This window comes from Cellvibrio sp. ATLC23 (assembly GCF_057196725.1).
The window spans coordinates 57672-115342 of record NZ_JBXUOS010000006.1; the positions used below are offsets into that span (position 1 = coordinate 57672).

Below are 57671 nucleotides of genomic sequence, written 5' to 3' on the forward strand. Positions count from 1 at the left end.
CTCGGCATTTTTATTCCACTGATTGTGACTAACTGCGCGGTACTTGGCCGCGCCGATGCCTTTGCCAGCAAAAACAAATTACTGCCCTCATTAGTTGACGGTTTTATGATGGGCATGGGTTTTATGCTGGTGCTAATTGCGGTGGGCGCGGTGCGCGAACTGCTGGGCACCGGGCATTTATTTGCCGATATGCAGCTGATTTTTGGCGAGTCTGCACGCAGCTGGCAATTGAATATTTTTGGTGCTAGCTACCCCAATGTGATTTTTGCCTTGTTACCACCCGGCGCATTTATTGTGGTAGGGTTTTTAATTGCGGGCAAAAATGCAATCGATGGCCAACTGAAAAAACGTGCCGATGCACGCAAAATTCAAACGGCCAAAGGCAGCAAACGTGTGCGCACCACCGGCTCGGTAGCCTAACCCAACGAGGAAAATAGAATGTTTGAACAAGACAATCTGATTCAACTTTTTAATCAGTACGTGGTGCCGTGGAGCATCAAAATTTTGCTCGCCTTCCTGATCTTTTTTGTCGGCCAGTTGATTGTAAAACTGGTGAGCAGTGCATTGGGTAAAGTGCTATCACACACCAAACTCGACGCCATTCTGATCGACTTTATTAAGTCTCTTGCACGTGCGCTATTAATGGTGATTGTTATCATCGCCGCACTCGATCAATTAGGCGTGAATACCAATTCCGTAATCGCTATTTTGGGTGCCGCCGGTTTGGCCGTTGGTTTGGCATTGCAGGGTTCACTGCAAAATTTTGCCGCTGGTTTTATGCTGCTGATTTTCCGCCCTTTTAAAGCAGGTGATTTTGTTGAAGTCGCAGGCACCTCCGGTATTGTCGATAAAATAGGGATTTTCTCCACCATTCTGCACACCGGCGACAACAAACAAGTCATCATTCCCAACGGTACTATCTACAGCAGTAACATCATCAATTATTCGGCGCGCAGCACCCGTCGTATCGATATGATTTTTGGTATTGGCTACGGCGATGATATGCGCAAAGCGCGCGATGTGATCAATTCTATCCTCGCACAAGACGAGCGTATCCTCAAAGAACCAGAGCCGGTTATTGCAGTCGGTGAACTAGGCGCTAGCAGCGTGAATTTTTACGTGCGCCCCTGGGTGTTAACTGAAAATTATTGGGCAGTGAAGTTCGATGTGACCGAAAAAATCAAACAAGCATTTGATGACAACGGCATTAGTATTCCCTTTCCACAAATGGATATTCATTGGAATAAACCAGCTGAGTGATAGCGACTATTCGGCGAGGGCACTTGTCCTCGCTCTCTCCACAAAACTGTTTCACTTTGAGCGTTAAAGCCATCCTGCCTGGGTGCTAATTAGAACTCTTTGTTTAATGCGCCAAATTAGCCTTGACGCATCCCCCCCCTGCTCTTAACCTAAGCGCCCTTTTTTTCCTGAGTTCTGGTTGCTGTTATGACCTATTGCGTTGCGATCAAAGTCGATGCCGGCCTGATTTTTTGCTCAGACTCGCGCACCAATGCGGGTGTTGATCAGGTCAGCACCTACAGCAAGATGTACCAGTTCGGCATTGAGGGCGACCGTCAAATCGTCATTAACTCTGCCGGTAACCTTGCCACTACCCAATCTGTGATCGCCAAAATCCGCAAAGACATCAAAGATGGTGCCGATGTCAGCCTCGCCACGGTTGAGAGCATTCACGATGCCGCCGATTACGTCGGCGAGATCAATATCGCTATTCAAGAGAAACATGCTCAACACAACAACAATGTGAGCTTTGAAGCCAGCTTTCTGCTCGGCGGGCAAATTGGCTTGGAATCACCAGCAGTTATGTTGATTTATCCTCAGGGCAATCACATCACCACTTCGGATCAAACCCCCTACCTGCAGATTGGCGAGAGCAAGTACGGTAAGCCGATCCTCGACCGTGTGCTCAAACCGGAAACCGGATTGGACACTGCCGCACTCTGCGCGCTGGTCTCCATGGATTCGACTATGAAGTCCAACCTTACCGTTGGCCCACCGATCGAACTCATGAGCTACGCCACCAATAGCGGTTTTATGCAACACACAGTGTTTGCTGCCGATAACCAATATCTGCACGAACTCACCAAATCCTGGGATCAGCTGATTGTGGCGGCATTCCTACAATTGCCACCACCGCCACCGCAGGTCTGAGTTGTCAGCACCGAAGAATGTAAAAGCGCCAGCATCCACTCGATACTGGCGCTTTTTTGTTTCAAGCCAACGCATTTGCTTGGCCCCTGCGCTTATGGTGCAGTTATTGCCTTAGTAATAACAACAGCCCCTCAACCAATAAAACAGGTAAGCTAGGTCACACTCAGCGCGATCCACAGAGCGTAACAACCATTGAGGATGATAAGAACTTGCCCTTTTCCCAGTCTGGTACACACTTGAGTGCACCAGCATGATCCATAAACCGCACGATGCAGGAAGGAATTAACTTATGGCTATTCGCGTTGCCATTCACCACAAGACTCAATATGCATTTGATCGTCTGACTTCACTCTTCCCCCATGTGCTGCGTTTACGCCCAGCGCCCCATAGCCGTACCAAAATTCATAGCTATTCGTTAAAAATTGAGCCCGCCGATCATTTCATCAATTGGCAACAAGATCCGTTTGGCAACTTTCAAGCACGCTTGGTATTTCCCGAACAGACCAAAATACTCTCGTTCGAGGTCGAACTGGTCGCCGATATGACCTCGATCAATCCCTTCGATTTTTTTGTGGAAGAGTATGCAGAGAACATCCCCTTTGAGTACGACGAGCAATTAAAGCGCGAGTTGGTTCCCTATCTGGAAATCAGCGAAAGCGGCCCGCAATTGATGGAGATAGTCAACAAAATCAAGGCCGATATTCAGCATCGCCAAGTCAGTGAAAAACCTTGGGCGGTGAACGATTTTATGGTGAGCATCAACCAGCTGGTACAGCAGGCGATTGGTTATGGTGTGCGCCTTGAGCCCGGTATTCAAACTTGCGAAGAAACCCTCACGCTAGCCAAGGGTTCCTGCCGTGACAGCGCTTGGTTATTGGTACAGATTTTCCGTCATCTCGGTTATGCCGCGCGTTTTGCCTCTGGTTATTTGGTGCAACTCACCTCCGACGTAAAAGCGCTCGATGGCCCAAGCGGCCCGGAAAAAGACTTTACCGATCTCCACGCTTGGACCGAAATTTATATTCCCGGTGCCGGTTGGATCGGCCTTGACCCCACCTCCGGCTTGCTCGCTACTGAAGGTCACATCCCACTCGCCTGCACACCCGACCCAATTTCTGCCGCGCCGATTACCGGCGCCACCAGCAAGTGCGAAGTGGAATTTTCTTACAGCAACGAAGTGTTCCGCATCCTCGAAGATCCGCGCGTCACCAAACCCTATACCGAAGAGCAGTGGCAAACCATTAACGCGCTCGGCGCCGCGGTGGATAAAGAATTAATTGAACAAGATGTACGTTTAACGACGGGCGGTGAACCGACGTTTGTGTCCATTGACGATATGGAATCCGAACAGTGGAATACCGGTGCACTCGGTGCCGACAAATTGCGTCTCGCTAAAGATTTATTGCTGCGCATGCGCAAAACTTTTGCGCCCAATGGTTTATTGCATTACGGACAAGGCAAGTGGTACCCAGGTGAAGAAGTGCCGCGCTGGGCGCTGGGCTGTTTCTGGCGCACCGATGGCCAAGCGCTGTGGAACAATCCGGATTTATTAGCGCGCGCTGATAAAAATTACGGCCTCACCCACGTAGATGCAAAAAAATTCGCGCAACGATTGTGTGAAAAAATTCGCGTCAACGGCGAACATTTAATTCCCGCTTACGAAGATGTGCTCTATTACCTCTGGGCAGAGCAAACCTTACCGCACGATGTAGATCCATTAAAAGCCGATTTAAAAGATGATCTAGAACGGCGCCGGATCGCAAAATTATTAACGCGCGGATTAAATACCGAAAGCGGTTACGTTTTACCGATTGAATGGAATTACCCCAATCAAAGTTGGTTAACTGGCCGCTGGAAGTTGCGTAACGACCAATTATTTTTAGTGCCCGGCGATTCACCTTTAGGCCTGCGTTTACCGCTCAACTCACTCGAATTCCCCAAACACGATTACGAGCGCTATCAGCCGGAAAACGATCCGCTCACTACGCGCGAGCCACTGGCACCAAGCGGTCAACAAGCCACGGCACTTGCGGCAGAAAAAAACGGCACACGCAAAATGACTATTGCGCAAAAAGTTGCCGAGCAAAAAGCTGCATTGGCAAATGCCACTAGCCCTGAAGCACACAAACCCAATTATCTCGAAGCGGGTTATGTGATCCGCACGGCGATGTGTTTTGAAGCGCGCGATGGCCGTTTGCATTTATTTTTACCGCCCCTCACTTATCTCGAACACTACGTTGCATTGATCGAAGCGATTGAAGCAACCGCGGCCGAATTAAATATGCCGGTGGTGCTGGAAGGTTATGAACCGCCAAAAGATTATCGCTTAAAGAAATTTTTAATTACCCCAGACCCGGGTGTGATTGAAGTGAATATTCATCCGGTAGAAACCTGGGCCGATTTGGTTAATAACACCGAAGCACTTTATGAAGATGCCCGCCAGTGCCGCTTGGGCACCGAGAAATTTATGCTCGACGGCCGCCACTCAGGCACCGGCGGCGGCAACCATGTCACCTTCGGCGGCTCAACACCGGCGAACAGTCCGTTTTTGCGCCGCCCGGATTTATTGCGCAGCCTCGTGACTTATTGGCAGCATCACCCAGGCCTGTCCTATTTATTTTCCGGTTTATTTATTGGACCGACCAGCCAATCGCCGCGCGCCGATGAAGGCCGTGCAGAAATGCTGTACGAATTGGAAATCGCTTTCAAAGAAATGCCGGAAGGTATTGTCGATCAGCCTTGGTTGGTCGATCGCTTGATGCGCAATTTATTAATCGACATCACCGGCAATACCCATCGCGCTGAATTTTGTATCGATAAACTCTACGCCCCCGGCACCGCCAGTGGCCGCCAAGGTATTTTGGAATTCCGCGGCTTTGAAATGCCACCCCATGCACGTATGTCACTAGTGCAAATTTTATTGTTGCGCTGTTTGATTAGCCGCTTCTGGAAAGAGCCCTACAAAAAACCGCTGGTACGCTGGGGCACTTTACTGCACGACAAATTTATGTTGCCTCACTATGTGTGGGAAGATTTGCGCGATGTGGTTAACGATTTAAATGAACAAGGTTATCCATTCCAACTCGAATGGTTGGCTGCATTTGAAGAATTTCGTTTCCCGCATTATGGCCGTGTGCAGTTGGATGATATTGAAATCGAATTGCGCTGGGCGATTGAACCTTGGCATGTGCTGGGTGAAGAAGTCAGCAGCTTCGGCACGTCACGCTATGTGGATTCGTCCCTCGAACGCTTGCAAGTTAAAGTCAGCGGCTTAACACCGGGCCGTTATGTGCTCGCCTGTAATGGCCGCCGCGTGTGTTTGAATGCAACCGGAAAACACGGCGAATATGTCGGCGGTGTGCGCTACCGCGCATGGCAACCGCCCTCAGCATTACACCCGACCATCGGCATTCACTCACCGTTAGTGTTTGACTTGATTGATACCTGGAACGGCAAAAGCATCGGTGGTTGCACCTATCACGTCAGCCATCCCGGTGGCCGCAGCTATGATCGCTTCCCGGTTAACGCCAATGAAGCCGAATCGCGCCGTGGTAATCGTTTCTTTGATATCAACCACACACCGGGAGCCTTACCGATCACCCCGGCCGGGGAAATTCTGCGTGAATTTTTTGAAAACAAACATCCCCCCAGACCTATGGCACCGCCGCCAGAAGAACCGGCAGATGAATATCCGCACACATTGGATTTGCGCAAATAGCATTAAATGCTCATCGCACTTGTTGAATTTCAACGTCATCAAGCGCGATGAGCAAACAGGCAAGCCATTCTTAAACCGCCAAGCACACAAAATCGGGTTACAATGAAATTCATACCCATAAAAACAACTCAATATCATGAAACCTTATTCCACGCTTATGGAAAATCCGGTCACTACCAGCGATATTAAGGCGTTTATGTATCCCTCACCGCTCGCAGGGATGGATGAAGCCTATGATAGTGAAGGCGGTATTCGCCCCCACTGGCGCTACCTACTGCACAGCTTGCAAACGCTGGGGCAAGACGCGATTGAAGAGCGGCAGCGCAAAACTCGCCGCATTCTGCGCGATGATGGTGCAACCTATAAAATTTACGATGAGCCAGATGCAAATCAAAGCTGGCAACTCAACCCCATCCCACTGCTCATTGACAGCGAAGAGTGGAACCAAATCGAAACCTCGCTGGTTGAACGCGCGGAATTATTTAATTTATTGCTGCAAGATATTTACGGTGAGCGCACACTGGTTCGCCAAGGTGTGATTCCGCCGGAATTATTATTTTCCCATCACGGATTTTTGCGCCCCTGTCATCAAATTAAATTGCCCGGCGATCACCAACTGATTTTGCACGCTGCCGATTTGGCGCGCGCACCCGATGGCACTATGCGCGTGATGGCCGACCGCACCCAAGCGCCCTCCGGTGCGGGTTACGCCTTAGAAAATCGCACGGTGATGAACCGTGTTTTTCCCAGTTTGTTTCGCGATAGCCATGTGCATCGTCTGTCATTATTTTTCTCGCGCTTGCGGCAGCGTTTACACGAATTAAATCCTAACGGCGGCATTGCGCGCATTGTGGTGCTCACACCGGGTATTTATAACGAAGCGTATTTTGAACACGCCTATCTCGCCAATTATTTGGGTTTCCAATTAGTACAAGGCAGCGATTTGAGTGTGCGCAATGGTTATGTATGGATGAAAGCACTCGACGGTTTAAAACGTGTCGATGTGATTTTGCGCCGCGTCGATGATGTCTATTGTGATCCAGTAGAGTTGCGTGGCGACTCGCGCTTGGGTGTACCCGGTTTATTAGATGTTGCACGTATGGGTCACGTAGCAATCGCCAATCCACTCGGCTCCAGTGTGTTGGAAAATCCGGCGCTGCTGCGCTATTTACCTGTTATTTCACAGGCGCTATTAGGGCGCGACCTGCAAATGCCATCAGTCAAAACCTGGTGGTGTGGCAATAGCGATGATTTGGAATATGTGTGCGCCAATTTAAAAGATCTGTTGATCAAACCCACCTATCGTCGCCCCGGTTTGTATGAAGTCTATGGCGCGGATTTGGACGATAAAAAATTACAGGCCTGGCAAAATCGTATTCGCAAAAATCCGCTGCAATTTGTTGCGCAGGAATATGTTGCCGGTGCGCAAACGCCCACCTGGCATCAAGGGCAAATTCAAGCGCGCGCATCGGTTTTGCGCACCTTTGCCGTCGCCAGTGAAAGTTCTTATTCGGTGATGCCCGGCGGTTTGACGCGAGTTAATCTCGATGCCGATAAAAAAATTATTTCCAACCAACGCGGCTCCGTTTCTAAAGATACCTGGGTGTTGGCATCGGAACCTGAAAAACAAATCAGCCTACTCAATATAGATGCCCAATCCTCCAACGAAAGTACCAATGCGCTCCCTAGCCGTGTGGTAGAAAATTTATTTTGGATGGGGCGCTATGCCGAGCGCGCGGAATCCGCACTGCGTTTACTGCGCACCGTCTTCATTCAGCTCAATAAAACCGAAAAATTGCCCGATCCGGTCTGTCGCACTTTATTGAGTGCCATCACCCATGTCACCGCAACCTATCCAGGTTTTACCAGTCTGCAAAATACGCTGTTTAAAAATCCCGAACCGGAAATGATTTCGATTATTTTGGACCACCAAAGACTCGGCAGTGTGGCCAACAATTTAGTCGCTATGATTAATGCCGCTGAGCAAGTGAAAGAGCAATTTTCCAACGATACACAGCGGGTGATTAACGACATAGGCGATCAGCTTGAGCAACTAAAACAAACGCTGGAACCCAACACGCTTTCCGCGCCGGAAGAAGCCTTGGCGCCGCTGATTACAACACTACTCGCATTTGCCGGTTTAATTCACGAAAGTATGACGCGCGGCAATGGCTGGCACTTTATGGAAATGGGGCGCCGTCTTGAGCGTGCGCTGCAAATTGTGAATACCTTGCGCTCACTATTGGTGACCGGTTTTGAAGAAATTGAACAAGAGACATTGATTGAATCCAATTTGCTTTGCGGCGAAGCTTTGATTACTTATCGCCGCCGTTACCAAAATGGCATGCGTATCGAGCAAGGTTTGGAAATGATTATGCTCAACGCAAAAAATCCACGCTCGCTGATTTATCAGTTAACCCAATTAGAAGAACACTTTAGCAACCTGACTGACAATCAGGATGAATTCAGCACCGAGCAAAAATTATTATTGGAAGCCACCACCGCGCTAAGGCTCAGCGACATAAAACTGCTTGCCAAAACCACCAACGGTATTCGCTCGGATTTGGATCAACTCTTATCGCGCTTGCAATATTTAATTGTCACCGCAACCAAAGCCATTGGCCAACGTTATTTTGATCATACTGACGGGCCGCAGCTGTTAGTGAAAAATACCGAATGGCAGGACCAATTATGAAATGGGAACGCGTATGAAATATCGCATCCTCCACAGCACGCGCTACCAATACGCATTGTCAGTGAGCAACTGCTACAACCTCGCCTATGTATTGCCGCGCGCAACCGAGCGGCAGCGCATCGACAAACTGGATATTAAAGTATCGCCGATGGCGACAACGCGCACCATACGCACCGACTATTTTGGCAATCAGTTTTTACAATTTTCGATTGAAAAAGATCACACCGTATTAGATGTGAGTATCACCAGCGATATTTATATTAAAGATGCAATCACAGACCCCAATCTCGATTTCGGCAACCCCTGCACTTACGTGAGGTATTTATTGCAACACAGTAAAGATTGGGAAACGCTGTGCGCCCGTGAATTTATCCTCGACTCGCCCATGGTGCAAGCGCATAGCGATTTGGCCGAATACGCCGCGCCATCGTTTAGTGACGACCGCCCTTTTTTATCGGCGGTAATGGAATTAACCCAGCGAATTTTTGCCGACTTCACCTACGACCCAACATTTTCAGATGTCGCCACACCACTTGCAGAAGTGTTAAAGCACAAACGTGGTGTATGTCAGGACTTCGCGCATTTTGCGATTGGCTGTTTGCGCTCACTGGGTTTTCCCGCGCGTTATGTCAGCGGTTATTTAGAAACATTGCCGCCACCCGGGCAAAAAAAATTAGTCGGCGCCGATGCTACTCACGCATGGTTTGCAGTGTATTCCCCCGGCGAAGGCTGGTACGAATTTGACCCCACCAACAATAAAATCACCGGTGAACAACACATCACCACCGCCTGGGGCCGTGACTACTCCGATGTAACTCCACTTAAAGGCGTAATTTTTGGCGGCGGTCACTCACCACAATTATTTGTATCGGTCGATGTGCGCCGTATCGAAGAAGATTTTGTTCAAAATCAGACTCAGACCCAAGGTCAGAGCCAAAGCCAAACTCAACGCTAAATCTGCTTTTAGTTTTTGCTACGCAAAATCATTCTACAAAAATACTTTTTAAAATCCGCCGTTTACTGCGGCATTGAACATTACTATAGAGGCACATATGGAAAACAACCCTTATAAAACACCAAACTCGGATGTCGCAATTGAGGGAATTTTTAAGCGATCCATCTGGTGGAAAATATATTTCTTTTTTATAACAATAATCTCAACCTTTGGAATCATCTCTTTTCTTTTTCATCCTCAAGCAGGATTTGTTGAAGTTGCTAGTTTAGTTATTTGGTTGGTGGCTACTGTTGGTCTTTTTGGCTTCACTTTTCTTAAACCTATTTATAAACCCAATTTTTGGCTGCAAGTATTCATTACCTACCTTATTTTCAGTATCGCCTATTATTTTATTACTAATATTGATTTGAGAATGGGCATGAGCGATGCCGAGTTTTATATTAGTACAGCAGTTAGCTGGATAATATCAATTCCGGCATTTTTCGCTCTCTACGCTTTGAGTAAGCCAACTGATCCGGCCTGGAAAAAAGCTTAACCACTCTTCACATACATGTTAGGCATGGCTACCCATTAACCTACAGCAAGCACCAACGCTAATTTTTCCCAAGTCGAAAAACTCGGCGGCTTGCTTCGCTAAGCCGCCCTACAACTAATTCAAAGTACGCATTAAAATATTACAACCAAGCAACCGCGTTTTATTTTCAAGGGAACACGTCATGAAACGTTTTCTGTTTATTTTACTGCTGGGAATCGCAGCAACCACTGCACATGCGCAAGTGGATTGGCCTATAGTGCTGCAACTGAAATACTCCCCAATAGGCATTATTGATGCTGATGAAGACGAATTTGATTACGGCGAAAGAACCTACGAAAAATATGAAATGGCTTTTGAACGCAGTTTAGGGGCCAGATTATTTTTCGGCCCCTTTTATGTGGCAGGCAATCGCAGCGTGACCGACATCAACAACCCTACTCCCGATTCAATTGTTGAAACTGTTTCAGTCGGTATGGGCGGCATTGGTTATGATCAGTTTGCCAGCGACTCAGGAATGTATCTGCTGGGCGGTTTGGGTGTAGGCGTCGGAAAATTTAAATTCAAACAACCGGATCTGAATGACTGGGAGGCACTCGTTGAAGGTAATGCAGAAATCGGCCTGCGTATTCAAGAGCACTTGCTGTTGGGTGTCGGCGTGGATTATCAACACTTTGGCGAACCTGGCGAAAGCAAAGCACATTTGTGGAACTTATATATAGGCACAGGGTTAACGTTTTAACATGAGCAGACACATCGCAATTCAATTGAAAGACAGTTACAAATTGTTTAACCACGGCCCAGTCAGCATTGTCACCAGCGCTTATGGAAACCGGCGCAATATTATGGCTGCCTCTTGGACAATGCCGGTGGATTTTTCACCGGCTAAAGTCGCTGTAGTAATCGACAAAAATACTTTTACGCGTGAACTGGTTGATGCCAGTGGTGAATTTGCTTTGCAATTCCCTATGCGAAAAATTGCCAAGCTGACATTGGATGTTGGCGATTCCTCTGGCCGCGATGAGGATAAATTTTCTCGCTATGCGATAAAAACCTTTCCATCTTCCATCATCGGCGCACCATTAATCGAAGATTGTATTGGCTGGTTGGAATGCAAGGTGATAAAACAAGGTGCAGAGTCGATGGATGTCATCATCGGTGAAGTTGTTGCAGCCTATGCAGACGCAGAACAATTTATTGATGGCCGCTGGCATTTTTCCGCAGACCCGCAACAACGCAGTATTCACTATATGGCAGGCGGCGAATTTTATATGACAGGTGAAGCTTTTACAACGGAGAGTGGTTACTCTGAGTGAAACACAACAGCACCATAAATGATGAGTCACATTCAGCAACAATACAGTTGACATCAGTATTCTTGCTACCTCCTCCCACATTTTTTTCAAAAAACTGACTAAAGGATTTAACTTGACCATGACAAAAATAATTGCACCAGCTCTAACTTATTTATTAGTGCTTTTCAGTTTAAATGGCTGCGGAAGTAGCGACAATAAAGCGTCAGAAGGACCAAGCCCGAACATTAAAGCAGAATTAGCTCAACGAAAAACGACCCCCTATCTATCTTATGAGTACAATCTCAGCATACAAATTGAAAAAAGTGGTATTACAGAAAAATATAAAGCGCTAACAACTTACTGTACTTCAGACAGTGAACACAATTGCACCATTCTGGAATCCAACCTTTCGATAGGAAACTATAGCTACGGGAAAATCACCATCAGAATATCTCCGAAAGGCGTGCAACCACTCTTAACGCTTGCAAGTAGTGGAGGACAAACAACGAGCGAATCAATCAAAGTAGAAGATCTATCAGCCCAAGTTTTCGACACACAAAAACGCATCAAATTATTACAATCTTATCAGGCAGATTTACTCAAATTACAACAACAAGCCAAAGGGAATATAGACTCACTAATTAAAGTCTCCCAAGAAATAGCTAACACCCAATCACAACTGGAAGAGCTAACTGGGAACAACGAAATATTAATGCAACGAGTGAACATGAACATTATCAACATTCACTTATCGAGCCTCAACGAAAACTCATTTTTGCAGCCAATTGTAGACTCGCTGGACGAGTTTATGAGTAACTTAGCAGAAGGCACTGCCGTAGCAATTACGGGAGTCGCCTATCTATTACCATGGTTTATAGTATTAATACTGTTATTTTTTATAATAAAGTTTTTTTGGCGTAAGCTAAGATAGTTTTAACACGACCAATACATCACAACAGATGAACAATAAAAAGACCCGCTCAATGGCGGGTCAGTGATCTCAGAGAGACAACACGCAAGAAAACTTTTGTAACCTAAGCTGATTTTTGTTCCTGGGATACCACGCCCTGTAGGAACCAGGTTTCGGCAATTTTGAAATGCAAATTACCAATCTCCAATTGCAGCTCATCGATATATTCGTGCAAGCCGGATTTTAATAATTCATCCAAGTCAGCTTCATCTAATTTGTTTTGAATATTCACAATTGCAGCTAACACTTTTTCGCTGTTGGGTAATGCCCACAAACACTGCTCCAGCTGTTTAAGGCAATGGGCGACAGCGCGGGGAAAGTCTTCGTTTTGCAATAAAAAAGTCACTACAGCATTGGCATTAACACGGTCGCGAACATGCTGGCGATACATTTGGTAGGCGCTGAGGGAACGCAATACACTCATCCACAAAATATTGTCGTAAGGCTCCAGCTTTTCAGCACCACCGGCCGACAAGTGCGGCAACAGATTTACCAAACCTGCATCCACAATACGGGTACTCATATCGGCGCGTTCAATATTGCGGCCAATGCGCAGTAAATCGTAAGCGTTGTTGTGGCTCATACAACCTGCGAGCAAACCAGAAAATTGCTGCACACTGCTAATGACATGTAACAAAATAATACTGCGGTCGCGGCGCGAGGTAACTTTGTCTGCGCGGTCGCGAATATAGTGATACAAATCATTAATTAATTCCCACGCCTCCATCGGCATGGTTTCGCGCGTTATGCGCGAATTTTCGCGGGCAAAACTCAGTGAGTTAATTAGTGATGCCGGATTTTTTTTATCCGCCAAAATAAAATTGACCACGGTTTTTTCATCAGCCAGCTGAGTGTCGCGCTCGAAGTAACTACCAGTGCCGCTGATATCAATCAGCGACCCCCAACCAACCCGTACACCTGCGGGCAAATCCAATAATAGATTTGAGTTAACGTTGACGAGGCGCGCAATATTTTCGCTGCGCTCCATGTAACGACCCAACCAATAAATTCGCTCTGCTACACGTGACAACATTAATTAATCCTCCACCACAATCCAAGTATCTTTACTGCCGCCACCTTGCGATGAGTTCACCACATAGGAACCCTTGCGCATCGCAACACGCGTTAGCCCACCGGGGGTGACGCAACTTTCACGCCCCTGCAATACAAATGGGCGCAAATCGATATGACGCGGCTCGGCATTACCATTGGTAAGAATAGGTGCAGTGGATAAGGAAATTAGCGGCTGCGCCATATAGTTGCGTGGGTCAGCCTTAATACGCAGAGCAAATTCTTCCAGTTCTTTTTTGCTCGCTTGCGGGCCGATTATCATGCCGTAACCGCCCGATTCATTTGCTGGTTTCACCACCAGCTTATCGAGATTAGCGAGCACGTAATCGCACTGCTTTTTATCAACACACAAATAACTCGGCACATTGGGCAGAATAGGTTCTTCACCCAAATAATATTTAATCATCGCCGGCACAAAGGTGTAGATAACTTTGTCATCAGCCACACCGGCACCGGGTGCGTTGGCAAGCGCAACATTGCCTTTTAACCAGGCGCGCATTAAACCGCGCACACCGAGCACAGAATCCGGATTAAACATTTCCGGGTCTAAAAATAAATCATCGATACGACGATAAATAACATCCACGCGTTTTAAACCATCAATGCTGCGCATATAGACACAGTCATCGCTGTCGACTACCAAGTCACTACCCTCAACTAATTCCACGCCCATTTGTTGCGCGAGGTAGGAATGTTCAAAATAGGCAGAGTTATAAATACCGGGAGTAAGTACCACAATTTCAGGACGATCTGCTTTGCGCGGCGATAAAGATGCGAGTGTATCGAACAGCTGATTGGGATAGTCGGTGACAGGAACAATATTGTGGTTTTCAAATAACTCGGGAAAAACACGCTTGGTTACTTTGCGATTTTCCAACATGTAGGACACGCCGGAAGGCACTCGCAAATTATCTTCCAGCACAAAAAATTCGCCCTTGTCATCGCGAATTAAATCGCTGCCGCAGATATGGGACCACACACCATAGGCCGGTTTCATGCCCATGCATTCTTTGCGGAAGTTAACCGAATTTTCAAATAAGTAGGCGGGCACGACCTTGTCTTTAATGATTTTTTGGTCGTTGTAAATATCGTTAATGAAACAATTAAGTGCAGTTAAGCGCTGAATCAAACCGCGCTCAGTTTTTTGCCACTCCTTTTGCGGAATAATGCGCGGGATAATATCAAACGGCCACTCGCGGTCGATGTTGCCTGCATCGCTATACACGGTAAATGAAATACCCATGGTTTTGATGGCTAATTCAGCAGACAGTTTGCGCTCTTGCAACTCCGCGCCGGAAAGCGAAGCGAGATATTGGGCAATATGCTTGGTTTCGGGTCTGGGCTTGCCGGGTGAGCCAATTAATTCGTCGTAAAAATTGCCAGAATGGTAATTCTGCCAATCAATTTTCATTTCACTCATGGTGACTTCCTTAAGCATGCACGGCCTCGCCTTATTGTCTCTATAAAAGAGGGGGTTTTTCTGAGCGTGGTATGTTTCTTGTTATAGCGCCCGCTGAAAACTAATCCTCTAGTTCCATTTCCTCTCTCCCGGAAGAACTCCAGCGAGCCACACATCAAGTCTTGCAAAAGTATTGCCAACTAACTTACCTCCTTAATGGTATTTACCTTCAAATGGCCATACCAAACAGCAGACCTTAACTATATAGGAGCTTTAACCGCTGTTACTCAGCAGCTGCATGACTCATAACCTAATAAACATGCACATTTAGGCTGGAGCGCCCCCAATAGGGAGAAATATCTCGGGTTTTACCCGAAACCAACCTGCAATACTCTGCCGTTGTCGGCGCGCAGGCAACACTTCATGAGGGAAGTCTTCGCTCAGGAACAACACCAATCTGCCGCATTCTGGTGCAAGTCTAGTTAACTCCACATCCCCCGCTTCATCATAGAGCACTAATTCGCCACCTGCCGCAAAATCCCAATCAGGATTCAAATAAAAAACGCTGGAAACCTTGCGCCCAGGCTCGCCACGAAATGCATCGTGATGTTTTGCATAAAACGCTCCCGGTTTATAACAAGCAAAGTGCGCCTCATATTCGCACAATCCCAGAAACAACCGTTGATTCAATGCCTCTCTTAGTTTATCCATTGCAGATAAAAATTCCGTGACAGGTGCTGCGCCAGGCTCCAACCATTCAATTACATCACCGCGCACCGAGTCATTGAGTTGAAAGTTATCCGCGCGACCAATACCTGCTGGTTTTAATTGAACCTCTTTTGAGCCGATCAATGCAACCAAGTCTTGGGTGAGCTGCGCGGAAAACGCACCATCCAGAATAATAAAACCAGGGCCCGCGAGAGCATCGGCAATCGCATCATACTGAGTGTGTAGAGGAGGATTTAGGTTGGACATGGCTACCTGCTGGCTTCACGAACATTTGCATCACGAGTGCAAACGCGCATTATAAGCAGATACCAACCGAGAAGGAGACGATATCAATATTTACTTTTTACCGTGGCAATTGTCGATGAGTACTATGACTCTTCAACAATTGCTTGTGACCTTCACTAAGCCACAATTTGCTTACCATTTGATAATGCGAGAGCAGCAATACCCACAATACCCGCCATACCCTGCAAAGGCGTTTGCACAATATAGTCAACCGTATTGGCCAGGACTGCAGCAGGAGCGTAACCATTAAGCCGCTCTAGAAAATAACGATGAATCATAGGCAACAGATGCGGCTGATCCATCACACCACCACCAAGAATAATTTTTTGCGGCGCAATTATCTGCGTCAGGTTTGCGCACATCACCGCGAGATACTGGGCTTCGATATCCCATGCAGGATGATCGGCTTTCAAATGTTTACCTGAAACACCCCAGCGTGACTCTATTGATTTACCCGAGGCCAACCCCTCAAGGCAATCGCCATGAAATGGACAGCAGCCAGAATAGGCATCTACTGATAAATCGCGCGGCATCAACATGTGCCCTATTTCAGGATGCCCCAAGCCGCGCAGGAGTTTATTGTTAACAACTATACCGGCTCCTATTCCCGTACCTATGGTCACATAGATATAGTCACTCAGGTCACGCGCAGCACCGCTAATTTTTTCGCCCCAGGCCGCGCCATTTACATCGGTTTCAAATGCGATGGGAACGTTTAACTCGCGCGAAAAATAACCGCAGATATCGATGTTGGACCAATTCGGTTTAGGTGTGTTAGTTATGTAGCCATAAGTAGCCGATGAGGGAATCAGATCAACCGGCCCAAAACTGGCAATTCCCATCGCAACCAGCTCAAGCTGTTGTGCAGCTAAAGTCTGTTGAAAAAAATGATTAACCAGAGCCAGCGTCTGCTCAGGTGTTGTAGTAGGAAATGCCGCTTGCGCAATAATATTGAGTTCTGTGTCGAGCAAGGCACAATTGAATTTAGTACCGCCCGCTTCAAGCGCCGCAATTACACCGGGTAAAGATGTACTAGCCATAGAAAATCCATGATCCATTAACCTGTGGTGAGCAAGGTTAATTCGATTGATAAAAAGGTAAAAAAAGCCGGGGAAGAATTCCCCGGCAAAAAAGGCTTGCTAGAAGTTGTAACGCAAACCAAGAGACATAGAGCGACCACTGACTGGACGACCACGGATAATACTCCCAACTGCAGCTGACCCCTCTTCAGCTTCTGTAAGCGCAAACTCATTGGTGAGATTGTTTACATTCAAACTGGTAGTTAACTGCTCGCTAATATTCCAGCTCGCATAGAGGTTCACCAAGTTGTAACCATTTTGTTTCAAATCATTATTGTCCTGCAGGTAAAAGTCTGTGGTGCCCTGCAGCGCAAGACCTACAGTAAAGTCCTCCATTGAAAACTCTGGCGCAACGGTCCAAATAAAATCTGCCTGACGACGCGGTGCATTACCTACCACTGCGGCATTAGTTTTATCTTTGGTAATCTCCGCATCTGACCAAGTAGTGTTACCACGCAGCGAAAAATAATCATTAATCTGATACTTACCTTCCAACTCCAAACCAGTGGCTTCGTATTCGCGAACAAATGTTACGCCCGAAGTAATTTCTGCATTGGTCTCTTCAGTAATAGTGTTAAACACAGTGGCGAACAATGACCAATCATCTGCTATTAATTTGTAACCCACTTCCAACTGCTGCACATTATCGTAACCATCCGTTGTAGCAGAGAGACTACCGTTGGCATTGAGCGAGCCAGCTACTTGGGTCAAGCGATCGGCGACTGCACGGCCGCCATCACTATAACGAGCAAAAACGGAGGAGTTATCGTTCAACAAATAGGTTCCGCCGATCGAATAAGATGTATTGCTTGCATCGTAATTAACGCGGGTTACCGCCGCATTAGTTTCATTGAGCACGCGCACACCACCCGCAATAAAACCAGCCGATGTTGCATTCGCATTTTCCATTAAGGCATCAGAGTCCAAACGGGTAATTACACCATTCGCAACAGAAAATTGACCTATGCTGCCGTTACCATTCAAGTCAACAGAGGTATTGCCTCCACAACAGCCATCAAGCCGCTCACCACGAGCTTGCACCTCATCGCGACGCACACTCATATCAAACGAGAAGTTATCGGAAACTTCAAACGCTACATTTAAATAAGGCGCTGTGGTGGTGTAATCCAAATCCCAATCCCACGCCAGAAAACTCTGCGTCAGTGCACCCTGGTTAGCGAGCACCAGGTCAATAGGATTACCCTGTGCATCAATACCAGCGTCTTTTGCTACGTAGTGAATATTTTCACCCGTGCCCAAGACCTGCATGCGGGTATGCCAGCTTTCCCAAGCAGTATCAATATTCTGCTGAGAAAAGTAATAACCACCCGTGACCGTCACAGCATCAAAACTTTTGGTTAAGCGCAAATCGTTAACTGTCAGCCCTAAATCTTCAAATTTGGTATCAAACATTAAATTAGTAAACGCCAAATCATTTGGGTTAGCAGTTTTACCGTTTACAGTTGCAACGACTCCACCAGAGCAGTCAATACTGACACCACCAACAGATGCTTGTGCACAAAGTGCAGCACCTTTATTTGCGACAGTATCTGTGCCACCAGCAAAACCATCGGTGAACGGGGAGATAAATCCGCCCGTAATTGATGAGCGGCGAAATTTATTATTGATGACCAAACCATCGCCAATTTCGTTGTCAAATTCAAACCCAAATGCGTTAACTTTGGATTCAATACCATCGCGTACCGAGCGCTCATGAGCATTACCATAAGCATCAAATGTAGTAATTTGTGATGATGCAGAACTTTGCAAAGCGTCAGTGCTGGCGTCAAAGCCGGGAACAGCGCCGTAGGAACCACTACCCTTTACCATAACTGGGGCAGGCAAGTAAGTTGTAACCTTATCGTTGAGACTTTTGGCATAGACACGGATAAATCCATTATCTAATTCTTTGGTTAGATTAACTTTAATTTGCCCACCGTTATCGCCGTTAAAGCCCGTTTCGCGCACGCCTTCACCATTGCGATAAAAACCACCAACGTGAAAGTAAATCGTGTCAGTTAGCTCTCCGCCATACTCAAAATCAGTGCGAAACTCATCGTAATCCAGCCCGGTGGTGATGCCAAAACTGCCGCCCTCTTCTTCACCGGTTTTACTTAAAATATTGATGATCCCTCCAGGTGAGTTACTGGCCAGCGTGGAAGCAGAGCCACCGCGCACGGATTCAATCCGCGCCACGCTGGAATCGAAACGTACAAAATTATCGGTATTGCCAAAATTAATGTCACCAAACTCAAGTACGGGTAGGCCGTCTTCATGAATTTGCATGTATTTGGATCCACCCGTAGCTAGCGGAATACCGCGAATAGTGATGTTTGCATTACCGCCACCACCCGAAGATTCTGCGCGGATACCCGGCAAACTGCGGAACGCTTCAGCAATCGAACGTGGTGAAGCTTTTTCCACCTCGGTTGCCGGTAAAGCACTAACCGAGATACTTGCGTTCAGCTTGGTAACCTCTTTGCCGACAACACCAGTCACAATCATTTCTTCAACAGCGCCATCCTGCGCAGCCACTGCAAAAGAAAGGGTGGCGATGGCCAAAGCCAAGCTATTAGGTAAAAAAGATGCAGAACGTAACATGAGCTCTCTCCTGTGTTATTAATCAATCGTTTTTGTTATTTGTTGCATTTCGATATTAATTAAATCACTGTGATTTAATATATTCAAGAAAAATCACACACTCTTTTTGCACATTAATCATCACATTTAGAACTTATTGGATTAAAAGCAGGTAAAAATGAGGGATTCACCACCATTAGGCTTTGATAGCCAAAGGGTTTAAATCAATCTGCTAGATAAAGGCTGCCATCCTCTGCTTGTTGCACCAGAATAGGATCGATAATCACTCCCTGAAATTCCCCCTGTTCGTTATTGCCCAAAAACGCCATGAAATACCAGTTACTATCCGGCCCCTGAATAATACGGCCAGCATAAAGGCCATCTTGCTCAGGACGGGTAAGGAACCCATTCCCAATTACTTCATAAGGGCCAAGCATTTGCGCCGATGAAAAATATTTAACGCCAGTTTGCGGAATAACATTTGCGTCTGCCTTATGTTCCGCAGAGTGGAAACGCGTAGATACAGAGCAAAATAAATAATATCGCTCGCCTATTTTTTGAATCTGCGGCACTTCCATTTCGCCATACCAACCGGGAGCCAAAAAAGCATCTCCCACTTGCCAATCAAATAAATTTGTTGAGCTTGCATAACCAATTGCACCGCGACCATCGGGAGCGCCGCGATTCACACGACAGGTCACCAGCATATGGTAGAGCGGATCACCTGCTGAGTTTTTATCAACAATAATCCATGGATCTCGCCAAGAGGCATCGTGCCAATATTCCAACTTTAATCCGTCATACCAACGCTCATCTAATTCAACCAGTGGGTTTTGGTCGTGCTTATGCCAATGAATTAAGTCTGGCGAGCGAGCCAAACACACACGCTGAACCAACCCTTTTTCTGCATGCTTGGTACCGGTATAGAACATTAACCACTCGTTTTCATGGCGAAGCACGCTGCCCGTCCAGGTGGTAAATGAATCAGCAGCATCTTCATCTCCAACAGTGGGTGCGAGGGCGTCCGGCAAAATCGTCCAGTTTTTTAAATCCTGCGATAGTGCATGCCCAACCGAAACATTCCAGTGGCGTAAGTCAGGATTACCTAACGACTTATCCGCTTGTAAATAAAAGAGATGATAATCCTCACCATCTACCGCAAACCAAAAATCCCACACCCACTTATCAGTTAATTGCAACATAACGACCTCTGTTTATTTCCACATGTGGATTAGCGTAAAAAATTAATCACCTGTTAGCATTACATTCTTGTCGGGCGAGAAATTGGCATAAAAAGGCAGAATTGCCCCGCCTATAGCGCGCGCGTCCGGCCCGACACTGCCACTCAATACTTGTGGTGCAAGCACTCCTGTCGGTGTTAATAAATTCACACGTACTGCTAGCTTGCCCACAATTTCATGCACCAAGTCGCGCGGCAGATTTGCATCTAACACAATGGCTTCTAGATCCAATACGCCTGTTGCAGAAAAAATGACAAACGAAAAAGCATCGATCGCATCCTCAATCCACTCATCCAATGCCACCTGTGCCGCCGGTAATAATGATGGCAGCTGCGAGATGGTATCGATCGAAAAACCGCGCGCATTTAAATGACGACGCAGTGCATAAATAGAAACACGGTTCGCCAGAGTTTCAAACGAACCCGCTAGGGGTGGCACTGTATCCAGTTGTGAGGCAGTCACCGGCATAGAGGCCAGGGCGCCAGCATTACCGTGCACGCCAGCTTCTAGCTCACCATGCAAGACCACACCGCCGCCCACAAAGGTGCCGATAAAGATGTATAGAAAATTATTGATTTTATTACCACAACCTAATTTCAACTCAGCGACCGCAGCGGCAGAGCAATCATTTTCGACAAACACAGGTAGATCAATTTTTTTCATTAACTCTTCGCGCGGCTTGAACTGGTTCCAGCGTAAAGCCAGCTCATCACTCATATTTAGTTCACTTTTCCAAGCCCCCATAAACCAAGGGATTGCAAGACCGACACCAATAATTCGCTGCTGATGCGCCAACGACAAACTGCTACGCAAGTAATTGACACCTTGAACGACTTTATCGATTAAAAAATCCGGATCGGGCAAGGTAAATTCGTGTGCAACTTTGCTCAATACGTTGCCACAAAAATCCATTAACAAGATTTGTATATCGTTACGCCCTGCATTCACACCAATCGAAAATGCGCCTTTAGGATTTAACGCATACATTGTGGAGGGCTGCCCGAGACCTCGCTGTACCTTGCCTCGCTGCTCGACTAAATCCGCCTGCTCCAGATCATCAATGATGCGCGTTACCGCTTGAGGCGTTAAATTTGCAAGTTTGGCCAGTTCAAACTTCGATGCCAAACCAAGCCTACGCAGCTCACTAATCAACACTCGCTCGTTGTACCGACGCAAACCGCTGGAATTGCTACCCTTACTCATAAATGCCTCACCATTGGGTTACCCGTATTTCCTTTCAGAATTATGGTCGAATTTGTTGACTTAATTAAACCACTGTGAATAAATAAGTCAATCAATTTTGTCATCCTAATCATTTGAGTGCCAAATTGAAACCAAAAGGACCGGTACTAAAGGGCTTCATAACAACAATTTCCCCGAGGGCAGCGTCATGTCAACTGCGTACGAAACTCACAATTTACGACTGATCCGCTGGTTAACATTTTTGATGTTCACCATGTTTGCCATGACTACCGACGCCGTTGGAGTCATTATTCCTGAGATCATTAAAGACTTTGGCTTAAGCCTGACTCAAGCAAGTGCATTTCACTATGCACCTATGATTGCTATTGCCTTTAGCGGGATTGCTTTCGGCTTTCTCGCCGACAAGCTCGGGCGCAAATACACCATCTTGATAGGCTTGGGGATCTTTGCGCTCTCATGCTTTTTATTCTCACTAGGGCACAATTTTGAATTTTTCGTTGCATTACTACTATTGTCAGGCTGTGCAATAGGCATTTTTAAAACCGGCGCCCTGGCACTGATTGGAGACATATCAACAGATACCCGCGAACACACGCGCACCATGAATACAGTAGAGGGGTTTTTCGGAGTGGGAGCAATAATCGGCCCAGCAATAGTTGCCTACTTACTGACAACACAAGTGTCATGGATCTATTTGTATTTAGTTGCGGGAGGTATTTGCGTGTTACTGATGCTAATCGCCAGCTGCGTACAATATCCTCGCGCACAACAAAGCAATGATCATGAAAAAGTTGACCTGAGAAGAACAATAAAAATGTTGCGCAACCCCTATGCGGGCGGCTTTTCAGCAATGATTGCTCTCTATGTTGCTACTGAAGTTGCTATTTACGTGTGGATGCCCACATTTTTAAAAGACTATGACGGAAATTGGCAATGGCTTGCCACTTACGCACTGACCATTTTTTTCGTGCTACGTGCGGGAGGAAGATTTTTAGGTGCATGGGTTTTATTGCGGTTTGAGTGGTCGCTGGTGATGGCCGTATTCAGCGCAGCAATTTTTTTATGCTTTATTGGGAGCGCTTTAGGTGGGCCCGCACTTGCAGTATTTCTATTCCCGCTATCCGGGCTCTTTATGTCCATGATTTATCCAACACTCAACTCAAAAGGAATCAGTTGTTTCGATAAACATGAACACGGCTCAGTAGCAGGCATAATTTTATTTTTTACTGCCCTTGCAGCAGCACTGGGCCCACTCTTGATGGGACTGGCAGGTGACTTATTTGGTCATGTGAAATATGGTTTTTATATGGCAACTGCTTTTGCCGCCTTACTCTGTATCGCACTTTGCTATAACTGGTTACGCAAACCAGCCGAAGCAAGATTAAATCGCGAGCATCAATCACAGCTATGCCCCGAGATGATCAGGTAACTTTTTTAAAGTGTAAATATCGTAGCGACTGGATTTTCCTTCCAATTGATACGAAGGCGCCTGATTATTGAGAAACGGCGCTTTGCGTGGACGCTTGACCACCACACGATAATTCACATGCGCTAACGCCAACGGCAGCAGCGCATCGGCATCTTCGTCTTTACCCACCACGGAATGGAATGCGGCCATTTCTTTTTTGACATCCGCCGTTTTTTGTCGCTCGGGAAACATGGGATCGAGATAAATCACATCGGGAAACTGTTCAGCGCTGAGTGATTCGAGATAAGTGCGACTGTCCTGCGCAAGCAACTGCATACGATTGATTACCTGCAGCAACTCTGCGTCTTGTTCGCGCGCAAACGCTTGCGCGCGCAAAAGGCCATCCTGCAATAACACATGCACTATGGGTGAGCGTTCAATCATAGTGAGCTGGCAACCGAGTGTGGCCAGTACAAAACTATCCTTGCCCATACCCGCGGTTGCATCTAACACCTGCGGATAAACACCTGCTTTAACACCAACCGCTTTGGCGATCATCTGCCCTTTGCCGCCACCGAATTTACGCCGATGATCCACTGCTCCTTCGGTAAACTCCGCAATTATCGGCCCAGGTGCTTTGCGTCCGGTTTGCTGCAAAGCGATTCCGACTGAAGAAAACAGCACAACAAAAGCGTAATCGATAATAGCTTCCGGCATTTGCTCGACGAGCAAAGGCAACCGCGACACTTGGGAAAGCTGCTCGGCTTGTGCTAAACGCTGCGGGCAATTACATAAAACAGCAAGAGAATCAGACATAAAAACACTGGGTAAAAATAATAGTGAAGACATTATCTATTTGTTACCCAGTGCGAGCAATCTTTTGTTCTACATGGTTATTTTTCCATTGCAAAGCGCACCCGGTCTTTTACGTCGTAAGTTTTTACCGGGGCGCCATCAACCACATTGGGCTTGTATTTCCAGCCCTGCACCGCTTTAATCACACTTTTATTAAACACGGTAGAAGGCACATACGCGATGATGCGAATATTTTCTGTCGTGCCTAATGCGGTCACATCAAACATCACATCCACATAACCTTCAATACCTTTCGCTGCGGCTGATTGTGGATATTGCGGCGCAATTCTTATAAAAGGCACCATTTGCCCGCCCACACCAAACACGCCAGTGATGGTTGGTTTTTTCATTGTTATTGGGCCACCAAAACCCGCACCAGGATTTGAATCAACCTCCATAGGTTCAACCATGTTTACGCTGGGAGGCGGTGTTTGCTCAATCGGCTTAACAGGCAATGCCTCCTGTATCACCGGAATATCCTTTGGAAAATCGGCAATAACATGCGGTATGGGTGGACGGGGTGGAGGCGCCACCAATGGATAATCTTTATGCACTAACAAATACATCGCATAAAGCAAGATCGACGTAACAACAAAGGCCGATGGCATAATACCGAACATATTAAACACAGGGTGATGGTGCTCAACCGGCAACGCAATATTTTTTTGATTACAAATTATTGATGAGTTCATGGTTATTTCCTCGTGGAGTTTATTTCAGGCAAAGCAATCCCCTGCCAGTGACTAGCAACACAAAAATGACGGGAGAGGGGTGGGTATCGCGGGCAGTTATCGTCGGCGATTATCGAGCGAGTTTTCGTCGTGACTAATCTGTTCGTTATCAGCGACTAGATTAAAACGAAACAGTTCGGTCACACCCTGAACCACAACGGGCTGACCATCCAACAACAACGGACGATAGCGAGATTTTTTCAGCGCGGCCAAGACACTGCGATCAAAAATACGAGAGGGGGAATGGGCGCGGACCTGTGGATTCACAATATTGCCCTGCGCATCGATGGAAAATATTACTTCCACCCAACCCTCAATACCTTTAGCCAAGGCCTGCGCAGGATACTCTGGCTTCGCCATATCAATCGGTAAAAAACCTTGTATCTGTATACTTGGAACTGCAATAGCGTGCTTATGGGATTCCACTGCACTATACAATCCTTGCAAGTCGTGCAGCTCTTGTTTGGTTGGCCGCGCAACATGAATACGCACGTGTTCAACATTGTCGATAGGCGCGGGAAGCGAATCAATTTGCGGTTTTAGCTGCTGTAATAACACCCAACTAAATTGCTCGGTATTGACTGCACTTGGCTCAGCAACAGCGGCGTCTTGCTGCTGAAAATCAATGCGCAGCATATGCGCAACTCGCTCGCGCATCTGTTCTTGCAGCGGAATAATTTGCACACTGGCAAACAATACCAATAACAAACCACCGACAATTAACCAGTATTGCGCAGTCTCTACCGGCACTGGCTGATGCGGGCGGTGTTTATCCAACACCAGCATAATACGCTGATAGATAGGTGATTGGCCGCGCATATTTAACGCATCATTATCAATATTTTTATGGTTATCGCTGCTGGCAATAGCCAATAAATTTTGTGCGTATGCAAAATGTTTATCGCGTAATTTATAAATGTAATCATCACACGCAATTTCAGCCTGTTGATAAATTTTTTGCGCCAGCCACCAAATCGGCAACAAAAACCAAAAGCATGCACAGGTGACTTTTACCAAAAGCGTGGTGAGCCAATCCCAGCGGCCGATGTGGCCCAACTCGTGAATAAATACACTCAGCTGTTTTTCTTCATCCCACAACAAAGCTTCACGGGGCAACATAATCACCGGGCGCAACACACCCCAGGTTTGGGGTGAACTGACTTCACGGGATGTCATGACTTTTACCGGGCGAGCAATATCAATCAGCTCACACAATACATTTACTTGCGCACGCATTGCATCACACTCTACCGATTGCGCACGCGCCGCAAGGCGCGATAAGCCAAACACCCCCAGCGCCAAATAAAATAACAACCAGGTTGCGGGCAACAAATACAGCCCGACAAGAATCATTAACTCATTTTTGCCCAGCGAACTTGTTAACATCGGTAGCAAGGCACTTAACCAGTCTTGCGGTACACGAATAATATTGCTGAGCAGTGGTACAGCCCGATCTTCAACCGCTGGCAACACACTCGCCAATAGCGGCAGTAAAAGCACAGCGATCACCCCAAGACTCAATACAAAATGTTGCAATGCGGCTGATTGTTTGCGCACACATAGCCACAGTAAAATAATGATGAGCAACAAAATAATCGGCTTGATTAAACCGGTCACTATCAGGCTAATCGCAAGGGTAGTATCCATGCTCGCTACTCGATAGGTGGGCAATCCAACAGGTTAGGATGAGGTTTTATCGTTATCGGAAGCAGCATCAATTGCCTGCTGCAACTGCTCAATTTCTTCCGCACTGAGCTTTTCTTTATTCATCCCCAACAAGGCATTAACGGCAGCGGCAGTTGATCCCGCAAAAAAGGTTTTCAATAATTTTTGCAATGCCGAGGCGCGCGCCTCTTCCTGGGCGACAACGGGGAAATAAATATAGCGTGGCCCCTCTTCGCGAAAATCCACAATTTTTTTCTCAACCAATTTGGCAAGTAAAGCCCGCACCGCGGAATAACCGGGCGCATCGGGCAGCGCCGCCCGCACATCTTGAGCGGATAATTCTCCCGCCTCAAATAAGGCATCCATAATTTGCCGCTCGCGGCGACTCAGCTGTGCGGCGGCGGTTTTATCCAGATCATCAATAGTCATAACGACATCCACAGAATTGAACTTCATTGATGCTACTTTTATAGCACCATGCTAATAAATTAGCACCACTGGGATTTTAGTCAAGCAATAAGTGCTAAAAAATTAGCACACAGATTTAACTCTTTGATTTAGATGTTTTTTTAACAAAAAAAGCCGCTGCGGTTACCCGAGCGGCTGTTTGTGATACGAGCAGTGATTATTCGTTAGGAACCAACTCCAACTCAACTCGGCGGTTTTGTTCGCGACCAACCGCAGTGTCGTTGCTAGCAACTGGGTAACGTGAACCATATCCGTATGACTGGATGCGAGCACTGCTGACTTTTTGACTGCGCAAATACATAGCAACGCTATCGGCGCGGCGTTCACTCAATGGTTGATTAATCTTATCGCCACCAGTTGAGTCAGTATGCCCGGTGATGCGAAGCGAAGTCTGATTAAACTCTGCCACAACCTTGGCAACTGAATTCAATACCGGGAAAAAGTCTGAGCGAATATCGGCGCTGCTTGAAGCAAACGTAATATTGCCCGGCATAATCAAAGTCAAATTATTGCCATCGCGCTGCACCTGGACACCGGTGCCCTGCAACTCTGCGCGCAGCTTGCTCTCTTGACGATCCATGTAATTGCCGGCACCGCCGCCAATCGCACCGCCCAGCACTGCGCCTTTTAAGGCACGTTCGCGGCGATCTTTTTTATCATCACCAGTGGCCGCCCCCAATACTGCACCAGCCAGCGCACCTATGCCTGCACCTTTAGCTGTCTTACTGGTTTTTTGCTCACCGGTATAAGGATCTGTTGTGGTACAGCCCACAATGGTGAACGACAAAATGATAGCGAGAATATATTTCATACGAGACTCTCCAATAAAACAAAAAACGAGGGGGGGGGGAACTAAAATTATGTTCTAGTGTAATGATTGTTGAACACTGGAACTGAATAAATACTGAATTCTATGATTGCTGCCAACTCCAGATCTGATTACAGTGGCGAAATAATTCGCGCTCAATTTTCCGCTTCAACCCAGGAAAACTCCATATGTATAGCAAATCTTTGTTACTTTTTTGTGGGCTAGTCACCAGTTTGTTAACCAGCGGGTGTAAAAATTATTCCGTCAGTGTGAATGAAAATGTTGTCTACACTCCACCATCAATTTTTAAAGATTATCAATTGGCTGATGCACACCTGCACAACTGCGTAGAGCAAACGATTTACGATTTGCATATCACCAGCGCAGAAGAATTAACACGCCTCAATTGCAGTAATGCAGGTATTACTTCACTGGTGGGCTTAGATAAGTTTTTTGCAATGAAGGAACTCAATCTTGCGGACAATCAAATTACCGATATTAGCCAAATTGGGCAATTAGGTCGGCTGGAAAACTTGGTGCTAAGCAATAACAAGATTAACAATCCCGCACCGCTGCTGAACTTACTGCACCTCGCACAATTACATGTGGATAACAACCCTCAAATGACGTGCAAGGATTTATATCAGTTACAGCAAAATCTTAATCACCAAAAAATGGATTTAAAATTGCCAGCACAATGCGCAAACTAATCAGCATAGAGTAAGGGGCGCAGATTACAGCGCGCCCCGCACAAACATTAAACCAAGGGTGTTGCGCAGCTGATGCACAACACGCATACGCACTGGCTCAGCATTAATTGCACCCACTGCCTTTTTAAATTTAACCGACACTTCTGTCCCTACAGGCGGGCAGACTTGATTTTCAATTTGCACTTGCGCGCCGCCATCAGAAATATCTTTGGCAAAACCGACAATCGTGCCAAAACTTGGGTGGGACATTTCAACGCGTACTGACGTTGATGTGCGCTCAAAGATGCGGCGTTCGTTCACTGTAGGCACTCCATGATGTTATTAGCCGTTAACTACATTGTTTGAGTATAGATACTAATCGTTAAAATTCACCTGCAATAAAAAAGGGGCCTAAGCCCCTTTTAGCGGCGCGAAACACTTGATTAGAACGTCAAACCAAGACGCTGACCAACCATTTCGTAGGACTCGACAACATTGCCAAGGTTTTGGCGGAAACGGTCTTTATCCAATTTCTCGCGGGTGTCTTTATCCCACAAACGACAGCCATCGGGTGAGAACTCATCACCCAGAATAACTTCGCCTTTGTGCAGGCCGAATTCCACTTTGAAATCCACCAGCAGCATATTGCCTGAGGCAAACAAATCTTTAAGCACAGCGTTGATTTTAAAGGTTAATTCTTTCATGCGCGCCAACTGCTCTGGGGTCGCCCAGCCAAATGATTGCACGTGGGATTCATTGACCATTGGGTCACCCAAGGCATCATTCTTCAAAAACAGCTCAAACGTTGGTGGATTCAATTCCAAACCTTCTTGCACTCCCAAACGGCGCACCAATGAGCCAGCAGCCAGATTACGTACCACACACTCAACCGGAATCATCTGCATGGTTTTCACCAGCACTTCGGTATCCGACAACAGTTTCACGAAATGCGTAGGTACACCTGCTTCCTGCAGCTTGGTCATGATGAAGGCATTAAACTTGTTATTCACCATCCCTTTGCGATCAAGTTGCTCAATGCGCTTACCGTCAAAAGCGGAAGTATCGTTGCGGAATAACATGATCACATGATCAGGATCATCCGTTTTGTAGATAGATTTGGCTTTGCCAGCGTAGAGTTGTTCGCGCTTTTCCATTGATAGACCTGCTATTCAAAAGTATGTTTTAAGAAACAAAAGGTAAAAAAACAAAACAAAAAATTTAACAAACAGACAACCAGTCAAAACCCTGATTTTGACATGCAAAGGTGACTTGTTTTACCTCGGCCGTCACCGGCGCTAAAGCGGCCTGCGCCAACTCCAGCGAATTATTCTGCTGGCTGATATGCGCTACCACTAGATGCTGCAACCTTGCACAATTGAGCCGCTGTAAAAAACCGGCGGCCTGTTGGTTACTCAAATGCCCCCAGAGCCCCCCTACCCGCTGCTTCAGTGAAGGAGGATAGGAACCCGAGGCGAGCATTGCCGGATCGTGATTGGCCTCCAGTACCATGGCATCAAGATCCTGGTAATGCGCTTCAACATGGGCGGTAATACTGCCAAGATCGGTCAGTATGCCCAACCGCAATCCTGCGTATTCAAAAACAAATTGCGTGGGCTCACGGGCATCGTGCGGCACCGCAACCGGGGTAATCTGCAAATCGTTGAGCACAAATGGTGTGTAGGCCTCTATCAAACGCAAATCAGGTAACTCACCTAAATTGCGACTGTGATAAGTGCCCGGTGTCATATAAACCGGCAGATCATAGCGCCGCGCCATAGTAGCGACACCCTTGATATGATCAGCGTGCTCATGGGTAACCAATATCGCCAGTAGATCTTCCGCGCGCTTGCCCAAGCGATCAAGCCGCTGATTGGCTTCTTTGACGCTAAAACCACAGTCAATCAGCAGCGTGCCTGCGCTCCACTCCACTAGAGTAGAGTTGCCGCGGCTACCACTCCCCAGTGAGGCAAAACGCAGCGTAGCGAGCATCTAAATCAGGTTTCTCCGCAAGACGGTGAGCAACTCACGTGCTTCATGTGGTGTCAAACGCTTGCCATAAGGGTCGCGCACACGTACAACAAAATCACCTTCATCGCCCGTCACAACAATCAGGTAGCCGGGCGCATCGGGTAGTACTTTCTCTTCATCGCGATCTGAACGAGGTGCCTTTTCAAAAGCATCGCCAGTCAGCATATTGGCTTTAAGCTGCGCCACTGAATAAGGCGATGACGGCGGCTTGGGATTCAAACCTATACGGAAAGTGCGCTTGAACCAACCTGGTTTAGCTTCTTCAGGATCGATGTAATGGACATAATAAAGACCCGCTTCGGTATCCACATCAAGCGTTGTAAAACCATCGCGCTTAGCCGCATAAGTCAAGGTCGCAAATGCGCGCTGACGATCCAATTTAATAGTCATTACAGGCTCAGTGCGCAATACGGTTAAGCTCGCCTTTACCGAGCCGCCAATCGCTTGCGCAAGCAGTGAGGTACCACCTTCAGCGGTTTCACTCGCCAGAGTCGCCGCCAGCTCATCCAACATCCATTTTTCGCGCTCGGCATTCACAGAGCGGCGTGGCCAAGGCATATCGGGTGCAGGTTTTTCAGCGACGGGAACACTCATATGGGTTATATGAATTTCGGTAGTTTCAGGCTGTACGCCCTGATCGATCTGCAGGCGATAGCGGTCATAGGTCGATAAATCAGTTTTGAATTGCAACCAACTGGTTTCAATAATGCCTTTGCCTATATCGGCTTTGCTCACCGCCAAAGTGTTCACATTAAGAAAGTTGCGAATACGTGGCCAAACCTCGCCGGGCGCGGCATTCAGCAGAATCCAGCTCTCGCTGCCAACACGTTGAATTTTGACGTTTTCCTGCTCCAAATTAGCCGATAACGGCATGGGGCGCGGAACCTCATAATCATCTGCGGTAGGGTCATAACCAAAGTCAGTTGCAGTGATCGGCGGGATGGGATAAAGCTCCCCCATGGTTTCTGATTTTTTACCCGCAGGTAAAACCAAAGGCGGAATATTGTCGGCTTTAACGTAATCGCCTTCACGATTACGGAACACACCCTCATCGCCAAAAAACATACCGCAGCCAGAGAGGGAAACCGTCAAACTGGCAACCAGAAACACCAACAATGGGCGCTTGATCGACAGCAAAGGAGTTGTTGTTATGGTCATTGCTTTAATTGGACTCATGAATCATCTCATCGACAACCTGCACGCAGGGATTGGATTAAACCCCGGCAGCTTGCATGGCTGTTTTAAGCTGTTGGTGATACTGCTCTGACAGACGTGTCAGCGGCAGGCGAATACCCGATTGGATAAGACCCAATTGTTCAACTGCCCATTTGACGGGGATCGGGTTGGACTCAACAAACATGGCCGTGTGCAAAGGCAGCAACCGCTGATTAATCGCACGCGCTTCTTCTGCATTACCAGCCAGTGCTAATTCACACATACGTGCAATAGCAGCAGGTACGACATTCGCGGTGACAGAAATATCCCCTTTGCCCCCTAAAAGAATTAATTCAACTGCAGTGGCATCATCACCCGAAATGATTGCGAAGTCAGCGGGAGCTTGTTCGATGAGCACTTTAGCGCGCTCAAGATCACCGGTAGCCTCTTTGATACCAACAATATTAGATATTTTTGCCAAACGCAGAACCGTTTCCGGTTTCATATCCACACCGGTACGCCCCGGAACATTGTAAAGAAACTGGGGAATAGCAACCGCCTTGGCGATATGCGCGTGATGCAAAAACAAACCTTCCTGCGTCGGTTTGTTGTAGTAAGGCGTTACCAGCAAACAGGCATCTGCACCCAGATCTTTTGCCGCCTGCGTCCACTCCACTGCCTCGGCAGTAGCATTAGCGCCGGTTCCAGCGATCACAGGAATGCGACCATTAACCTGATCGACTACTTTTTTGATCACCGCCAAATGCTCTTCAATATCCAGCGTTGGCGACTCGCCAGTGGTGCCGACCGCTACAATTGCGTGAGTACCCTGCTCCAGATGCCAGTCCACCAGTTTATGCAAACCAGCCCAATCGAGGGAATTGTCTGCATTCATTGGGGTTACCAGGGCAACCATACTGCCGTGAATCATCGGGAGCTCCGTTAGCTAGCAAAATAATGTAGCGTAAAAAGTTGGGGGAAATGTAAGTGGATTAACAACGAAAGGCGCCATGGTACTGAGTGGGGCCAGACGAAACAAGCAAAACACCATCAACAGACCGTGAAACCTTATTTTTTAAAATCCAGCATACGCTGCAATGGAATCATCGCCCGCTTGCCCAGCGAAGGATCAACATGAATTTCATTATCACTGCGTTCAAAAACGGTGACCAGATTGTCCAGCACATTCATTGCCATCCAAGGGCAATTAGCGCAGGAGCGACAAGTTGCACCGCTACCAGCGGTAGGTGCGATATGGAAAATTTTATCGGGATTTACTTGCTGCATTTTGTAGAAGATGCCCTGATCGGTCGCAACAATAAACTCGCGATTAGGCAGAGTTTGCGCAGCTTTGATCAGCTGCGAGGTGGAGCCAACTACATCAGCCAAATCCACCACCGACTTGGGTGACTCAGGGTGTACCAATACCGCCGCGTCGGGATACAGGATTTTAAGATCTTCCACACCCTTGGCTTTAAACTCTTCATGCACAATGCAAGCGCCATCCCAAAGCAATACATCGGCGCCGGTTTTTTGCTGCACATAGCCGCCGAGATGTTTATCCGGCGCCCAGAGAATTTTTTTGCCCTGACGGTCCAGATAGTCCACCACATCCAACGCAATACTGGAGGTAACCACCCAATCGGCGCGCGCTTTTACCGCAGCCGAGGTATTGGCATAGACAACAACGGTGCGATCCGGATGTTGATCGCAGAATGCGGAGAACTCATCGATAGGGCAACCCAAATCCAGCGAGCAGGTCGCCTCAAGTGTGGGCATAAGCACGCGTTTTTCTGGGGTGAGAATCTTGGCGGTCTCACCCATAAACTTCACCCCGGCAACAATCAAGGTGTCAGCTGAGTGATTTTTACCAAAACGCGCCATTTCCAGCGAGTCGGATACACAGCCGCCCGTTTCTTCGGCCAGCGCTTGAATTAAAGGGTCGGTGTAGTAGTGTGCAACCAAAACCGCATTGTGTTGCTTCAACAAGGCTTTAATACGGAGTTTGTAATCAGCCTCCTGCTCAGACGTGTACTGGGGCGCACTCCACACACGGGCAAGGTGTTGCTTGACCAGATCTTCAGCAGCGCTATCGCGCACAGCCAGATTCAAAAACTCAGACATATAATCGCCTCACTCAAGCTCACCCGCATTAACGGGCAGTAAATTTGCGCGCAATTTTATCACAGTGCCGCACCTGGATTAGCAGTAATACAAATCACCAATAACCGGGCAACAGGATTTTTACCCAATAAAAAAGGGCGCTTTGCTAAGCGCCCTTTTTAAAACTTGCTCTCAATATGGTGGGTCGTGCTGGATTCGAACCAGCGACCAATTGGTTAAAAGCCAACTGCTCTACCGACTGAGCTAACGACCCACAGGGTTCGCATTTACTATCTTTTTGAGCACCATTTAAGAAAATGGTGGGTCGTGCTGGATTCGAACCAGCGACCAATTGGTTAAAAGCCAACTGCTCTACCGACTGAGCTAACGACCCTAAATGCGAGGCGCGTATAATAATGTTTTGGGCCGAAAAAACAAGGCTTTTTTACGAATTAACGCACATTACTCCTTCGGGAAAGATGAATTGGTTATTAAAGCGGCTTTTTGTTAATTTTATCGACGCATTCATCAAGCCGGTGGGAATAGTATTGAGCATATTTGCAGAAGGGAAAAACTTTCGCGACAAGGGCACTGGATTTAACCTATCCTTAGCAGGCAACAAACCGAGACCTGAAGCACCACACCAGGCTCAAAAGGATTAGCGGATTAGTTATCCCAGTCGATAATGAGAACGATGCATGCTTTTTGCCTCACCCGGGGAAGGAATATCGCAGCCACAGCCACCCAGGCTCGCTCAATTGCTATTGGTATTTATTGCCTACAGCCTCACCGGCTGGCTGGGTCTTTGCGTACCGTTTGAAAGCGACAGAGTCACGCTCTTTTGGTTGCCAGGCGGGATTGCGCTAGCGGCTTTTTATCGCTGGTCACCGCGTCTTTGGCCTGCAGTTTTTATAGCCGCACTCTTGTTGCAAGTATCCAGTGGCGCCAACCTGACTATCAATTTGCTATTAGCAGCCAGCAATACTCTCGCACCCTTATGTGCCCTGTGGCTATTGCGCCGCGCGCACTGCAACCCCACTCAATTATGCCGCGCCAACACCTTCCATTTTCTTATTCTGGGCGCATTGGGCATGCTGGTATCCGCCAGCATCGGCGGTTTTGCCCTCAACTATTACAACCAAGGTTCATTCGAAACAGGTCTCTACACGGCACTCATTTGGTGGATGGGCGACAGCCTGGGTGTATTTCTCGCAGCACCGCTGCTAACCAACATCAATCGCACCAGTATCGATAAAGTGCTACAGCGCAAACTGGATTTTTTTATAGTATTTACGGTGAGCCTGGCCGTGGGACTCTTTTGTTTTCCGCTTAACAACTTTGATAACAACTTACACTTGCCTATAGTGTTTACCAGTTTTGTTTGCGTCGCCTGGGCAGCACTGTCCTTCGGCTTGCTGGGCAGCGGATTAACCACCATTGGCTTTAGCTTTTTAGCAATTTGGTCTACCGTCAACCAACTAGGTCCATTCGCCCTGCCCTCGCAACAACTGAGCTATTGGGTAATTTGGATTTACACCGCGAGCATGACGATGCTCGGCTTGATGATTACCGCCGCTCATACTGAAATTGCCACCACTACCCACCAGCTGGGCGAGTCCAGCCAAGAGCAAGAAAAACAAAAAAAACATCTTGAAGCCGTTTTGCATGCAATTCCGGATTTATTGTTTGAAATCGATCGCCAAGGGCATGTGCTGTCCTTTAATGACACCAATCAACATCATATTTTGTCTGCACCCGATGTATTGGGCCGAAATCTCTCCGAAACACTGGCATCCTCATCTGTAACCGTGTGGATGAATGCCCTAAGCGAGGCAGACAATTGGGGCATATCACAAGGAAAAAGTATTCGCATAACACAAGACGAAACCACTCTCTGGTATGAGCTTTCCATTGCCAAACTAGCAGGAACTTATCGCGAACATGATCGTTTTATTTGTCTTGCACGCGACATCACCAAGCGTGTCCACACCCATCAAACCGACCTTGAAAATGAACAGCGTTTTCGCAACATTTTTGAAGCGACACGCAATATTGCCGTGCAGGGCTACAACCGTTTTCACGAAGTGATTTTTTGGAATAAAGCGAGCGAGGATCTCTATAAATTTAGTGCCGCCGATGCGATGGGAAAAAAGCTGGAAGATTTAATTATTCCCGGCTTTATGCGCGAAGGGGTACATCAGGCAATCGAAGACTGGCATGAAAAAGATGAGGCAATCCCCTCGGGTGAGCTAGCCCTGAAGGATGCCCACGGCAACGAGGTCTGGGTTTATTCCAATCATGTGCTTATCGACACTCCCGACCACAAAGAAATGTATTGCCTCGATATAGATTTAGGACCGCAGCGAAAAGCACTATTGCAAGCCGAACAGGAGTTGGTTGAACGCAAACAGGTGGAAGATGCATTGCGACAAAGTGAGCAGCGACTGGAAAGCGCGCAACTCATGGCGCGCATTGCACACTGGAGCTGGAATCCCGCATCTGACAATTACCATTTCAGCTCATCCATGAAGGAACTATTCGCTCTGCCAGATGAGTTTCTCAATGCCAAAATGAGTGACTTCATTAATCAATTTATTTACGTCGATGACCGCGATGCAGTTACCCACGCACTCGCTGAAAGCCTGCGTTATCACAAACCGCTTGCGCTGGAAGCTCGCATAGAAATTGCCGGACAAAAATTCTGGCTACAACTGCAAGGCGACACTATCGCAGATACAGAAGGCACCAGTATACAAGGCACAATGCAGGATATTACCGAGCGCAAGGGGTTGGATTTAGCCCTTACTGCAGCGGCGGCTGCCGACGCAGCCTCGGCGCCTGACTTTTTTGTCACTATTCTCAATGCACTCACTCATGCAATCGGTGCACAACAAGCCGTGATTAGCTTAATAGATAAAAACAATCCTGCCATGGCGACCACCCACACCTATTTAATAAACGGGCAGGTGCAAGCCAATATTAATTACACACTGCACAACACACTCTGCAATGATGTCATTGAAGAAAACTTTTGCTTTATGAGTACCGGCGCACAGCAGCACTACCCACACGATGAAATCTTGCACAACTACAATATTGATAGTTACCTCGGGGTCGGCATCAAAAACGCTCAGGGCAACGCCATTGGCACACTGGTACTAATGGCTGAGCACTCACTGCCTATTTCAGCGCAAATCAACTCTTTACTGCTCATTTTTGCTGATCGTATTGGCGGTGAATTGCGTCGCGCCCAAGATCAGGAAAAAATATTTAACCTTGCATTTTTTGATCCGCTCACTCAGTTACTCAACCGACGCATGCTGCAAGATCGGCTTAAATTACTGACTGCACAAAGCGCACGCACCCATCAACACGGTGCACTGTTATTTATCGATATAGATCACTTCAAATTGCTCAACGACACCCGTGGGCACCATATTGGCGACCAACTGCTCGTCCAAGTAGGCGAGCGAATTAGCAGTATTATCCGCGCCACTGATTTGGCCGCACGCCTGGGCGGTGATGAATTTGTGGTGGTGTTTGATAATCTGGGCGATAACGCCGAAATGGCGGCACAAGAAGCCAAAAAACGCGCAGAAGAACTACATGATTTAATTAATTTACCCTACCCGCTACAACAATCCGTTTTTCATTGCACCATTAGTATTGGGGTGAATTTATTTAAAGGTCAGACCCGCAGCATTGATGATTTATTGCGTCATGCCGATGTTGCCATGTACCAAGCCAAAGACAGTGGTCGCAACGCGATTCGTTTTTTTGATCCCAATATGCAATCACACTTGGAAAAACGCGCGGCCATTGAAGCGGACTTGCGCACCGCCTATGAATCCCAGCAGCAGCTGATCCCTTATTATCAAGTGCAAATCAACAGTCAAGGCAAAGCGCTCGGCGCCGAGCTGTTATTGCGCTGGCAACATCCGCTAAACGGTATGATTTCACCCGCTGACTTTATCCCAGTGGCGGAGCAAACTGGTTTAATTATCGCGATCGGGCGCCATGTGATTCGTCAGGCCTGTGAACAATTGCGGCAGTGGAGCCAACACCCTCAATTTGCATCACTCAGCATCGCCGTTAACGTGAGCCCCATTCAATTTAACCAAGCACATTTTGTTGAAGAAGTTCTGGATATAGTCAAAAACAGCAATATTAAACCACGCTTGTTAAAACTCGAGCTCACCGAAAGTTCACTGTTAAAAAATGTAGATCAAAGCATTGAAAAAATGCAGCAGTTGCAAGACAACGGTATCGGCTTTTCCATGGATGATTTTGGCATCGGCTACTCCTCGCTGTCCTATCTCAAACGCCTGCCGCTCGACCAATTAAAAATTGATCAAACATTTGTGCGCGATATTGCGATTGACCCTAACGATGCGATTATTGCGCGCACCATTATCGCGATGGCACAGAATATGAATTTGCAAGTCATTGCAGAGGGTGTAGAAACTGAGGCGCAAAAAACGTTCCTGGAACAAAATGGTTGCTCCATGTTCCAGGGTTATTTTTTTGGTAGACCGGTGGCGGTAGCAGAATTTGAGCAGCAACTCATCGAGCGGAATTACTGTTAGCCGATTAACTTTGGTAATGCGTAGGGTCTGCAATGCCCGCTTGCACAAACCCCTGCTTGCGCAGACGGCAGCTATCGCATTTTCCGCAAGCTTCGCCCTGATCGTTGGCCTGGTAACAAGACACGGTCAAACTATAATCCACCCCCAACGCCAAACCTAACTGCACAATTTCCGCTTTGCTTAAGTGAATCAGCGGGGTGCGAATACGCAACTTATTACCCTCAGCACCCGCACGAGTTGCCAAGTTCGCCATAGCCTCATAAGCGGCAATATATTCAGGGCGACAATCGGGATAGCCGGAAAAATCCACCGCATTTACGCCAATAAAAATATCGTCACAACCCAGCACTTCCGCCCAACCCAATGCAATCGACAAAAACACCGTATTGCGCGCAGGTACATAGGTAACAGGAATTCCGCCCGTCTCCTCTTCCGGCACCGCAATCGCATCATCGGTTAGCGCTGAACCGCCAATGGAGCGCAAATCCAATTTAATAACCTTGTGTTCAACTGCGCCCAAGGCTTTGGCCGTGCGCTCCGCCGCGCGCAACTCTGAACTGTGACGCTGACCGTAATCAAAACTCATGGAATAACAGGCGTAACCTTCACTGCGGGCAATTGCCAATACAGTGGTGGAATCCAAACCGCCCGAGACGAGAACTACGGCTTTTTTTTGCGTCATAAGAACTACCAAAAAATAAGTATAAAAAGGAGAAATGATTAAATTGGCGATCAGTAAAAAGTGGCGGGATTATCAATGACCAGGAGCGTCATTCCACAAGAGTTTGTGCAACTGCAATTGAAAACGAACAGGTAGATTATCCGCAAGAATCCACTCCGCCAACGCCAGTGGCGTGACTTGGCCAAAACTAGGGGAGAACAAAACCTCTGCTACCTTACCCACTAATTGATGCTCATCCAATTTGAAGCGTGCCCACTCGTAATCGGCGCGATCGCAAATCACAAATTTGATCTGGTCTTGATTACTGAGAAACGGAATATTTTCCCAGCGATTGCGCCCGACCTCACCCGAGCCAGGGGTTTTTAAATCCATTACTTTGACCACGCGCGGATCCACATCATCCACCGGCAGGGCGCCGCTGGTTTCAAGCGATACACTATAACCCGCATCACACAGTGCGCTCAGCAACGTCAGGCACTCGCGCTGCGCAAGCGGCTCACCACCGGTCACACAAATATAGCGCGGGTTAAAACTGGCCACCTTGGCGAGAATGGCATCGAGCGACAAGCGCTCGCCGCCATAAAAGGCATACTCGGAATCGCAATAACCACAGCGCAGCGGGCAACCGGTCAGGCGTACAAAAACGGTCGGCAACCCGACAGTAGTGGATTCGCCCTGCAGCGAATAGAAAATCTCGGTAATTTTTAAGCTGGCCTGAGTCATTGGCTGGGTCATTGGTTAACATTGCTAGCGCATTGGCTAAAAAGACGCGCAGTTTACCTAAAGGTGGCGCACGATGCGAGGAGAATGCCCAGCAGCGATTTGCCCTGCTGGCGCTGGCGCTGGTATGCTGGCAGATCGCGCTTTTTGTCAGAATTACCACTTAACATCATCAGTCAGTATTGGAATCAATGATCAAACCGACCAAAACCCGCCGTCAACTGCATCAGGAGCTGGAACAACAAGTTCAGGAATTCTTGCATAAAGGCGGGCATGTCAATGAAGTTCCGCGTGGCTTGAGTGGTCGTCTGGATGCCCATGGCCCGTTAATCAGTATTTTTGACGGTTCCAGCCAGGAAGATCGCACTCCACTACCGGAGGTGGTCGCCGCCATCGAGGCGCGCAAAAAACCACTTCTGGCATCCAAGCCGCAAAAAAAACGCCCCCGTAAAAAAGTGATTCTGGACGACTTCGGCCAACCGTTGCGCTGGGAATGGGTGGAAGAATAAGGTGGGTTAGCTAAGCTAGACCATAAAAAAACGCCAGAGCAGCAGCTGCCTACTCTGGCGTTTTTTATGGGATTGAATAAGTGAGCTACAGCCAATCTTTGCGCTTGAAATACCAATAAGGCAAAACTGCCGAGAGCAGCATCAGCATTACCGCCACACCAAATCCGTATTTCCAATGGCTATGCGGGATAAATTCAAAGTTCATCCCATAGGCACTGGCGACCACCGTCGGTGGCAGAAATACCATTGCGGCGATGGAGAAAATTTTGATGATTTGGTTTTGTTCGATGTTGATAAAACCCTGAGTTGAGTCCATCAAGAAGTTAATCTTGTCGAACAAAAAGGCGGTGTGCGACATAAGCGTATCCACATCGCGCTTGATCTCACGCGCCGTCTCTTGCAACTCAAACGATTCACGCAAGTGGCGCTGTAAAAATGAAATCGAGCGCTGGGTATCCATCAAACATAAACGGATCTTACCGTTGCTGTCTTCCAATTTGGCGAGGCGGTCGATTGCATCTTCTAATTCCGCATCGGCATCTTCCAAGACCATATGACTTACGTCTTCGAGTTTGCGATGAATGTCTTCCAAGGCATCGGCGAGGTTTTCGACCTTCTGCTCAAACATGGTTACAAGCAAATCCTGCGGCGATGAAACATGCACTTGGCCGGCGCGCGCGCGCATGCGCAGCAAACGGAAATCGGCCAGATCGCCATCGCGCACGGAGATCAGGCGTTTATCTTGCAAGATAAATGCAACAGTCGCGGTACTGTGGCGACCAGACTCACCGGGCGCCAAAAACAAGGAGTGCACATGGATACCAACGCCGTCTTGAAAATAGCGCGCCGAGAATTCAATCTCCTCTACGTCATCGGACTCAGGCAATTCTGCGCGCAGAAAGGTATTTAATTCTTCGCGCTCTTCGTCGCTGGGTTCCCGCGCATCAATCCAAAGCGCAGTGTTGAGCGCAAGTTTGGTATTTTCCTCCGACTGCTTGTCTTCACGCAGGGTATTACCTTGAACTTTAAACATTCTTAACATCGGTGCTTATCTCCTAAAGGTTCAAGGTTTTCGGGGCGCCTGAGCTATTTGGCGGCTTTATAACATAGGCCATTTAAACTTAATCTATTTTATTAAGTTTTCGCGATAAGTCGCGCGAATAAAGATATTACTTTTTTTTCTTGTAGAAGCCTGGCTCTCCCATTGGGCGGGTTTTAAAGCGGCGATGCACCCAAAGATATTGATCGGGTTTAACGCGCACCATGTCCTCAATGATCTTGTTAACGCGAGTTGCGTCCACTACATCATCACCGCTAGGGAAACTCTCCAGTGGAGCACCAAAGATCAATTTATAGTGTCCATTGTCTTCGCGGTAATGGGCGTAGGGCAACACTACTGCTCGCCCCAATTGGGCGATACGCGCAGTCCCTAACACGGTTGCAGCAGGCACTCCAAAAAAAGGCGCAAACACACTTTGGTCTTTGCCATAGTCCTGATCTGGCGCGTACCAAACCGCTTCCCCCTGACGCAACTTTTTAATCAGCTGGCGGGTATCGCTAAACACGATGGCTGAAGTCAGGTATTTTTCACGGGCTTTAATCAAGGCATAGGCTAACAATGGATTGGGGTCTTTGCGATACAACATATGTGCTTGAGCGTGGTAGGCAAATATACGCCCGGCTGGGTCCATAGTCGTGAAATGACAGCCCAGCAACAGCGCACCGCGACCTGCTGCTTTGGCCGCTGCAATATGCTCTAACCCCTCAATTGTGTGGCGATAGCGCAATTTATTTTGCTGCCCCCAAAGTGCCATCGCCGACTCCATAATGCTGATGCCGCAATTGCGGATCACACCATCGACAATCTTCTTCTGCGCTTGCGCGTCTAGCTCAGGAAAACACAATGCAATATTGGTTTCAGCAATCCGGCGGCGAGCAGGTGCCAGCAGATTAAAGAGCACCCCTATGAAGCGGCCAATAGCCATATTAGCGGCTATTGGTAGACACGCGCAGACGCGAAAAAAGGCCAGCAGCAACCAAGTCGGCCAATAGCGGGGGCCATAAAATGAGGAGTGAAATTCGGGAGAACTATGTTTATCCAAAGTATTTACTCGCACAGAAAAGCACAAAAAAGAGCAGCGCAGCTTATAGCTACCAATCCTGAAGGCGTGCGGATTATAGCAATCGTATTAAACAGACGAGTAGCAGTAAGCGGTAACAAGAATGAAAAACACATCAAAGGACAAACACGGCGGGTTTCTGCTAAGGTTAGCCCAGCCCCAAAATTGAGCCTTTATTATGCAAATTCGTCAGGTATCCGCCGCGCTGGATCAAAAGCTTGCGCAGCTGGATAAGCAACTTAAAAAAGCTGAAGCGCAACGCGCACAACAAAATACCAACGAGTCAGATCCACAATTAGATCAGGATATTCTCGCTCTCCAGCAAATTCGCGCGAAACTGGTCAAATCCAAAGACCTCGCTTGGCGCGCGCACCAACTGCAATTTCAAAACGATGAACACAGCCGCGCACGCCAGCGTGTTATTGGCTTATCGCTTTGTATTCTTAGTGTGATAGGTGCGGGGGTCTTGTTGTATCTGGCATTAAATCTATAGCAACTAGCGCAGGCCGGTTGGCAATACTGACAACCGGCCAGAAACATTAGCCGGCAACTGCGGCATCAATCAAAGGTTTCAATTCACCGTTCTCACTCATCTCGGTGATGATATCGCAACCGCCGATCAACTCGCCCTTCACCCACAACTGTGGAAAGGTTGGCCAGTTAGCAAACTTGGGCAGCTCTGAGCGGATTTCCGGATTGCTCAAAATATCTACATAAGCAAAGCGTTGACCGCAGGCCATCAATGCTTGGGAAGCGCGCTGCGAAAAACCACACTGAGGCGCGCTAGGCGAACCCTTCATATAGAGAATTACAGCATTATCACTTATTTGTTGTTTGATCGTATCTAATACGTCCATCTTATCTACCTCGATATTCAGTATGGGGTTTCAATAGGGGCTATTAATTGGGGCGATTGGGATAATCACAACAGGGCAAGGCCGGATATATCCGAGTATTTTGCTCAAGTATTGCCATTTTACCTCAGCCAGCACCAGCAGGCCAATCGCACGCGATTGCTAAATCGCTGTTTTTGCTTATCTTGTCTTCAATAGATAGGCTATCACTAGTGATTCCGCATTCTAGCCATCGCATAAGGGTAATCCAGCACCGTGAAGTTTAATCTCCGTATCCAAGTATTTTTAGTTTTTGCCTGTTTTGCTGTGCTGCTAACCGGCGGTTTATTTTTGTATTCACGCCTCAGTTTTGAGCGCAGTTTTAATCATTATATGGAGCAAAAAGAAGCGTCGCGCAATGCCCGTCTCATCGCAGCACTGGAGCGCCACTTCACCCTCAATGGCAGCTGGAGTGCATTTGAAATTAACCCACACTATTGGGAAATATTTGTCTGGCAATACAGTGCCAATCAACGCCAACGGAATGAGCGCCCTATCCCCTTTCCATTTCCACCGGAGTTGAATACGCGTATTAATGGCGATGAGGACGATGACAACAAGCGCAATCCGTTTTTCATGCGCAAGAACACGCAGGAATCACGCAGGCATGAGCGACGCGAAGCGGATGATTTTTTGCGCCATCAACCTTATAAACGCTTTATTTTACTCGATCGCAAAAAAACATTAATCAGCGGAAAAAAGTGGCGCAATGAAACCTACTTTTTCAGTGATCTCAATATCAAGGTTGATGGCAAACAAAAATTAATCGGCTATTTGGGCACCCCGATGAATCCCGCCCTGCGCGACCTGCGCGACAATGAATTCGCCAAACGCCAACAAAATCATTTTTTATTAATGGCCATGGTTGCCCTTGCTATCGCACTGGTCTGCGCCATCCCACTCTCTTATTTATTAACCCAACGCGTAAAAAAATTGGCCGCACACGTACAACAATTAAGCAAGGGCGAGTATCAGCAACGCTTATCCACTCAAGGCCAAGACGAAATCTCAACGCTCGCGGAAAACCTCAACCATCTCGCTCATACGCTCAACCAAACTGAGCAGGCCCGTAAACGCTGGGTAGCCGATATATCCCACGAGCTGCGCACACCCTTGGCGGTGCTCAAAGCAGACCTTGAAGCACTGGAGGATGGCATCCGGAAATTTGATGCCAAAGCGATTGCTCGCCTACAAAAACATGCTGCACGGCTCGCCAATTTGGTGAATGATTTGTACCAATTGTCGCTCACTGACATAGGTGCCATGAGTTACCGCAAACAAGTATGCAATATTGGTGAAATACTCGAAGAATTAAGCATTTCCTTACAAGACAAACTCGGCCAGAGCGGACTTGCCTTGGAGACGCAATTTCCCGCGGAGCCACTCTTATTATTTGCTGACCCTGAGCGGTTGCATCAACTATTCTTGAACTTATTTAACAACAGTATTAATTACACTGAAGCTCCGGGAACCATTCGTGCAACATTATCAGCCGATACACAGCAGGCAATTTTTGTTATCGAAGATTCCGCTCCCGGTGTTGCCCCAGAGCTACACGAAAAGCTATTTGAACGATTGTACCGCGCTGAATCTTCACGCAGCCGTGAAACCGGCGGCGCCGGATTAGGTCTGAGTATTTGTCGTAATATTGTCGAAGCACACGCTGGCCGTATCAGTATTGAAACAAGCGAACTGGGCGGGCTCAAAGTGTCTGTCTATTTACCACTACAGGAATCAGCATGAACATTTTAATTGTTGAAGATGAAATTGATCTAGGCGAGATATTGCAAGATTATTTAACCAGCGAAGGTTTTTCCGCAACCCTGATTGGCGACGGCGAATTGGGGCTGCAAAAAATTCTGACTGAAAAATGGGATTTGGTATTGCTGGATTTAATGTTACCCAAACGCGATGGTTTAAGCATTTGCCAGGAAGTGCGCAAAACATCGCAAGTGCCTATTATTATGACCACTGCCAAGGTAGAAGAAATTGACCGCTTGATTGGCTTGGAATTGGGCGCAGATGATTATATTTGCAAGCCCTTTAGCCCGCGCGAAGTAGTTGCACGAGTTAAAGCCGTATTGCGTCGCAGCAATAAAACCGATGACCAACAAGAGGAAGGGTTACGCCTGGACAAAGAGCGTCAATACGCTTGTGTTGGCGAAAAGTGCGTGGAATTAACCAGTATTGAATTTCGCATTTTAGAAACACTATTGCTCAATAAACAGCGGGTAATTTCACGCAATCTACTATTGGAAAATGCTTACACAGATCACCGTGTGGTAAGCGATAGAACCATGGATTCACACATCACCAAACTGCGCAAAAAATTACAGCCAATTTGCGATGACGACATCATCCATTCAGTCTATGGCGTCGGCTATCGGCTGCAAATTTCCTGATGCGCTCACGCCAAATCATGCCATCGCAAGCGTTTCAAAATAGACATCATATACATCAACCTGAACCATGGACAGGCTTCATTGCGCCCAATTTTTATACGTCTTTCTATACAAAAATCCATTTGCACAATCTTTCCACAATTAATACCAACCTCTATCGCATCCCGACGTTATGGACAGAGCTATCCAAATGTTCAGGCTAATTATTTCTCTTGCGTTTGCTGAAATGCCAGCTTCCTTTTGGTCAGTGCCGTTGCTTCATGTTCCAACGGATTTTCTGGCCAAGGGTGGCGCGGGTAGCGGCCGCGCATTTCTTTGCGTACCTCGGCATAGGCTTGCTGCCAAAAGGTTTGCAAATTGGTGGTAATGGCGAGTGGGCTGCCATTGGGTGAGAGCAGATGAATTTTTAACGGGATTTTTCCGCCGCCAAGCTGCAACTGCTCGCAGCCAAAAAACTCCTGCAATTTAGCCGAGATTTGCGCGCTGCCATCGCTGGTAAATTCAACACTGACATTGCGCCCACTGGGCAAGGCAATTTTTTCCGGCAGCAACTGCGCAATTTTTTGGCAGTGATCAAAACCCAGATAAAATTCCAACGCCTCTTGCAGCGGCAACTGCTCTAAACGTGTTGCTTCATTTAAAAACGGCAGCAGCCATTGCTGCAAATTACCAATCAGTGTTTCATCATCCAGCGCAGGCAAGTCGCATAACTGATGCTTTGCAACTAAACGTGCGCGCTCCAGCAATGCATGCGCTTTATCACTCCAGCCTAACTGCGCCATACCTTTTTCGTTAATTAGTTCGCGAATATGTTCCAGCAGCTTGGGGGCGATTTCGGCGGCAGGAACTATTTGCCATGCCTCATCAATAACCACACCACCCATCGACCAGCGGGTGTGTTCCTGCCAGCGCTGCTGTTTAAACACCAGTGCCGTTTGCGCCTGGCTTAATTGCCGCTGTTGCCCTGCGGTTAATTGCACGGCGATGCCGACACCGGAATGGCTTTTGGGTTTGGTATTGATCAGCGGAAATACTGCCCAAGGCGATTCCAATTTGCCTTGTACATCTACACTCATGCCGGAATTTAACCGGTAGCGCCCCGACTCTTGTTTAAAACCTATGCGATCACTAAATGCGCGCGCGAGTAATAATGGTTCCAGCGGTGCCGCATTTTTTTGCAGCGCGAGCACACCGAGCCACCGCTTTTGCTGTTGCTGCCATTGGCGATTGCGCGCGAGTTCACGCGCGGCATCATCTAACAATGCAGAAAAATCTTGCTCTGCGCTCAATTCAAAATGCAGCGCGAGTGCAAGCAACAAGGCTTCATCGCCAATTGTTTTTTCATGCAGTAATAAAAACGCAGCGATGCGTGGATGAGTGCCGAGGGCGCTGACATTTTTTCCCTGCGCACTAATCTGCCCACTGGCGTCCAACAACTGCATTTTTTGCAACTGCTGCTCGGCAAAATTCAGCGCGAGCCGATTCGGCGCCTCCAGCCATGACAGTGAATTAGCCGGGCTGCCCCAGTGCGCAATACGCAGCGCCAGCGGTAAATAATCCGTCGCGCGAATTTCCGGCATATCTGCTGCGGCGAGCGGCTGATCTTGCGACCAGAGGCGAATGCAATGCCCTGCCTGCACTCGCCCCGCGCGACCACGGCGCTGTTCAGCGCTGGCCATGCTAATGCGCGACGTGCGCAAGCGCGTAATACCTGTGCGCTGTTCGTAATCGGCGCGGCGCGCCAAGCCTGAATCCATCACCAGTGTTACATCGGCAATGGTGAGTGATGTCTCGGCAATATTGGTCGCCAAAATTAAACGCGCACCTTGCGCCGGATCTAACGCTGCGGTTTGTTCAGTGGATGGCACGCGACTGTGCAAACGAAATAACTTGTGTGTGGGAAATTTTTGTGCGAGGAGCCCAGCGCAATTCTCTATTTCGCGCCAGCCGGGCAAAAACACCAATACACTTGTCGTTTGCCACTCGGGATGGGTCAGCAGCGCGCGCAGCAATTGTTCTTCAATTTTTTCAGCATTCGCTGGGTGATTGCCAGTGGAATTTTGTTTGGCAGGTTGATACTGGGTAGTGACCGGAAAACAGCGGCCCGGTGCAAATAGGCGATTGCTAATTTGCTGTTGCAATGCCGGGTCAGGTGTTGCACTCATCAACACCAGTTGCAAATCATCGCGCAGAATTTGCACCTCTTGCAAAAATGCCCAGGCCATATCCTGATTCACACTGCGCTCGTGAATTTCATCGAGCATTACACAGGCAACACCATCGAGTGTGGGGTTTTGCAATAGATGTTGCAGCAATACCCCTGGGGTCATTAATACCAAACGCGTCTCGCTACTCATGCGCGAGTCGTAAGGCACTTGATAGCCAACTTGCTGCCCCGGTTTTTCGTTCAGCAACTGTGCCAAGCGCTGGGCCAAGGCCTGCGCCGCTAATACACGCGGTTGCACCACCCAGACCTGCTGCCCCGCTGGCACCTGTGCCAAAACCCACAGCGGCGCGAGGGTTGATTTACCCGCGCCGGGTTCTGCTTCTAACAAGAGCGGAGTGTTTTGCAGTGCGGCGATAAAATCATCGTGAAGCGCACTCAGTGGTAAATCGGGCAACTGCATAAAAAATCCAAATGAAAAAAATCACGCAACAAAATCAAAAAAATTAGCGAAAATAATGCACCAGACTAATACCGGCCGACAGGTTCCGCCCCAAGGCGGGTTCAAATGCGCGACCATTGGACTGATTGACGATCACTGAACCCACATAGGTTTCATCGCTTAAGTTAGCCAATTTTAACCACCAATTAAATTGCAGCGAGTTTGCAGAATAAGCGCCGCGCGCACTCAGATCCAGAGTGTAAAAATCCGGAGCGTAAACCTGATTATTATCGGCGCTGTAAATACGCGAACGCTGTTGCGCACTCAACTCTAACTGCAGCACATCCGTTGCAAACGGCAGCCATTGTACACTGAGCTGGTATTGCTCTCGCGCTACACCGGGCAATTGCTTGCCATTCCACTCACCGGCAGAATAAACCGCACTGAGCGATTGCAGACTGAACTGCATCCGCAGGTTTGCGTTCAGTGCGTAACGGCCAAATAATTCATAACCCTTGCGCTCGGTTTCCGCTGCGTTGCGATAACTGGTGCGACCGCCCACCGATTGATCCACCACAATTTCGTTTTCAGTTGCGATAATAAATTGCGTCAAATTCAGCTCAAAAAATTCATCTCTCTGATAAACAATGCCCCACTCCTGTTGGCGATTAAGCGCAGCTTGCAGATCGACATTCAAACCGGTCGCATCGGATTTATAAGCCATCTCCGTGAGTGTAGGTGTTTCATAACCGCGCCCACTGCTGGCAAATAATGCCCATGCAGGCGTGAAGCTATAATGCGCACCGATTGCAAACGAATCTTCACTGTATTGTCGCGCACCGGAATCATCGGGGTTGCTCGCAAGATTATTGTTGGCACCAGTCACGGGAGGAACAATAAAATAATCTGTTACCGCAAAATCCAACTGCGAATGGCGAGCGCCGCTATAGAGCATAAATTTTTCGCTGGGATGCAGTTGAATTAATGAATAAATATCGCGGCTGTTAACCTCGCCAGCTTCATCGCGGCGCAGTTCACCCGCAATACCGCGTTCATTAACATAACCACGGCGATCATCTTGCATTTGCGCAAACTCTGCGCCCACACTGATATCAGTAGGCACATTAAATAATTGCAAACTATGGGTGAGTGTTGCGTTTGCGCCGGAAAAATCCCGCTGCAAATCCACTATCCCGCCGCTGCCAGTAATAGCATCACCGGCAAAACCTAAATATTGGGTAATCGCACGTTCGCCCTGCCACAGGCCGGTTTGCCAACGTGTTGCACCAGTATTGTCGCGCAGGCTAATCGAGTTTTGTTGATGGGCAACACTTTTGCGCGTGTTGTAAATTTCAGCAATGGGATTTATTTGGGTCGGATTACTGCGCCATTGTTCGGCAGTTAAACCGAGTGGATCCTGCAGTAGCGGATCATCGCTAGCATCGTGTTTGATAATAAGGTCGAGATCATTGTCCGTGGTGTAAAACAATTGCAGCGCAGTTTGCTTTCGCTCTGCGCGGGAATGGGGGCGTTCGCCATCAATATTAGTCGTGGCAACTTGTGCGCGCATAGCGACATTATCATTGCGCCATTCACCACTCAAAATATGACGCGCAAGCCCGGGGTCACCGCCAATAAGACTTACACCAACATTGCTTGTATCGGGTGCGGCTGTTTGTAGCGCAATCACACCACCAGCACCATTGCCATAGAGTGCCGCCATTGGTCCGCGCAATACTTGTACGCTGGCGATATTGTCGAGCATCACACTCGCCAATTGCCCTTGGCCATCGGGTGTTGATAGGGGAATGCCATCGACCTGCAGATCAATTCCGCGCACACCAAATGCGGAGCGAGCGCCGAAGCCGCGCAAACTGATGCGCGTATCCTGCGCATAATTGCTGCGCGAATCCACTTGCACGCTGGGAATAGTGCGCAACAGTTCGGCGGAATCGAGACGCGCGCCTGCGGCAAAATCTTGCGCTGTTTTTTTGACCAGGTGGCGCTTTAATAGCGCATCGGAAGATCGCTCACCCGATACCACCAAGGTCTCCAGCAATTCTGGCGCAGTCTGCGCATGCAAAACATTGGCATGAATAAGTAATAAGGCACTGGTTAAAAATAGATGCAGATGGGTACACAAATAATTCATATATATCCAAAAAAGGGGAAAAGTGCTGGTCAGCCAAGGTGGAAAGCGAACTATTCTGCTAAAAACACAGCAAAGTCTCATTAAATAAAACCAATTTTTACAGTCATGGATATCTAGCCTGTTATTTGGCAAACAGGCTCTATACTCAGAAGTAAACATCAGGAAGCTTTTATGCAACAAGAATTCCGCAATCAGCTGGAGCGGCTGCGCCAACAGTTCGCCGCAAGCTTACCCGAGCGGGCGCATCGCTTGGAAGAAATCTGGAGCCACTTGCGTCACCTTAACTGGAGCGCGCAAGGTATTGCCGCGCTGCAACAATTTGCACACAAACTGGTTGAAGCAGGTACTAGCTTTGGTTTTCCTGATTTGTGTCAGGCTGCGTTGCAGTTGGAGAATTTCATTATCGAGTTAAACGAACTAGGGCGCAGTTTTGGCGGTTTGGAATACGTACAGCTGGAAGATCATGTCGAACACCTGAGCCAAACAATGGCTGCTACCGCTGGTGGCAAAGCACTGCAGGCCCCACTCGCCTCGATCGCTATTAAAAATAGCGAGGAGACACAGGGGAAAACCATTTTTTTAATTGATCCAGACCGAATCCTCGCGGCGCTTTGCAGTGCCTATTTGCGCAACGCTGGATTTGCGGTGGAGTATTTCGACAATCCGCAAACCTGTATGCAGCAACTCTATGTAGATTCTCCTGCTGCCATTTTGATGGATCCGGATTTTGAGCATGCTGGCATGCAGGCGTTGGGCAGCCTACATCAAATCAAATCACTACTCACCGGGAATACACCCATCCTGCTGATGTCCGGTCGTACCGACGTCAATGCCAAGTTGCGTGCGCTGCGCGCTGGCAGCAACGATTACCTGACCAAACCACTCGATTTTAATTCTTTAGTCGAGAAGTTGATCAACATCATCACGCTTAACACCAAAACCCAACAGGTAATGATTGTTGACGACGATCCCGCCATGACCAGTTTGCAAGCTGAAATTTTGCGGCACGCAGGAATGGAGGTGCTCAGCCTCAACAAACCACTCCACAGTTTGCAGCAGGCCGCCAAATTCAACCCCGATTTGGTTATTTTGGATATGCACATGCCTGATATTAATGGCATGGAGCTCGCCGTACTGCTGCGACAGGATCCTGCGTTTTTGTTATTGCCCATTATTTTTGTCACCGCGGATACCGATACCCATTTGCACAAAAGTATCAAAGCGCTCGGCGTCAATGCCCTGCTGACCAAACCTTTTGAGGCTGCCGAGCTGATCAACGTGTGCGAACAGGCACTCGCCGATACCTTCGCCTTGAAAAATCGCGTCGCGCGAGTAACCCGTCAGGCGCAGCAGCCGCAACAGATCAACCGCAGCTATTTTTTTAGTGCGCTGGAAGATGAATTACAAAACAACAGTTTGGGCAATCAAAATAGTGCGCTCTACTATTTCAGTATCGATAAGCTGGAAGAGCTAAGCCAACAATTAGGACAAGTTGAGCTGCTTGATTTACACGATCAATTTTGTCACCGCCTCAACGAAACGGCAGGCAGTGATGAGCAGTGGATTGATTTATCCCCTATGGTTGCCTGCGTACTGGCTGGCAAACGCAGCGTAGAATTTCATCGCCAGCGCGGCGAGCAATTTATCAAACATCTGAGCAGCCAAACCTATAGCATCAAAGGGAAATCGCTCAATCTAGAGTTTAAGCTGGGGATAGCCTTTTTAGAGCACTCCCTGGGTACGGCCAACAATGCACTCTTGCGTGCCGAACAAGCATTTGAGGAAAGCGTTCACGGCACACCAGCCAACAGCGCTACGGCTGTCAGCGAGAAAAACCTGCCTGACTTTACCCAGATTGTGTTCAGCCGCGATCTGACTCTCGCGTTCCAACCCATTATTAGCTTGGAAGATGCACACATTGAACACTTCGCAGTGCTCACCCGCCTGCGCGGTGAAGATGGCGAACCCATAGCCGCCGGGCAATTTTTAAACCGCCTTACCCAGCCAGGTAAACGACTGGAGTTGGATCGCTGGGCATTACAGCAAGCGGTGAGCGCAATTGCCGGAGACAGCAATACCCGCGAACAGGCAACCCTATTTATTCATCTGGCCGAGGAAACCCTGCAACAGAGCGCCTTTTTTTCCTTTGCCGCCAATGTGCTGCGCTCATCGCGCTTACGGGGTGAGGAGCGATTGGTATTTATGTTGGAAGAAAACTGGATCATTAACCACTTCCATCAAGCACGTGAAATCGCTAAGGCGTTACGCGATATTCACTGCGGTATTTGTATTACCCGCGCGGGAGAGAATGAGCAAATTTTGTCGCTACTAGAAGATCTGACATTTAACTACATGCGCCTCTCACCCAAACTCACGAGCGATACCAGCAACCCCAAATTATTGGAGCGATTAATCACCTCAGCCACCGGTCGCGGCATCAAAGTAATCGCCACGCAAATTGAAAACTCGCACAACCTTTCCAGTCTGTGGATGCAAGGTGTGCGCTTATTCGAAGGTTTTTTTATCCAGCCGCCAGATAGCGCCTTTCATCTGCAAAACGACATTATTTTTGCCAAAGAGTTTGTACAGGGCAGCAGCTTTAACTCGTCGCAATAGGCGTAAAACCAGCCCAAATTTGCCAATAATCGCAATAACTTATATATTTACTGCCTGTTTTTTGCCGCGTACAGACTGGACTCCAGCAATGTCCCATCGGCAGCAAGTGCTGATGCAGCAAAACAGCTCTGATTAACGCTCCCTGATCAACGACTCGTAAGCCTGTCACTGATGGGCTTTGGCGGATTGTTTTTTTCACACAAGACACTTTTTATTATTAACGCTGCGCGTTATTTTTTGGAGAACAGCATGTCCACGCTCATGAATACTTATGGCACCAGAACCCTGACCCTGACCAAGGGCGAGGGCAGCCGAGTATGGGATGACAGTGGCAAATCCTATCTCGATGCGATCAGCGGTATTGCCGTGTGTGGTCTCGGCTACTCACACCCCGCTGTTACCAAAGCCTTGAGCGAACAAGCGGCAACCCTGTTGCACGTCTCCAACTTATACAATATTCCCCAGCAGCAGCATTTGGCCGATCTGCTGATTCAGGTATCGGGCATGGAAAAAGTGTTCTTTTCCAACTCCGGCGCCGAAGCCAACGAAGCCGCCATCAAAATCGCCCGTAAATATGGCAATGATAAGGGCGTAAAGAACCCTACCATTATTGTGATGGCCAACAGTTTCCACGGCAGAACCATGGCGACCCTCACCGCTACCGGCAATACCAAAGTGCAAATCGGTTTTGAGCCATTGGTAGAAGGTTTTATCCGTGTACCCTATGACGATGTAGCCGCCGTGAAAGCCGCTATAGCCGAGCACAGCAATATAGTCGCCATTCTGGTGGAACCCGTGCAAGGTGAAGGTGGTGTGCGGGTTCCTGCTGCTGATTATCTGAACCAACTGCGCACTATCGCCGATCAGCATGATCTGCTGTTGATGCTCGATGAGATCCAGACAGGCAATGGCCGTACCGGTACTTTTTTCGCCTATCAACACAATGATTTACTGCCCGATGTAGTCACCACTGCAAAAGGCTTGGGCAATGGCATGCCGATTGGCGCCTGCCTCGCGCGCGGAAAAGCAGCTGAAGTGCTGCAACCGGGCAATCATGGCACTACCTTTGGTGGCAACCCGCTTGCCTGTAGCGCTGGCATTGCAGTCATTGAAACCCTGCAATCATCCAATTTAATTGCGCGGGTAAAAGTGTTGGGCGATAAATTACTGGCCGACTTTAAAGCCGCTTTGGCGGGCAATGCCAAGCTGACCGATATACGTGGCAAGGGTTTAATGATTGGCATCGAGCTCAATGCGCCCTGCCCTGAGCTGATTCAGAAAGGCCGCGATTTGGGTATATTGATTAACGTGACCGCCGTCAACACTATTCGTTTACTGCCGACCTTTATCCTCTCCGACGCCGAAGCCGATGAGCTGGTCAGTAAAGTCGTGCAATTAGTTAACGAGTTTTAACCTTTAGTTACTGAGTATTAAATAGGCGCGCGCATAAGGCGCGCGCTGCAATAAAAGAGCAATGATTATGGTTCCCCCAAAGGCACCGAGACATTTTCTAACCCTCGCTGATATTAACCGCGCCGAACTGCAACAAATTATTGCACGCGCCATCGAACTCAAAGCCATGTTGCGTCAGGGCACTGCCCCTGAACCGTTTAACAACAAAGTACTGGCAATGATTTTTGAGAAAAACTCCACCCGCACCCGCGTTTCATTCGAATCCGGTATGGCGAAGCTGGGTGGCCATGCGATCTTTTTGTCCACCAAAGACTCCCAGCTCGGTCGCGGCGAGCCTATCGAAGACGCTGCGCGCTGTATTGCCAGCATGGTCGATATGGTGATGATCCGCACCTACGCACACAGCACCGTTGAGCGCTTCGCGGAATATTCACGCGTACCGGTGATCAACGGCCTGACCGATGAGTATCACCCCTGCCAGCTGCTGGCCGACATTCAAACCTATGTTGAAAAACGCGGATCGCTCGCGGGCAAAACCGTCGCCTGGGTGGGTGATGGCAACAATATGTGCAACACCTATATTGAAGCCGCCGAGCTGTGTGACTTTGAATTGCGTATCGCCACCCCAAAAGGTTTTGAACCGGAAGATGAATTTGTCACTCCCTATCAAGATCGTGTCAACCTGAGCAATGACCCGCGCGCAGCGGTCGCCGGCGCTGACCTGGTTGTCACCGATACCTGGGCCTCTATGGGTCAGGAAGATGAAAAGAAACAGCGCGAAAAGATCTTCAGCGGTTATCAGGTCAACAAAGAACTGATGAACCTAGCCAAAGCCGATGCGCTCTTTATGCACTGCTTGCCCGCCTATCGCGGTAAAGAAGTGACTGCAGAAATCCTCGATGCACCCGATGCAGTAATATGGGAAGAAGCTGAGAACCGGATGCACGCACAAAATGCGCTGATGGAGTTTCTGTTTAACCAATGAATTCCGGTAACAGCCGATAATTCAACACAAAAAAGCAAAACCCGCTAATTCAACAGAATTAGCGGGTTTTTTATTGAGCACCAAATTAACCCGCCACATAGACAACGTTGTCCGATAATGCACCAGCGAGAAACAAGCGAAAATACCAAAAAAATACACGCGGTAACACTTTTTATTTAAAACGCCCCAAAATAATGCTTTTAATAACTTTAAGAGATTTAAAAAATATCTGTTATTCTATATATGAATAAAAATGATTAAATTCGCCGTTTTTGTGAAAAAACAGTCTTAAAATTCGTAACAAAAGGTAACATTTAAAAATGTTAGATGCCTATAATCACCTCGTTGGTACAGTTAAACATTCTGATTAATCTTACTTCCTGAGGGTTCCATCATGTCAAAATCATTCGTATCTAAAGCTATTGCTGTTGTTTCATTTGCCAGCCTGTCAACGTTGTCTGTTATGGCGAATGCAGAAGCATTTGCATCCTACAAAGAAGTTCCTGGTGTTGTGACTAAAGTGAACGCAGCTGAAAGCACTATCACCATCAAAACTGAAGATGGCGCCACCAAAACCTTCAACGTGATCAAGGGCGCTAAAGTAGCCACAGAAAAAGGCCGCACCATGTCATTGGGTTCATTAGGTAAAGGCGACACTGTTGTATTGAAAAACCGTGTTTCTTCTCCAATTGCCAGTGAAGCCAAAGCACAAGTATTGTCGGCTAATCAATAATTCAGCGCTGATATCAACTATAAAAAACTTTGACCACTGCAATGAGCCCCGAATGGGGCTTATTGTTTTTGGGCGAATTAAAAATACCTGTCGCACTACATTACATAACAACTAATTCTTGATACTGCATACGTATTCAAACTATTAATCCAAACCATTTACCGTATTCTGCCGCCGGAAGTTGTTGTTACATGCGTTGCATGCATACAAACCTAATAAAGATAATCATCAAAACTTCGGTAAATCACTATGAAAACACTCCCCAAACTGTTGTTTGCTTTTTTGTTATACCCGTTAATTTCCACCCCTGTTATCGCACAGACAACCTTTGTGCATTTGTTTGAATGGCAATGGAATGATATTGCATCCGAATGCGAAAACTTTCTCGGTCCAAAAGGTTATGCTGCAGTACAAGTATCACCGCCGCAAAAATCAGTTGCCGGAAGTTTTTGGTGGACGCGCTATCAGCCAGTGAGTTACGCCATAGAAGGGCGCTCAGGTACACGTGCTGAATTTGCCAGCATGGTTGCACGCTGCAAAGCAGTCGGTGTTGATATTTATGTCGATGCCGTCATCAACCATATGTCTGCGGGCAACCGTAATTTTCCCGAAGTGCCTTTTGCCGCGAATGATTTTCACACTTGCACCGGCCCTATTAATTACAGCAATAGATGGCAGGTACAAAATTGCGATTTGGTTGGCTTAAATGATTTAAAAACTGAATCAGATTATGTGCGTGGAAAAATCGCGGCTTACTTAAATGATTTATCGAGCATGGGTGTAGCCGGATTTCGTATCGATGCCGCCAAACATATGCCCAGTGCCGATATCGCCAATATCGTCAGCCGTTTAAATGGCTCGCCCTATATTTTTCAAGAAGTAATCGGTGCGGCCAATGAGCCTATTACGCCAGCTGAATATACTTACATAGGCGATGTTACCGAATTTAATTTCACCAATACGATTGGCACTTATTTTAAAGGCCGTGCGCCGTTAAAGGATTTACGCAATATAGGCGTATGGGGTGGCTGGTTAGCAAGCAGTGATGCCGTAGTATTTGTTGCCAATCACGATAACCAGCGGCAGAACACCAGTAACACTGTGACCCACAAAGACGGTATGAATGTGAATAACATCGCGCATGTTTTCACCCTCGCCTTCCCCTATGGCTATCCGAAAGTGATGTCCAGTTACAATTGGAACGATCACGATCAAGGCCCGCCAACCAGTGGCGCAAGTGCGTGTAATAACGGTTGGTTATGTGAACACCGCAACCGCGAAATCGCCAATATGGTGGGCTTTCGTAACGCAACAAAAGATGCATTTTATTTATCGAACTGGTGGGATAACGGCAGCAATCAAATTGCATTTGGTCGCGGCAGCCTCGGTTTTGTTGTCATCAATGGCCAAAACGACAGCATGA

General features: G+C 47.7%; 48 protein-coding genes and 2 tRNA genes (2 of these 50 cut by a window edge). 23 read left to right on the plus strand and 27 right to left on the minus strand.

Annotated elements, in window-relative coordinates; all coding sequences use genetic code 11:
- The 10 genes from AC2CG4_RS11185 to AC2CG4_RS11230 form a co-directional block, all read left to right on the plus strand.
- Window positions 1-420, plus strand: partial view of an electron transport complex subunit E gene (locus AC2CG4_RS11185; RefSeq protein ID WP_484486333.1) — the 3' portion only. Its footprint begins 300 nt before the window's first position; only the last 420 of its 720 coding nucleotides appear in the window; the start codon falls outside the window, past its left edge; its stop codon occupies window positions 418-420.
- A gap of 18 nt (window positions 421-438) precedes the next feature.
- Entirely contained in the window at window positions 439-1260 is an 822-nt protein-coding gene (locus AC2CG4_RS11190) for a mechanosensitive ion channel family protein (protein WP_484486334.1), read from the plus strand.
- 186 nt (window positions 1261-1446) lie between these two features.
- The gene (locus AC2CG4_RS11195) at window positions 1447-2169 is read left to right on the plus strand and encodes a proteasome-type protease (RefSeq protein ID WP_484486335.1); all 723 of its coding nucleotides are present in this window, start codon (window positions 1447-1449) and stop codon (window positions 2167-2169) included.
- A gap of 289 nt (window positions 2170-2458) precedes the next feature.
- On the plus strand, window positions 2459-5887 hold the full coding sequence (locus tag AC2CG4_RS11200; protein ID WP_484486336.1) for a transglutaminase family protein: 3429 nt from the start codon (window positions 2459-2461) through the stop codon (window positions 5885-5887).
- 136 nt (window positions 5888-6023) lie between these two features.
- Window positions 6024-8582 (plus strand): circularly permuted type 2 ATP-grasp protein, encoded by a 2559-nt coding sequence (locus tag AC2CG4_RS11205; protein ID WP_484486337.1) that lies wholly within the window; start codon window positions 6024-6026, stop codon window positions 8580-8582.
- Window positions 8583-8595: 13 nt separating this feature from the next.
- A complete protein-coding gene (locus AC2CG4_RS11210; RefSeq protein WP_484486338.1) occupies window positions 8596-9537 on the plus strand; it encodes a transglutaminase family protein in 942 nt (313 codons plus the stop codon).
- 97 nt (window positions 9538-9634) lie between these two features.
- Window positions 9635-10072, plus strand: coding sequence for a hypothetical protein (locus tag AC2CG4_RS11215; protein WP_484486339.1), 438 nt, complete (start codon window positions 9635-9637; stop codon window positions 10070-10072).
- Window positions 10073-10253: 181 nt separating this feature from the next.
- Window positions 10254-10811 (plus strand): hypothetical protein, encoded by a 558-nt coding sequence (locus tag AC2CG4_RS11220; protein WP_484486340.1) that lies wholly within the window; start codon window positions 10254-10256, stop codon window positions 10809-10811.
- Between the two features lies 1 nt (window position 10812).
- A complete protein-coding gene (locus tag AC2CG4_RS11225) occupies window positions 10813-11385 on the plus strand; it encodes a flavin reductase family protein (protein ID WP_484486341.1) in 573 nt (190 codons plus the stop codon).
- Between the two features lie 118 nt (window positions 11386-11503).
- Window positions 11504-12295, plus strand: coding sequence for a DUF4349 domain-containing protein (locus AC2CG4_RS11230; protein ID WP_484486342.1), 792 nt, complete (start codon window positions 11504-11506; stop codon window positions 12293-12295).
- Between the two features lie 103 nt (window positions 12296-12398).
- On the opposite strand, the gene AC2CG4_RS11235 is transcribed toward AC2CG4_RS11230, so the two are convergent.
- The 7 genes from AC2CG4_RS11235 to AC2CG4_RS11265 all read right to left on the minus strand — a co-directional run bounded on the left by AC2CG4_RS11235 (window position 12399) and on the right by AC2CG4_RS11265 (window position 21921).
- Window positions 12399-13367, minus strand: a complete 969-nt coding sequence (locus AC2CG4_RS11235; RefSeq protein WP_484486343.1) for an alpha-E domain-containing protein — start codon at window positions 13365-13367, stop codon at window positions 12399-12401.
- 3 nt (window positions 13368-13370) lie between these two features.
- On the minus strand, window positions 13371-14816 hold the full coding sequence (locus AC2CG4_RS11240; protein WP_484486519.1) for a circularly permuted type 2 ATP-grasp protein: 1446 nt from the start codon (window positions 14814-14816) through the stop codon (window positions 13371-13373).
- Window positions 14817-15131: 315 nt separating this feature from the next.
- Window positions 15132-15779, minus strand: a complete 648-nt coding sequence (locus AC2CG4_RS11245) for a 2OG-Fe(II) oxygenase (protein ID WP_484486344.1) — start codon at window positions 15777-15779, stop codon at window positions 15132-15134.
- Window positions 15780-15934: 155 nt separating this feature from the next.
- Window positions 15935-16858: an ROK family protein gene (locus AC2CG4_RS11250; protein ID WP_484486345.1), complete on the minus strand. Its 924-nt coding sequence runs from the start codon at window positions 16856-16858 to the stop codon at window positions 15935-15937.
- A gap of 99 nt (window positions 16859-16957) precedes the next feature.
- The gene (locus AC2CG4_RS11255; protein WP_484486346.1) at window positions 16958-19498 is read right to left on the minus strand and encodes a TonB-dependent receptor domain-containing protein; all 2541 of its coding nucleotides are present in this window, start codon (window positions 19496-19498) and stop codon (window positions 16958-16960) included.
- A gap of 203 nt (window positions 19499-19701) precedes the next feature.
- Window positions 19702-20679 carry a hypothetical protein gene (locus AC2CG4_RS11260; protein WP_484486347.1) on the minus strand — a complete coding sequence of 326 codons (978 nt, stop codon included), beginning with the start codon at window positions 20677-20679 and terminating at the stop codon, window positions 19702-19704.
- Window positions 20680-20721: 42 nt separating this feature from the next.
- Window positions 20722-21921: an ROK family protein gene (locus tag AC2CG4_RS11265; RefSeq protein ID WP_484486348.1), complete on the minus strand. Its 1200-nt coding sequence runs from the start codon at window positions 21919-21921 to the stop codon at window positions 20722-20724.
- Window positions 21922-22108: 187 nt separating this feature from the next.
- Here AC2CG4_RS11265 and AC2CG4_RS11270 point away from each other — a divergent pair, with 187 nt between their 5' ends.
- Window positions 22109-23350: an MFS transporter gene (locus AC2CG4_RS11270; protein ID WP_484486349.1), complete on the plus strand. Its 1242-nt coding sequence runs from the start codon at window positions 22109-22111 to the stop codon at window positions 23348-23350.
- Here the strand turns inward: AC2CG4_RS11270 and AC2CG4_RS11275 are convergent.
- The 5 genes from AC2CG4_RS11275 to AC2CG4_RS11295 all read right to left on the minus strand — a co-directional run bounded on the left by AC2CG4_RS11275 (window position 23327) and on the right by AC2CG4_RS11295 (window position 27859).
- Complete coding sequence (locus tag AC2CG4_RS11275) at window positions 23327-24145, minus strand: class I SAM-dependent methyltransferase (RefSeq protein ID WP_062066894.1); 819 nt, start codon at window positions 24143-24145, stop codon at window positions 23327-23329. The two genes, AC2CG4_RS11270 and AC2CG4_RS11275, sit on opposite strands and share 24 nt — an antisense overlap.
- A 77-nt stretch (window positions 24146-24222) precedes the next feature.
- Window positions 24223-24876 carry an energy transducer TonB gene (locus AC2CG4_RS11280; protein WP_484486350.1) on the minus strand — a complete coding sequence of 218 codons (654 nt, stop codon included), beginning with the start codon at window positions 24874-24876 and terminating at the stop codon, window positions 24223-24225.
- 96 nt (window positions 24877-24972) lie between these two features.
- Entirely contained in the window at window positions 24973-26562 is a 1590-nt protein-coding gene (locus tag AC2CG4_RS11285) for a TonB family protein (RefSeq protein ID WP_484486351.1), read from the minus strand.
- Between the two features lie 33 nt (window positions 26563-26595).
- A complete protein-coding gene (locus AC2CG4_RS11290) occupies window positions 26596-27009 on the minus strand; it encodes a BlaI/MecI/CopY family transcriptional regulator (RefSeq protein ID WP_484486352.1) in 414 nt (137 codons plus the stop codon).
- 196 nt (window positions 27010-27205) lie between these two features.
- Window positions 27206-27859 carry a YiaD family glycine zipper/OmpA-like lipoprotein gene (locus AC2CG4_RS11295; protein ID WP_484486353.1) on the minus strand — a complete coding sequence of 218 codons (654 nt, stop codon included), beginning with the start codon at window positions 27857-27859 and terminating at the stop codon, window positions 27206-27208.
- A 185-nt stretch (window positions 27860-28044) separates the two neighbouring features.
- Here AC2CG4_RS11295 and AC2CG4_RS11300 point away from each other — a divergent pair, with 185 nt between their 5' ends.
- On the plus strand, window positions 28045-28566 hold the full coding sequence (locus AC2CG4_RS11300) for a leucine-rich repeat domain-containing protein (RefSeq protein ID WP_484486354.1): 522 nt from the start codon (window positions 28045-28047) through the stop codon (window positions 28564-28566).
- Between the two features lie 24 nt (window positions 28567-28590).
- On the opposite strand, the gene AC2CG4_RS11305 is transcribed toward AC2CG4_RS11300, so the two are convergent.
- From AC2CG4_RS11305 to AC2CG4_RS11340, 8 genes are all read right to left on the minus strand, one after another.
- A complete protein-coding gene (locus tag AC2CG4_RS11305; RefSeq protein ID WP_062066461.1) occupies window positions 28591-28866 on the minus strand; it encodes a PilZ domain-containing protein in 276 nt (91 codons plus the stop codon).
- A gap of 122 nt (window positions 28867-28988) precedes the next feature.
- A complete protein-coding gene (gene purC, locus AC2CG4_RS11310; RefSeq protein ID WP_062066463.1) occupies window positions 28989-29699 on the minus strand; it encodes a phosphoribosylaminoimidazolesuccinocarboxamide synthase in 711 nt (236 codons plus the stop codon).
- A 64-nt stretch (window positions 29700-29763) separates the two neighbouring features.
- On the minus strand, window positions 29764-30534 hold the full coding sequence (locus AC2CG4_RS11315) for an MBL fold metallo-hydrolase (RefSeq protein WP_484486355.1): 771 nt from the start codon (window positions 30532-30534) through the stop codon (window positions 29764-29766).
- The gene (gene bamC / locus AC2CG4_RS11320; RefSeq protein ID WP_484486356.1) at window positions 30535-31749 is read right to left on the minus strand and encodes an outer membrane protein assembly factor BamC; all 1215 of its coding nucleotides are present in this window, start codon (window positions 31747-31749) and stop codon (window positions 30535-30537) included. It lies immediately after the preceding gene.
- Window positions 31750-31786: 37 nt separating this feature from the next.
- Window positions 31787-32659 (minus strand): 4-hydroxy-tetrahydrodipicolinate synthase, encoded by an 873-nt coding sequence (gene dapA / locus AC2CG4_RS11325; protein ID WP_484486357.1) that lies wholly within the window; start codon window positions 32657-32659, stop codon window positions 31787-31789.
- A gap of 137 nt (window positions 32660-32796) precedes the next feature.
- Window positions 32797-33852 (minus strand): quinolinate synthase NadA, encoded by a 1056-nt coding sequence (nadA, locus tag AC2CG4_RS11330; protein WP_484486358.1) that lies wholly within the window; start codon window positions 33850-33852, stop codon window positions 32797-32799.
- Window positions 33853-34029: 177 nt separating this feature from the next.
- A tRNA-Lys gene (locus AC2CG4_RS11335) sits at window positions 34030-34105 on the minus strand.
- Window positions 34106-34149: 44 nt separating this feature from the next.
- Window positions 34150-34225 (minus strand) — tRNA-Lys (locus AC2CG4_RS11340).
- A gap of 22 nt (window positions 34226-34247) precedes the next feature.
- On the opposite strand from AC2CG4_RS11340, the gene AC2CG4_RS11345 reads away from it, so the two are divergent.
- Entirely contained in the window at window positions 34248-34493 is a 246-nt protein-coding gene (locus AC2CG4_RS11345) for a hypothetical protein (RefSeq protein ID WP_484486359.1), read from the plus strand.
- A gap of 36 nt (window positions 34494-34529) precedes the next feature.
- Window positions 34530-38417 carry a bifunctional diguanylate cyclase/phosphodiesterase gene (locus AC2CG4_RS11350; protein WP_484486360.1) on the plus strand — a complete coding sequence of 1296 codons (3888 nt, stop codon included), beginning with the start codon at window positions 34530-34532 and terminating at the stop codon, window positions 38415-38417.
- A 4-nt stretch (window positions 38418-38421) separates the two neighbouring features.
- On the opposite strand, the gene queC is transcribed toward AC2CG4_RS11350, so the two are convergent.
- A complete protein-coding gene (queC, locus tag AC2CG4_RS11355) occupies window positions 38422-39099 on the minus strand; it encodes a 7-cyano-7-deazaguanine synthase QueC (RefSeq protein WP_062066477.1) in 678 nt (225 codons plus the stop codon).
- Between the two features lie 72 nt (window positions 39100-39171).
- Window positions 39172-39834: a 7-carboxy-7-deazaguanine synthase QueE gene (queE, locus tag AC2CG4_RS11360; protein ID WP_484486361.1), complete on the minus strand. Its 663-nt coding sequence runs from the start codon at window positions 39832-39834 to the stop codon at window positions 39172-39174.
- A 176-nt stretch (window positions 39835-40010) separates the two neighbouring features.
- On the opposite strand from queE, the gene AC2CG4_RS11365 reads away from it, so the two are divergent.
- Window positions 40011-40328 (plus strand): hypothetical protein, encoded by a 318-nt coding sequence (locus tag AC2CG4_RS11365; protein ID WP_484486362.1) that lies wholly within the window; start codon window positions 40011-40013, stop codon window positions 40326-40328.
- A gap of 85 nt (window positions 40329-40413) precedes the next feature.
- Here AC2CG4_RS11365 and corA read toward each other — a convergent pair whose 3' ends face one another.
- Window positions 40414-41370, minus strand: a complete 957-nt coding sequence (gene corA / locus AC2CG4_RS11370) for a magnesium/cobalt transporter CorA (RefSeq protein ID WP_484486363.1) — start codon at window positions 41368-41370, stop codon at window positions 40414-40416.
- A 127-nt stretch (window positions 41371-41497) separates the two neighbouring features.
- Complete coding sequence (gene lpxL, locus AC2CG4_RS11375) at window positions 41498-42445, minus strand: LpxL/LpxP family Kdo(2)-lipid IV(A) lauroyl/palmitoleoyl acyltransferase (RefSeq protein WP_484486364.1); 948 nt, start codon at window positions 42443-42445, stop codon at window positions 41498-41500.
- A gap of 181 nt (window positions 42446-42626) precedes the next feature.
- Here lpxL and AC2CG4_RS11380 point away from each other — a divergent pair, with 181 nt between their 5' ends.
- Complete coding sequence (locus AC2CG4_RS11380) at window positions 42627-42941, plus strand: hypothetical protein (protein ID WP_484486365.1); 315 nt, start codon at window positions 42627-42629, stop codon at window positions 42939-42941.
- 46 nt (window positions 42942-42987) lie between these two features.
- On the opposite strand, the gene grxD is transcribed toward AC2CG4_RS11380, so the two are convergent.
- Window positions 42988-43305 carry a Grx4 family monothiol glutaredoxin gene (grxD, locus tag AC2CG4_RS11385; RefSeq protein ID WP_484486366.1) on the minus strand — a complete coding sequence of 106 codons (318 nt, stop codon included), beginning with the start codon at window positions 43303-43305 and terminating at the stop codon, window positions 42988-42990.
- 252 nt (window positions 43306-43557) lie between these two features.
- On the opposite strand from grxD, the gene AC2CG4_RS11390 reads away from it, so the two are divergent.
- Together AC2CG4_RS11390 and AC2CG4_RS11395 are read left to right on the plus strand one after the other, a co-directional pair.
- Window positions 43558-45084: an ATP-binding protein gene (locus AC2CG4_RS11390; RefSeq protein WP_484486367.1), complete on the plus strand. Its 1527-nt coding sequence runs from the start codon at window positions 43558-43560 to the stop codon at window positions 45082-45084.
- Complete coding sequence (locus AC2CG4_RS11395) at window positions 45081-45743, plus strand: response regulator (RefSeq protein WP_484486368.1); 663 nt, start codon at window positions 45081-45083, stop codon at window positions 45741-45743. Before AC2CG4_RS11390 ends, AC2CG4_RS11395 begins: the two co-directional genes overlap by 4 nt.
- Window positions 45744-45946: 203 nt before the next feature.
- Here AC2CG4_RS11395 and hrpB read toward each other — a convergent pair whose 3' ends face one another.
- Both hrpB and AC2CG4_RS11405 read right to left on the minus strand, forming a co-directional pair.
- Window positions 45947-48370 carry an ATP-dependent helicase HrpB gene (gene hrpB, locus AC2CG4_RS11400; protein ID WP_484486369.1) on the minus strand — a complete coding sequence of 808 codons (2424 nt, stop codon included), beginning with the start codon at window positions 48368-48370 and terminating at the stop codon, window positions 45947-45949.
- A 43-nt stretch (window positions 48371-48413) separates the two neighbouring features.
- Window positions 48414-50501: a TonB-dependent receptor family protein gene (locus AC2CG4_RS11405; RefSeq protein WP_484486370.1), complete on the minus strand. Its 2088-nt coding sequence runs from the start codon at window positions 50499-50501 to the stop codon at window positions 48414-48416.
- Window positions 50502-50672: 171 nt separating this feature from the next.
- Between AC2CG4_RS11405 and AC2CG4_RS11410 the strand changes: the two genes are divergently transcribed.
- The 5 genes from AC2CG4_RS11410 to AC2CG4_RS11430 all read left to right on the plus strand — a co-directional run.
- Window positions 50673-53117: a response regulator gene (locus AC2CG4_RS11410; protein WP_484486371.1), complete on the plus strand. Its 2445-nt coding sequence runs from the start codon at window positions 50673-50675 to the stop codon at window positions 53115-53117.
- Window positions 53118-53366: 249 nt separating this feature from the next.
- Complete coding sequence (locus tag AC2CG4_RS11415) at window positions 53367-54530, plus strand: acetylornithine/succinylornithine family transaminase (protein WP_484486372.1); 1164 nt, start codon at window positions 53367-53369, stop codon at window positions 54528-54530.
- 67 nt (window positions 54531-54597) lie between these two features.
- Complete coding sequence (gene argF / locus AC2CG4_RS11420; protein ID WP_484486373.1) at window positions 54598-55515, plus strand: ornithine carbamoyltransferase; 918 nt, start codon at window positions 54598-54600, stop codon at window positions 55513-55515.
- 394 nt (window positions 55516-55909) lie between these two features.
- Window positions 55910-56248: a hypothetical protein gene (locus tag AC2CG4_RS11425; protein WP_484486374.1), complete on the plus strand. Its 339-nt coding sequence runs from the start codon at window positions 55910-55912 to the stop codon at window positions 56246-56248.
- Between the two features lie 249 nt (window positions 56249-56497).
- On the plus strand, window positions 56498-57671 hold the 5' portion of the coding sequence (locus AC2CG4_RS11430) for a carbohydrate-binding module family 20 domain-containing protein (RefSeq protein ID WP_484486375.1). The gene runs 833 nt beyond the window's last position; 1174 of the gene's 2007 nt are visible here — the first part of the coding sequence; the start codon lies at window positions 56498-56500; its stop codon lies off the right edge, out of view.

Excerpts from the sequence above, each read along its gene's own strand:
- AC2CG4_RS11190 (WP_484486334.1), top strand. The coding sequence starts at position 439 with ATGTTTGAACAAGACAATCTGATTCAACTTTTTAATCAGTACGTGGTG.
- AC2CG4_RS11195 (WP_484486335.1), top strand. The coding sequence starts at position 1,447 with ATGACCTATTGCGTTGCGATCAAAGTCGATGCCGGCCTGATTTTTTGC.
- AC2CG4_RS11200 (WP_484486336.1), top strand. The coding sequence starts at position 2,459 with ATGGCTATTCGCGTTGCCATTCACCACAAGACTCAATATGCATTTGAT.
- AC2CG4_RS11205 (WP_484486337.1), top strand. The coding sequence starts at position 6,024 with ATGAAACCTTATTCCACGCTTATGGAAAATCCGGTCACTACCAGCGAT.
- AC2CG4_RS11210 (WP_484486338.1), top strand. The coding sequence starts at position 8,596 with ATGAAATATCGCATCCTCCACAGCACGCGCTACCAATACGCATTGTCA.
- AC2CG4_RS11215 (WP_484486339.1), top strand. The coding sequence starts at position 9,635 with ATGGAAAACAACCCTTATAAAACACCAAACTCGGATGTCGCAATTGAG.
- AC2CG4_RS11220 (WP_484486340.1), top strand. The coding sequence starts at position 10,254 with ATGAAACGTTTTCTGTTTATTTTACTGCTGGGAATCGCAGCAACCACT.
- AC2CG4_RS11225 (WP_484486341.1), top strand. The coding sequence starts at position 10,813 with ATGAGCAGACACATCGCAATTCAATTGAAAGACAGTTACAAATTGTTT.
- AC2CG4_RS11230 (WP_484486342.1), top strand. The coding sequence starts at position 11,504 with ATGACAAAAATAATTGCACCAGCTCTAACTTATTTATTAGTGCTTTTC.
- AC2CG4_RS11235 (WP_484486343.1), bottom strand. The coding sequence starts at position 13,367 with ATGTTGTCACGTGTAGCAGAGCGAATTTATTGGTTGGGTCGTTACATG.
- AC2CG4_RS11240 (WP_484486519.1), bottom strand. The coding sequence starts at position 14,816 with ATGAAAATTGATTGGCAGAATTACCATTCTGGCAATTTTTACGACGAA.
- AC2CG4_RS11245 (WP_484486344.1), bottom strand. The coding sequence starts at position 15,779 with ATGTCCAACCTAAATCCTCCTCTACACACTCAGTATGATGCGATTGCC.
- AC2CG4_RS11250 (WP_484486345.1), bottom strand. The coding sequence starts at position 16,858 with ATGGCTAGTACATCTTTACCCGGTGTAATTGCGGCGCTTGAAGCGGGC.
- AC2CG4_RS11255 (WP_484486346.1), bottom strand. The coding sequence starts at position 19,498 with ATGTTACGTTCTGCATCTTTTTTACCTAATAGCTTGGCTTTGGCCATC.
- AC2CG4_RS11260 (WP_484486347.1), bottom strand. The coding sequence starts at position 20,679 with ATGTTGCAATTAACTGATAAGTGGGTGTGGGATTTTTGGTTTGCGGTA.
- AC2CG4_RS11265 (WP_484486348.1), bottom strand. The coding sequence starts at position 21,921 with ATGAGTAAGGGTAGCAATTCCAGCGGTTTGCGTCGGTACAACGAGCGA.
- AC2CG4_RS11270 (WP_484486349.1), top strand. The coding sequence starts at position 22,109 with ATGTCAACTGCGTACGAAACTCACAATTTACGACTGATCCGCTGGTTA.
- AC2CG4_RS11275 (WP_062066894.1), bottom strand. The coding sequence starts at position 24,145 with ATGTCTGATTCTCTTGCTGTTTTATGTAATTGCCCGCAGCGTTTAGCA.
- AC2CG4_RS11280 (WP_484486350.1), bottom strand. The coding sequence starts at position 24,876 with ATGAACTCATCAATAATTTGTAATCAAAAAAATATTGCGTTGCCGGTT.
- AC2CG4_RS11285 (WP_484486351.1), bottom strand. The coding sequence starts at position 26,562 with ATGGATACTACCCTTGCGATTAGCCTGATAGTGACCGGTTTAATCAAG.
- AC2CG4_RS11290 (WP_484486352.1), bottom strand. The coding sequence starts at position 27,009 with ATGACTATTGATGATCTGGATAAAACCGCCGCCGCACAGCTGAGTCGC.
- AC2CG4_RS11295 (WP_484486353.1), bottom strand. The coding sequence starts at position 27,859 with ATGAAATATATTCTCGCTATCATTTTGTCGTTCACCATTGTGGGCTGT.
- AC2CG4_RS11300 (WP_484486354.1), top strand. The coding sequence starts at position 28,045 with ATGTATAGCAAATCTTTGTTACTTTTTTGTGGGCTAGTCACCAGTTTG.
- purC (WP_062066463.1), bottom strand. The coding sequence starts at position 29,699 with ATGGAAAAGCGCGAACAACTCTACGCTGGCAAAGCCAAATCTATCTAC.
- AC2CG4_RS11315 (WP_484486355.1), bottom strand. The coding sequence starts at position 30,534 with ATGCTCGCTACGCTGCGTTTTGCCTCACTGGGGAGTGGTAGCCGCGGC.
- bamC (WP_484486356.1), bottom strand. The coding sequence starts at position 31,749 with ATGAGTCCAATTAAAGCAATGACCATAACAACAACTCCTTTGCTGTCG.
- dapA (WP_484486357.1), bottom strand. The coding sequence starts at position 32,659 with ATGATTCACGGCAGTATGGTTGCCCTGGTAACCCCAATGAATGCAGAC.
- nadA (WP_484486358.1), bottom strand. The coding sequence starts at position 33,852 with ATGTCTGAGTTTTTGAATCTGGCTGTGCGCGATAGCGCTGCTGAAGAT.
- AC2CG4_RS11345 (WP_484486359.1), top strand. The coding sequence starts at position 34,248 with ATGTTTTGGGCCGAAAAAACAAGGCTTTTTTACGAATTAACGCACATT.
- AC2CG4_RS11350 (WP_484486360.1), top strand. The coding sequence starts at position 34,530 with ATGCTTTTTGCCTCACCCGGGGAAGGAATATCGCAGCCACAGCCACCC.
- queC (WP_062066477.1), bottom strand. The coding sequence starts at position 39,099 with ATGACGCAAAAAAAAGCCGTAGTTCTCGTCTCGGGCGGTTTGGATTCC.
- queE (WP_484486361.1), bottom strand. The coding sequence starts at position 39,834 with ATGACCCAGCCAATGACTCAGGCCAGCTTAAAAATTACCGAGATTTTC.
- AC2CG4_RS11365 (WP_484486362.1), top strand. The coding sequence starts at position 40,011 with ATGATCAAACCGACCAAAACCCGCCGTCAACTGCATCAGGAGCTGGAA.
- corA (WP_484486363.1), bottom strand. The coding sequence starts at position 41,370 with ATGTTAAGAATGTTTAAAGTTCAAGGTAATACCCTGCGTGAAGACAAG.
- AC2CG4_RS11380 (WP_484486365.1), top strand. The coding sequence starts at position 42,627 with ATGCAAATTCGTCAGGTATCCGCCGCGCTGGATCAAAAGCTTGCGCAG.
- grxD (WP_484486366.1), bottom strand. The coding sequence starts at position 43,305 with ATGGACGTATTAGATACGATCAAACAACAAATAAGTGATAATGCTGTA.
- AC2CG4_RS11395 (WP_484486368.1), top strand. The coding sequence starts at position 45,081 with ATGAACATTTTAATTGTTGAAGATGAAATTGATCTAGGCGAGATATTG.
- hrpB (WP_484486369.1), bottom strand. The coding sequence starts at position 48,370 with ATGCAGTTGCCCGATTTACCACTGAGTGCGCTTCACGATGATTTTATC.
- AC2CG4_RS11405 (WP_484486370.1), bottom strand. The coding sequence starts at position 50,501 with ATGAATTATTTGTGTACCCATCTGCATCTATTTTTAACCAGTGCCTTA.
- AC2CG4_RS11410 (WP_484486371.1), top strand. The coding sequence starts at position 50,673 with ATGCAACAAGAATTCCGCAATCAGCTGGAGCGGCTGCGCCAACAGTTC.
- AC2CG4_RS11415 (WP_484486372.1), top strand. The coding sequence starts at position 53,367 with ATGTCCACGCTCATGAATACTTATGGCACCAGAACCCTGACCCTGACC.
- argF (WP_484486373.1), top strand. The coding sequence starts at position 54,598 with ATGGTTCCCCCAAAGGCACCGAGACATTTTCTAACCCTCGCTGATATT.
- AC2CG4_RS11425 (WP_484486374.1), top strand. The coding sequence starts at position 55,910 with ATGTCAAAATCATTCGTATCTAAAGCTATTGCTGTTGTTTCATTTGCC.